Raw genomic sequence first — 57,671 nt, 5'->3', positions numbered from 1 at the left:
GTAGCGATGCATACGAAGAGATGATTCCGAAATGGCGTCAGCTCAACGTGTTCGAAGGTGAAGTTGTAGAACGCGGTGACGTGGTTTCCGACGGCCCAGAATCTCCACACGACATTCTGCGTCTGCGTGGCGTTCACGCGGTTACCCGCTACATCACCAACGAAGTGCAGGAAGTTTACCGCCTGCAAGGTGTTAAGATTAACGATAAACACATTGAAGTTATCGTTCGTCAGATGCTGCGTAAAGGCACCATCGTTGATGCAGGTAGCACCGACTTCCTGGAAGGCGAGCAGGCAGAAATGTCTCGCGTTAAAATCGCTAACCGTAAGCTGGCAGCTGAAGGCAAAATCGAGGCCACATTCACCCGTGACCTGCTGGGTATCACCAAGGCATCCTTGGCGACCGAGTCCTTCATCTCTGCGGCTTCATTCCAGGAAACCACGCGCGTTCTTACTGAAGCGGCAGTTGCCGGTAAACGTGATGAACTGCGTGGCCTGAAAGAAAACGTGATCGTGGGCCGTCTGATCCCAGCCGGTACCGGTTACGCTTATCATCAGGATCGTATGCGCCGTAAAGCACAAGGTGAAGCACCAGTGGTTCCGCAAGTTAGTGCGGATGAAGCGACTGCTAACCTGGCTGAATTGCTCAACGCCGGTTTTGGTAACAGCAAAGACTAATCTCTTTGTTGGTCACCAAGCTAAAAACCGCTCCTTTCGGGGCGGTTTTTTTTTGCTTATTTTTCAGGATAAAAATGAAAAACCTATTGCAGCGGACGGCCTAAATGACGATCCCAATCTTTCCAAACGGGTTGTAGCCCTGCCAGCGTTAATGCCTGTGCAACCTGCTCAGGAGTGCGATTATCATGTGGAGCAAACTGTTCAAGTTCGGGATGATTATCTGCATATCCTCCCGGCTGAGTTTTTGAACCCGCGCTGACACTATTAATCGCCACTGGAATCACATTATCGCGGAAGAAAGGCGATTCGCGAGTTGAAAGTGACAATTCCACATCAGGAGCAAACAGGCGAAAAGCACAAATCAGTTGCAGTAATTGCGATTCACTCATCAAAGAGGCGGGTTCAATACCTCCGGCACACGGCCGTAACCGTGGGAAAGAGATTGAATAGCGGCTCTGCCAGTAAGTTTGTTGCAGATAAAACAGATGCTCCGCCAGCATGTAGCAGTCAGTGCGCCAACTGTTTGACAGGCCAATCAAAGCACCTAATCCGATCTTATCGATCCCCGCGCGCCCCAAGCGATCCGGGGTTGCCAGTCGCCAGTGAAAGTCCTGTTTATGGCCGCGCAAATGGTGCTGTTGATAAGTGGCCGGATGATAGGTTTCTTGATAAACCATCACGCCATCCAATCCCAGTGTTTTGAGCTCCGCATACTCTTCTTCTGCCAATGGCTGGACTTCCATCATCAATGAGCTGAATTTACTGCGGATCGTCGGGAAATGACGCCGAAAATAATCCATTCCGACTTTTGCCTGATGTTCACCAGTAACCAGTAGTAAGTGTTCGAAACCCAATGCTTTGATGGCTTCACATTCACGAATGATTTCAGCTTCATCCAAGGTTTTGCGCTTGATGCGATTACTCATCGAGAAACCACAATAAGTACAGTCATTGGCGCACAAATTCGAAAGATAGAGCGGGACATAAAAACTGACAGTGTTGCCAAATCGTTGGCGGGTCAGTTGTTGAGCTTTCTGCGCCATAGGTTCCAGATAGGCCGAGGCGGCAGGTGAAATCAATGCCATGAGATCTTCGCGAGTGGGTTTGACGGCACTAATCGCTCGCTCAACATCTGTGGCCGTTTTGCTGTTGATGCGCAGCGAGATATCATCCCAATCCAACCGCTGCCAGTGCTGACTAAAATCTTCAGACATGATTTTCTTCCTCAAGCTGGCTAAGAAAACTGGTCAGTGGGCTGGTGGCAGTGGCCTGCATCAGTTGATTTGCAGGGCCAAATCCGGCCTGGCGCGCCAACTCGCCGGACTCCACCGCTAAGCGAAAAGCATGGGCCATTTGCACTGGCGAGCGGGCAACAGCAATGGCGGTATTCACCAAAACAGCATCTGCGCCCAGTTCTATTGCCTCAAGAGCATGACTGGGCACACCAATTCCGGCATCGACCACCACCGGCACTTTGGCCTGTTCAATAATGATTTGCAGAAAGTCGCGGGTGCGTAATCCTAAATTTGAACCTATCGGTGCCCCTAACGGCATAACGGCGGCGCAGCCTGCTTCCTCCAGTCGCTTGCACAATACTGGGTCTGCGCCACAGTAAGGCAAAACAACAAAACCCTCTTTCACTAGAATTTCGGCGGCTTTGAGGGTTTCTATTGGGTCGGGCAGCAAGTATTTCACATCAGGATGAATTTCCAATTTTACCCAATGGGTGCCCAGTGCTTCGCGTGCCAGACGTGCGGCAAAAACGGCCTCTTGTGCGGTTTTCGCTCCGGATGTATTTGGCAGTAAGCGCACACCCAATTGGCGCAGCGGGGCCAGAATAGCATCGTTACCGGCCTGAAGATCCACCCGCTTCATGGCCATGGTAATCAATTGCGAACCGGAGGCTCGCAATGCTTCCAGCATCAATTCAGCCGTGGCAAATTTGCCCGTACCGGTAAATAAACGTGAGGTAAAAGTGGTATCGGCGATTTTCAGCATGTCAGCCCCCGGCAATTGCTTGGAATAGCAAAATGTCATCTCCCTCGTGCAACTGACACTTTTCCCAGTCAGTTCGAGGGATGATGACTTGATTAACAGCCAGCGCAGTACCCGGCTGGTGGCGATTCAGTTGTTGGAGCAGCTTGTCGGCGGTGATATTGCTCTCTATTTCAACGAGTTGGTCATTGAGCATGAGGCGCATGTGATGGATTGTCACAGCCCACCTCCACAGACAGGGCAATCGGGGGCTTGCGTGAGTTGTAGGGTGCTCCAACTGTGTTGCTTACCATCGAATAAACGCAATTTCCCACTTAATGGCGAGGCGAGCCCGGCCAGCATTTTAATGGCCTCAAGCGCTTGCAGTGTCCCGATAATGCCCACAACTGGCCCCAATACACCGGCGGTACGACAGTTGCGCTGCGGCAGCTCTTTATCAGGATAAAGACAGGCGTAACAACCTTGGGAATAGGGCGGTTCAATCACTAACAACTGCCCACTGAACCCGACTGCGCTGCCGCTGATTAAAGGTTTTTGTGCCGCGAAGCAAGCCGCGTTTACCTGATGACGAGTTTCCATGTTGTCACTGCAATCAAGCACCAAATCTACCCCTGCCACGGCCTCAATGAGTGTTTCTCCGGTCAGCCGCGTATCAAATACGATAGCTTCAATCAATGGATTGAGGTTTTGCAGATGGCGTTGCGCTAATTGAGCCTTATTTGTATTTCCCGCTGCGGGATGGCTGATATCTGTGGTGCGATACAGGATTTGGCGCTGTAAATTTGTCAATTCTAGTTGGTCATCATCAGCCAATAATAAGCGGCCAACACCCGCAGCTGACAAATAAAGTGCGGCGGGAGACCCCAGACCACCTAGGCCGATTATCAATACGCTGGCATTTTTCAGCTTCAACTGCCCCTCAGGACCAATATCTTCCAGCAATAATTGGCGGCTATAGCGCAAGAATTCACTGTCACTCAGCTCATGCTTATTTATCATCACCCAGCTCCTTACCCTCTATCAGGTGCAGCAATTGTGCTGTTGCCCGCTGCCAGTCATCGGCCTGAGTAATCGCGCTGACCACCGCCACACTGCCCACTCCGGTAGCCAATACGGCGGGGACTCGCTCAATACTGATGCCGCCAATAGCGACAGTGGGGTAATCTGGAGTGTGGTCGACCATTTGTTTGAGTACCGCCAGCCCCTGAGGGGATGACGGCATCTGTTTGGTCTGAGTGGGGAAAATATGCCCCATCGCGATATAGGAAGGCCGCACAGCCTTGGCGATTGCCAGCTCATGCTCATCGTGGGTGGAAATACCCAGCCGTAATCCAGCTTGTTGAATGGCTGCTAAATCAGTGGTTTCCAGATCCTCCTGCCCCAGATGAACACCATAAGCGCCATGTTTAATCGCCAATCGCCAATAGTCATTGATATATAGGCGTGCCTGATAGCGTTTGCCCAATTCAATTGCTGCGGCAATATCTTGTTCCACTTGCGCATCATCCAAATCCTTAATACGCAATTGGATAGTGGTTACGCCCACCGACAGCAGCCGTTCAATCCAAAGTAACGAATCGACAACGGGATAAAGGCCAAGCCGCTGTTTTTCCTCTGGAAAGCCTTTTTCAGCAGAAAATAATGTATTATCAGACGGGCTCATTATTCGCCTCCGCTTTCAGATTGGCGGGGCTGTGGTACAGCTCGCTGCCACGGGAGCGGAACTCGGCCGACATCTGCTCCATACCGGATTGCAGGATCTCTATTGGCTGAGCGGCTGCTTCTTGTGCTGCCGCCAGCTCTTGTTTCGCAGCATAATCACGCACTTCTTGCGAAATCTTCATGGAGCAGAATTTCGGCCCACACATTGAGCAGAAGTGAGCGACTTTGCCCGACTCTTGTGGCAGGGTTTCATCGTGATAAGCCCGGGCGGTTTCGGGATCGAGGGCCAAATTGAACTGATCTTCCCAACGAAATTCGAAACGGGCTTTTGACATGGCGTTATCGCGGATCTGCGCGCCGGGGTGGCCTTTCGCCAGATCTGCCGCATGGGCCGCAATTTTATAGGTGATAAGCCCTTGCTTCACATCATCTTTATTGGGTAGGCCAAGATGTTCTTTGGGGGTGACATAACACAGCATGGCGCAACCAAACCAACCAATCATGGCGGCTCCAATACCGGAGGTGAAATGGTCATAGCCGGGAGCAATATCGGTGGTCAATGGGCCTAAGGTGTAAAACGGCGCTTCGTGGCAATGCTCCAGTTCTTCAGTCATATTGCGGCGAATCATCTGCATCGGCACATGTCCTGGGCCTTCAATCATCACCTGCACGTCATATTCCCAGGCAATTTTGGTCAATTCGCCCAAGGTATGTAACTCAGCGAACTGGGCTTCATCATTGGCGTCCTGAATAGAACCGGGGCGCAGGCCGTCCCCCAGTGATAATGAAACATCATAGGCGGCGCAAATTTGGCAAATTTCACGGAAATGTTGATACAGGAAATTTTCCTGATGATGGGAAAGGCACCATTTCGCCATAATTGACCCGCCACGGGAGACAATGCCAGTCAGCCGTTTGGCGGTCATCGGTACATAGCGCAGCAGCACACCAGCATGAATAGTAAAGTAATCAACACCTTGTTCAGCCTGCTCTAGCAGAGTGTCGCGGAATATTTCCCAGGTTAGGTTTTCCGCCACGCCATTGACTTTCTCCAGCGCCTGATAGATGGGTACGGTGCCAATCGGAACCGGGCTGTTACGTAGAATCCATTCACGAGTTTCATGAATATAGCGGCCCGTGGACAGGTCCATCACCGTGTCAGCCCCCCAGCGGGTAGACCACACCAGCTTTTCCACTTCTTCTTCAATGGAAGAGGTCACGGCAGAGTTGCCGATGTTGGCGTTCACTTTCACTAAAAAATTACGGCCAATAATCATTGGCTCAGATTCGGGATGATTAATATTGGCGGGAATAATGGCCCGACCGGCGGCCACTTCTTGGCGAACAAACTCCGGCGTGATGTTTTCCGGCAAGTTAGCACCAAAGGCTTGCCCCGGATGCTGGTGGCGCAATACTTCACCGCGAATCCGCTCGCGACCCATATTTTCTCGCAGGGCGATAAATTCCATCTCCGGCGTCACTTTACCGGCTCGGGCGTAATGCAATTGTGTGACACATTTGCCGTCAATCGCTTTTTTAGGCCGTGGGAGATGTTCAAAACGCAAATGATCCAACCCTTCGTCAGCTAGCCGTTGTTGGGTAAAGCCGGAACTGACGGAGGTCAGTGCTTCGGTATCCTGGCGGTCTGCTATCCAGCTTGCGCGCAACTTAGGTAAGCCAGCATGGACATCCAGTTTGGCGCTCGGATCGCCATAAGAACCGGAGGTGTCATAAACGGGAATGGCTTCGTTATTTTCATAACTCGGAGTGTCTTTGCTGCCGCCTATCAATGTCGGGCTGAGTAGGATCTCGCGCATGGGAACTTGAATATCGGGCCGTGAGCCTTGCAGATAAATGCGTTGCGAGTTGGGGAAAGTCACGCCTTGCAAGGTATCGATAAATTGTTGCGCCTCTTCGCGCACTTGTTTACGGGGTACAGCTTTACGCGGGAGTAATGAGTTTTGAGTTGTATTATTAGACATAGCAAATTCCTACCAGTGTGGTTTATAGGGAAAATTGCTTGTCTGGAGCTTGGCGGGAGTAACGATGTTGGCCAGTGACCGGCAGCCACCTGTTAAAGGAGAGGAGACGGGCCTGTAGCGATAAATTACTCTTGTTCCCTTCGCGGGTATTAACCCGATCAGGTTCCGCGGATCCCGAATTAACGGTCTCAGCCTGCGTTTGCTTTCCGAAGAAAACAGGCGCTAGGCACTCCGACAAGAGTCCTTACTATACGAGGTTGAATTAAAACTACAAGCCTGTGCTGATCAGGGCGCTATTTTACTTGCCCCTCTTGAACCACCGGCTGGGCGGCTTGCCAGGATTCAGCCGCCCATTGAATTAATTGATCTTCCAGCCGAAAACGGGCATCAAGCGCTTCGCCGATATCGGATAAAGCTTGTTGAAACTCTGTACAGCTATCGTCATCGATCTCAATGTTTGTATAACGATCATGGAAAGCCATGATAGTTTGAGTGTTATTTTTTAAGGCAGGATAAACTTTGGTCGTCAGAGCCATTTTCGGGCTGGATGCACCTTCCACCTGTTTGATAATTCTGTCGTAGATATTGAAATGCCCAGAGGAGAGATAATCCACCAGATTATGACAAAAGTTCTCCAGCGCTTTTTCATTAAGCGGGGTATGCTTTTCTTTTTGCGGCTTAATACCGATCACTGTGCAATACGAGACCAAAAGTTCTTTACGTGCATGAAGCCATTGATCAATTAATTCATTACTGCCGCCAACGCGTTGAGTCAGGCTTTCCAGTCGGTTGAGCATGAGATCGACTCCGTGTAGTAATAATGGGTTACAAAAATGTAACAAGCCAGATTCTAGATTGCCAGTGAAGTCGAGGTTGTGCAACAACGATATGGAACTACAACTTACAGGTAAAGAAAGTGGCTGGTGGATTGTCAGCCATGAAAATAAATTATGGTTACCAAAAGGGGAGTTACCACAAGGTAATGCGGCCAATTGGTCATTACAGGGCGCAACCGCAAGGCAGATAGGTGAATGGCAAGGGCAGGCGGTTTGGCTTATTCGCCAGATGATGTCTGCGGATATGGGGTCAGTGCGGCAATTATTAGATGTGGATCGCGGTTTGTTTCAACTAGCGGGCCGGGGAGTGCAATTAGCCGAGTTTTACCGCTCTCACCGCTATTGTGGCTATTGTGGGCATCAAATGCATGCCAGCCGCACTGAGTGGGCTTGCCTGTGCAATCACTGTCGTGAGCGCTATTACCCCCAAATCGCCCCTTGCGTGATTGTTGCCATTCGCCGTGGTGATGAGATTTTATTGGCACAGCATGTTCGTCATCGTGGTGGTATTAACACGGTGTTAGCCGGGTTTGTAGAAGTGGGGGAGACGCTGGAACAGGCGGTGTCCCGTGAAGTGTTGGAAGAAAGTAATATCCACATTAAAAACTTGCGTTATGTGACGTCACAGCCGTGGCCATTCCCACATTCACTGATGATGGCCTTTATGGCGGAGTATGATAGCGGTGAGCTGCGTCATGATCCTAAAGAGCTACTGAATGCCGGTTGGTATCGCTATGACCAATTACCCTTACTGCCGCCGCCAGGCACCGTGGCACGTCGACTGATTGAAGATACCGTTGTTTTATGTCGCGAAGAGCAGGAAGATGCCAGCCAATAGCTAAAAAACCCTCTTTAGCCACAACAGGAAAGTATTATCTGGCATGCTACAATGCGGGTAGATAATCAAGGGAGCTTTGTCATGAATGAGTTGAAAAACGATCGTTATCTGCGTGCCTTATTACGCCAGCCGGTAGATGTGACTCCGGTGTGGATGATGCGCCAGGCAGGTCGCTATTTGCCAGAATATAAAGCCACCCGTGCTATTGCCGGGGATTTTATGTCGCTGTGCAAAAATGCTGAATTGGCCTGTGAAGTGACGATGCAACCATTGCGTCGTTATCCGCTGGATGCGGCGATTTTATTTTCAGACATTCTGACCATTCCTGATGCCATGGGGCTGGGGCTTTATTTTGAAACCGGCGAAGGCCCGCGTTTTCAATCTCCGATCACTTGCCGCGCAGATGTTGAAAAACTGCCCATTCCCGATCCTGAACAGGAATTGGGTTATGTCATGAATGCGGTGAGAACAATTCGCCGTGAGTTGGCCGGTGCGGTGCCATTAATAGGTTTCTCCGGTAGCCCATGGACACTGGCGACCTATATGGTTGAAGGCGGAAGTAGCAAAGCCTTTACTAAACTGAAAAAAATGATGTATGCCGAGCCGCAGACTTTGCATTTGTTGCTGGATAAGCTGGCTGACAGTGTCATTTTGTATCTCAATGCTCAAATTAAAGCTGGCGCGCAATCTGTGATGGTCTTTGATACTTGGGGTGGCGTCCTGACCGGTCGCGATTATGTTGAGTTCTCCTTGAATTACATGCATAAAATCGTTGATGGCCTGATCCGTGAAAATGATGGGCGGCGAGTGCCAGTGACCTTGTTCACTAAAGGGGGTGGGCAATGGCTGGAGGCGATGGCCGCCACCGGTTGTGATGCTTTGGGCCTGGATTGGACCACGGATATTGCCGATGCGCGTCGCCGTGTGGGCGACAAAGTTGCTCTACAAGGCAATATGGACCCGTCCATCCTTTATGCATCACCTGCGCGTATTGAGCAGGAAGTCAGCACGATTCTGGCCAGTTTCGGTCAGGGTGAAGGGCATGTATTTAATCTGGGCCATGGTATCCATCAGGATGTTCCGCCAGAACATGCGGGTGCTTTTGTTAAGGCGGTGCATGCGTTATCACAGCCTTACCATCAAGCATGACTATCGCAAAAAACTAATATCGAGAACGGGTTACCAGATGGTAGACACCAAAGCATTACGGGCAGAACAGCTTCAACGCGCATCTGAAATTAGTCTTCAAGATGATATCGCAAATGAGTCCGTACGCTTTATTGCTGGGGCAGATGTGGGTTTTGAGCAGCAGGGGGAAGTGACCCGTGCTGCTATTGCTATTTTGCGTTACCCCTCGCTAGAATTGGTCGAATATCAGGTTGCCCGCGTGGCAACTTCACTCCCGTATATCCCCGGTTTACTCTCTTTTCGTGAATATCCTGCATTATTAGCTGCTTGGGAGCAGTTACAACAACGGCCTCAACTGGTCTTTGTTGATGGGCAGGGTATTGCGCATCCTCGCCGTTTAGGGGTTGCCAGCCATTTTGGCTTGCTGGTTGATGTCCCGACCATTGGTGTTGCTAAAAGCCGTCTGTGCGGGCATTTTGAGCCGTTAGGCAATGATAATGGTGCATTACAGCCGTTGGTTGATGCCGATGAGCAGCTAGGTTGGGTATGGCGCAGCAAAACCCGTTGTAATCCGCTATTTATTTCACCCGGCCACCGGGTGAGTGTTGGCAGCGCATTAGAGTGGGTTCAGCATTGCATGGCGGGTTACCGTTTGCCGGAACCGACACGTTGGGCGGATGCAATCGCTTCAAACCGCCCGCAATTTCAGCGATGGATGGGGAAAAATCCTGATTTGCTTGGCAAGCATAGGGATATGATTTAATTTCGGGTACACTGCCGCGCAGATAATGAATAATGAGAACTCATCATGATACGTAATCCGATTCATCTACGTCTCGAAAAGCTGGAAAGTTGGCAACATCTGACTTTCATGGCCTGCCTGTGCGAGCGGATGTATCCCAACTATCAGCAATTTTGTCTGGAAACCGAGTTTGGTGATCCGGCCGTTTACCGACGTATTCTGGACCTTATCTGGGAAACATTGGTCGTAAAAGACGCCAAAGTAAATTTTGATAGTCAATTAGAGAAGCTGGAAGAGGCAATTCCTTCTGCTGATGACTATGCTATCTACGGCGTTTATCCGGCTATTGATGCGTGTATTGCATTGGGTGAAGCTATTCATTCGCGTTTGAGTGGTGAAACACTGGAACATGCCATCGCTATCAGTGAAGCGTCAATTCGCACCGTTGCGATGTTGGAGATGACGTTAGCCGGTAAAGAAATGACTGATGAAGAACTGAAAATCTTGCCCGCGATTGAAGAAGAATGGGATATCCAATGGGAGATTTTCCGTCTGTTAGCTGACTGCGAAGAGCGCGACTTAGATCTGATCAAAGGGCTACGTTCTGACCTACGGGAAGCGGCCGTTAGCAACATTGGCATAAATTTAACGCAATAAGACAAGAAAACGTGATTTAACGCCTGATTTGTCACGTCTTAAGGCTTCACATCTGCCCCCTGTCTGTTCTACATTTGGGGGGCGAAAAAAAGTGGCTATCGGTGCGTGTATGCAGGAGAGTGCTGTCAATCGGCATATCCGTCGCACTTGATGCTTTGCAAACGATAAACACACTGTAAGGATAACTTATGAATAAGACTCAACTGATTGACGTAATCGCGGACAAAGCGGACCTTTCTAAAGCACAAGCAAAAGCTGCTTTGGAGTCCACACTGGCTGCAATTACCGAATCTCTGAAAGATGGTGATCCAGTACAATTGGTTGGTTTCGGTACTTTCAAAGTAAACCATCGTAATGAGCGCACTGGCCGCAACCCACAAACTGGTAAAGAAATCAAAATTGCTGCAGCTAATGTGCCAGCGTTTGTTTCTGGTAAAGCACTGAAAGATTCTGTTAAATCTTAATAGTGTGTCAGTAAAAATAATAAGCAGGGGGGTGGCAAAGCCCCTTTTGTTTATGCAGCGGGTGCTGATGACCCTCGGTTTGGCCTTAGGTCTCAGCGCCTGTAGCAGTCAGTCAGGTCCTCCCCAATTCAGTGCCAGCGGTTATATTGCCGATAGCGGTGTGGTTCGCTTATGGCGTCAGGATAATGAACAGCAGCAGCCACAAGTGCTGATGAGTGTCTACAGCCCCTACTTTGGGGACAATACCCGCGTGACTTTCTACGAATATCAAAATGGTGTGCTACGGGAAATCCGGCGCAATGACTTGGGTCATGACCCGCAAAGTGTCGAATTACGTTTTGATGAGCAAGGACAGGTTAGTTTTATGCAACGCCAACTGGCAACACGGCGTGAGCAACTTTCTGTGGATAATATTGCGGTTTATCAGTTGGAAGCTAAGCGGATTCTGGAACTGAGCAGTGCGCTGCGCGCTGGCAATGTCCGGTTAATTCAGGGGCGTTGGCAGGACGGTCTTGTGACAACCTGTGCCGGGAAGACATCACGCCTGAGTCTTGATGATAATTCGCAAGCATGGTTAAGCAAACGCGGCGCAAATAGTGCAGAAGCTCTAGGTATCGCGTGGTTGGATTCACCGGAAGGTCAGCAATTATTGTTGGTGGCTAATCAGGACTTTTGTCACTGGGAACCTAAATCCGGCAGTTTGTAAGATTGTGGGGCACAACACGCCGCCTCCAGATATCCGCCATTTTTTAATCGCAGTTCTCGTGACTCGGCCCATCCATGGACCTCATCTCTGAGCAGTTGCTGCTTGCTGTCTCTTGAAATTTATTGGGTACAGAAAGATGCAACCAGATTATTTTTCGCGGGCAATCGCCCGGTAGCCAATATCTTTACGGCAGAAAGCACCTTCCCACTGAATATTCTCAGCAAGCTTATAAGCATGTTGCTGTGCCTGTGCAACTGTTGCCCCGAGTGCTGTGACACACAATACGCGCCCACCGCTAGTCACAACATTATTGTGGTTATCTAGCTTGGTTCCGGCATGGAATACTTTCCCGTCAGCCACTTCTTGCTGTGGTAACCCATGAATAACATCACCTTGGCGGTAATCAGCCGGATAGCCGCCAGCGGCCAGCACAACACCCAGGGACGGGCGTTCATCCCAATCAGAGGTTTTCTCATTCAATTTGCCCTGTGCGCCAGCTAAACATAACTCAACTAAATCTGAGCGCATGCGCAGCATAATTGGTTGCGTTTCTGGGTCGCCAAAGCGGCAGTTGAATTCAATGACTTTGGGTTGCCCATCAGCAGAAATCATCAGGCCAGCATAAAGGAAGCCAGTATAAACATTGCCTTCCGCCGCCATACCGCGCACGGTTGGCCAGATAACCTGATCCATTACCCGCTGATGAACTTCATCAGTAACAACTGGTGCCGGAGAATAAGCGCCCATGCCGCCGGTATTCGGGCCGGTATCACCATCGCCAACACGTTTGTGGTCTTGGCTGGTGGCCATCGGTAACACGTTTTCGCCGTCAACCATCACAATAAAGCTGGCTTCTTCGCCGTCGAGAAACTCTTCCACCACGATACGATGGCCAGCATCACCAAATGCATTGCCAGCCAGCATGTCATGGACCGCAGTTTCCGCTTCTTCCTGCGTCATTGCGACTATCACACCTTTTCCCGCCGCCAAACCATCAGCTTTAATGACGATGGGAGCCCCAATTTTGCGGACATAAGCTATAGCCGGTTCTACCTCGGTGAAGTTTTGGTAAAACGCGGTTGGAATATTGTGGCGCGCGAGGAAATCTTTGGTGAAAGCTTTAGAACCTTCCAACTGGGCAGCCGCTTGTGTCGGGCCAAAGATTGTCAGGCCCGCCGCCTGGAAAGCATCGACCACACCGATAACCAGCGGCGCTTCTGGGCCAACGATGGTCAAGCCGATGTCGTGGCTCTGAGCAAACGCCAATAAACCCGCAATATCAGTGGCGGCGATATCCACATTTTCTAAACCAGACTCTAACGCCGTTCCGGCATTACCTGGCGCGACATAAATTTTATCCGCTAAAGGCGACTGCGCGGCTTTCCAGCCTAAAGCATGCTCACGTCCGCCATTGCCAATAATCAAAATATTCATCTGGATAGCTCCATGGGACAGGTGCCTGAGCACGCATCCCACTTATATAAGAGGTTTAATTAATGACGGAAATGGCGCATGTCAGTAAATATCATCGCAATTCCGTGTTCATCCGCTGCGGCAATAACTTCATCGTCACGAATTGAACCGCCCGGTTGGATGACACAGGTGATACCAACAGCAGCGGCAGCATCAATACCGTCACGGAATGGGAAGAAAGCATCAGAAGCCATGGCTGAACCCGCGACTTCCAAACCTTCATCTGCCGCCTTGATACCGGCTATTTTGGCCGAATACACACGGCTCATTTGGCCTGCGCCTATTCCGATAGTCATATTGTCCCGCGCATAAACAATGGCATTAGATTTAACGAACTTGGCCACTTTCCAGCAGAACAGGGCATCACGCAGCTCTTGTTCGGTCGGCTGGCGTTTGGAAACCACCCGCAAATCCGCCTCAGTCACCATGCCCAAATCGCGGTCTTGCACCAACAGCCCGCCATTGACACGTTTGAAGTCCAAACCAGCAGAACGTTCTTGCCACTGACCGCAGGTCAGAACGCGGACATTCTGTTTAGCGGCTAATAGCGCCAATGCTTCCACACTGACGGAAGGGGCGATAATTACTTCAACGAACTGACGGCTGATAATAGCGCTGGCTGTCTCAGCATCCAACTCGCGGTTAAAGGCAATGATGCCGCCGAAAGCAGAAGTTGGGTCGGTTTTATAAGCTTTGTCATAAGCTGCCAGCAGAGAGTCAGCAATAGCCACGCCACACGGGTTGGCATGCTTGACAATCACACATGCCGGTTCGCCGAATTCTTTTACACACTCAAGCGCAGCATCGGTATCGGCGATGTTGTTATAGGACAGGGCCTTACCCTGCAACTGAGTTGCAGTAGCAACGGATGCCTCTTTAACATCTTCTTCTATATAGAAGGCGGCTTGCTGGTGGCTGTTCTCACCGTAACGCATATCCTGCTTCTTGATATAGTTAAGATTCAGGGTGCGAGGGAAGCGGCCTGATGGTTGCTCGGTATCACCATGGTAAGGTGGCACCAGCGCGCCGAAGTAGTTCGCAATCATACTGTCGTAAGCGGCGGTATGTTCAAAAGCTTTAATTGCCAGGTCGAAACGGGTTGGGTAGGTCAATGAGCCGTCATTCTCATCCAGCTCGGCAATAATGGCCGGGTAATCACTGCTTTTAACCACAATGGCGACATCTTTATGATTCTTGGCTGCAGAGCGCACCATGGTTGGGCCACCGATATCAATATTCTCAACGGCATCTTCCAGTGAGCAATCTGGGCGGGCGACAGTCTGGGCGAATGGATATAAGTTAACGACCACAATATCAATTGGCTGAATGTTATGTTGAGCCATGATGCCGTCATCCTTACCGCGGCGGCCTAAAATGCCGCCATGCACTTTAGGATGTAAAGTCTTAACGCGTCCATCCATCATTTCCGGGAAACCGGTATAGTCAGAAACCTCGGTGACTGGCAGGCCAGCATCAGCCAACAGGCGGGCAGTTCCGCCAGTAGAAAGTAACTCGATACCACGTTGTGAAAGTGCAGTGGCGAATTCAACGATACCGGCTTTGTCAGATACACTGAGTAGAGCACGGCGGATTGGGCGGCGTTGTTGCATGGTTTTATCCCTTGGCTTTGGAGTCGCAGTTGTTCTTCGCAATCAATAGAGCGTTACATGAATCTCTTCTATCTATATAGCGATATAAAGAGAAAAACAGATTCAAATAACGTCCCAACAGAGGGGCCACACCAGCCAGTAGTGACTTTTATACGAGAATAAGCCCTTAACAGAACCAAAATACGCTTTATTACGCGCCGTATTTCCTCATTTTATAAAAAACCACCTCATACCTTCGATATTTTGCCAACGAGGTCACTCTTTTTCGACGCGGGGAATTGTAGCGAAAACGATTGCGCGATGCTCGTCAATTTTAAGTTCAGTTTCAATCTGTGGATAAGTTTGTGTACAACAGGGTATAAGGCGGGGTTTTGCTGTGGAATGCAGCAAACAGTCATTTTTATTGAAATTAGCGGTTGCGGGCGGCGGAGAACTCCCTATAATGCGCATCCATCGAGACGGCACACAACGAATCAAGTAGTTAAGTGACCGGCAGAGAGAACAGAGAAAATCAACGAAATTAGTAGTTGACTCTGAATGAGGAAAGCGTAATATGCGCACCTCGCGTTACCAACCACCGGTTGATAACGCACTGCTCTTTAACAATTTATCAGACAATCTGTGTGGGCACTCGCAAGACGATATCGAAGCCTGTTTCGACAGGCAAAAGCAATATCAAAGTCTTGAAGAGTGACCAAAGCAGTACACATTTGAACCTCGGTTCGAATGCATATTTGCAGAAAGTAATCTTTGAGCATCGCTACTTTCATTAGTAGCAAATCAAACAAATCTTAAATTGAAGAGTTTGATCATGGCTCAGATTGAACGCTGGCGGCAGGCCTAACACATGCAAGTCGAGCGGCAGCGGGAAGTAGTTTACTACTTCGCCGGCGAGCGGCGGACGGGTGAGTAATGTCTGGGAAACTGCCTGATGGAGGGGGATAACTACTGGAAACGGTAGCTAATACCGCATGACCTCGCAAGAGCAAAGTGGGGGACCTTAGGGCCTCACGCCATCGGATGTGCCCAGATGGGATTAGCTAGTAGGTGGGGTAACGGCTCACCTAGGCGACGATCCCTAGCTGGTCTGAGAGGATGACCAGCCACACTGGAACTGAGACACGGTCCAGACTCCTACGGGAGGCAGCAGTGGGGAATATTGCACAATGGGCGCAAGCCTGATGCAGCCATGCCGCGTGTGTGAAGAAGGCCTTCGGGTTGTAAAGCACTTTCAGCGAGGAGGAAGGCATTGTGGTTAATAACCGCAGTGATTGACGTTACTCGCAGAAGAAGCACCGGCTAACTCCGTGCCAGCAGCCGCGGTAATACGGAGGGTGCAAGCGTTAATCGGAATTACTGGGCGTAAAGCGCACGCAGGCGGTTTGTTAAGTCAGATGTGAAATCCCCGCGCTTAACGTGGGAACTGCATTTGAAACTGGCAAGCTAGAGTCTTGTAGAGGGGGGTAGAATTCCAGGTGTAGCGGTGAAATGCGTAGAGATCTGGAGGAATACCGGTGGCGAAGGCGGCCCCCTGGACAAAGACTGACGCTCAGGTGCGAAAGCGTGGGGAGCAAACAGGATTAGATACCCTGGTAGTCCACGCTGTAAACGATGTCGACTTGGAGGTTGTGCCCTTGAGGCGTGGCTTCCGGAGCTAACGCGTTAAGTCGACCGCCTGGGGAGTACGGCCGCAAGGTTAAAACTCAAATGAATTGACGGGGGCCCGCACAAGCGGTGGAGCATGTGGTTTAATTCGATGCAACGCGAAGAACCTTACCTACTCTTGACATCCACAGAATTTAGCAGAGATGCTTTAGTGCCTTCGGGAACTGTGAGACAGGTGCTGCATGGCTGTCGTCAGCTCGTGTTGTGAAATGTTGGGTTAAGTCCCGCAACGAGCGCAACCCTTATCCTTTGTTGCCAGCACGTAATGGTGGGAACTCAAAGGAGACTGCCGGTGATAAACCGGAGGAAGGTGGGGATGACGTCAAGTCATCATGGCCCTTACGAGTAGGGCTACACACGTGCTACAATGGCAGATACAAAGTGAAGCGAACTCGCGAGAGCAAGCGGACCACATAAAGTCTGTCGTAGTCCGGATTGGAGTCTGCAACTCGACTCCATGAAGTCGGAATCGCTAGTAATCGTAGATCAGAATGCTACGGTGAATACGTTCCCGGGCCTTGTACACACCGCCCGTCACACCATGGGAGTGGGTTGCAAAAGAAGTAGGTAGCTTAACCTTCGGGAGGGCGCTTACCACTTTGTGATTCATGACTGGGGTGAAGTCGTAACAAGGTAACCGTAGGGGAACCTGCGGTTGGATCACCTCCTTACCTAACGATACGCATTGCGCAGTGTCCACACAGATTGTCTGATAGAAAGTAACGAGCAAATAAGGCCGGGCTGAGAAATTAGTCGGGCTTTAGTACCTTGTTGGGTCTGTAGCTCAGGTGGTTAGAGCGCACCCCTGATAAGGGTGAGGTCGGTGGTTCAAGTCCACTCAGACCCACCAACTCATCCCCATACTGCGTTACAGTCACACTCGTTTATAACAATAAACGTCGCGTATCTGTGCCTTGTCTGAAAATGAGTTGCAGCAATAAGGTGATTTGCTTTTTATATGGGGCTATAGCTCAGCTGGGAGAGCGCCTGCCTTGCACGCAGGAGGTCAGCGGTTCGATCCCGCTTAGCTCCACCATATAAAAAATTATTTCAAAACGTACTGCGGTCGTAAGACTCAGTGTGTTGTGAAATATTGCTCTTTAACAATCTGGAACAAGCTGAAAATTGAAACAATACAGCTGAAACTTATCTCTCCGTAGATTTACTGAGATAAGGATTAACCTGTATTAGAGTCTCTCAAATGATCGCAATACGACGATGTCTGTAAAGACACCTTCGGGTTGTGAGGTTAAGCGACTAAGCGTACACGGTGGATGCCTAGGCAGTCAGAGGCGATGAAGGGCGTGCTAATCTGCGAAAAGCGTCGGTAAGGTGATATGAACCGTTACAACCGACGATACCCGAATGGGGAAACCCAGTGCAATTCGTTGCACTATTGCATGGTGAATACATAGCCATGCAAGGCGAACCGGGGGGAACTGAAACATCTAAGTACCCCGAGGAAAAGAAATCAACCGAGATTCCCCCAGTAGCGGCGAGCGAACGGGGAGGAGCCCAGAGTCTGAATCAGTTTGTGTGTTAGTGGAAGCGTCTGGAAAGTCGCAGGGTACAGGGTGATACTCCCGTACACAAAAACACACTTGCTGTGAACTCGATGAGTAGGGCGGGACACGTGACATCCTGTCTGAATATGGGGGGGACCATCCTCCAAGGCTAAATACTCCTGACTGACCGATAGTGAACCAGTACCGTGAGGGAAAGGCGAAAAGAACCCCGGCGAGGGGAGTGAAATAGAACCTGAAACCGTGTACGTACAAGCAGTGGGAGCACCTTCGTGGTGTGACTGCGTACCTTTTGTATAATGGGTCAGCGACTTATATTTTGTAGCAAGGTTAACCGAATAGGGGAGCCGTAGGGAAACCGAGTCTTAACTGGGCGTCTAGTTGCAAGGTATAGACCCGAAACCCGGTGATCTAGCCATGGGCAGGTTGAAGGTTGGGTAACACTAACTGGAGGACCGAACCGACTAATGTTGAAAAATTAGCGGATGACTTGTGGCTGGGGGTGAAAGGCCAATCAAACCGGGAGATAGCTGGTTCTCCCCGAAAGCTATTTAGGTAGCGCCTCGTGAACTCATCTTCGGGGGTAGAGCACTGTTTCGGCTAGGGGGTCATCCCGACTTACCAAACCGATGCAAACTCCGAATACCGAAGAATGTTATCACGGGAGACACACGGCGGGTGCTAACGTCCGTCGTGAAGAGGGAAACAACCCAGACCGCCAGCTAAGGTCCCAAAGTCATGGTTAAGTGGGAAACGATGTGGGAAGGCATAGACAGCCAGGATGTTGGCTTAGAAGCAGCCATCATTTAAAGAAAGCGTAATAGCTCACTGGTCGAGTCGGCCTGCGCGGAAGATGTAACGGGGCTAAACCATGCACCGAAGCTGCGGCAGCGACACTTAGGTGTTGTTGGGTAGGGGAGCGTTCTGTAAGCCGTTGAAGGTGACCTGTGAGGGTTGCTGGAGGTATCAGAAGTGCGAATGCTGACATAAGTAACGATAATGCGGGTGAAAAGCCCGCACGCCGGAAGACCAAGGGTTCCTGTCCAACGTTAATCGGGGCAGGGTGAGTCGACCCCTAAGGCGAGGCTGAAAAGCGTAGTCGATGGGAAACAGGTTAATATTCCTGTACTTGGTGTTACTGCGAGGGGGGACGGAGAAGGCTAGGCTAGCCGGGCGACGGTTGTCCCGGTTTAAGCATGTAGGCGGAGCGACTTGGTAAATCCGGTTGCTTATCAACGCTGAGGTGTGATGACGAGTCACTACGGTGATGAAGTAGTTGATGCCAAGCTTCCAGGAAAAGCCTCTAAGCATCAGGTAACATTAAATCGTACCCCAAACCGACACAGGTGGTCAGGTAGAGAATACTCAGGCGCTTGAGAGAACTCGGGTGAAGGAACTAGGCAAAATGGTGCCGTAACTTCGGGAGAAGGCACGCTGGCATTAGGTAAAGAGACTTGCTCTCGGCGCCGAAGCCAGTCGCAGATACCAGCTGGCTGCAACTGTTTAATAAAAACACAGCACTGTGCAAACACGAAAGTGGACGTATACGGTGTGACGCCTGCCCGGTGCTGGAAGGTTAATTGATGGGGTCAGCCGCAAGGCGAAGCTCTTGATCGAAGCCCCAGTAAACGGCGGCCGTAACTATAACGGTCCTAAGGTAGCGAAATTCCTTGTCGGGTAAGTTCCGACCTGCACGAATGGCGTAATGATGGCCAGGCTGTCTCCACCCGAGACTCAGTGAAATTGAACTCGCTGTGAAGATGCAGTGTACCCGCGGCAAGACGGAAAGACCCCGTGAACCTTTACTATAGCTTGACACTGAACATTGAGCCTTGATGTGTAGGATAGGTGGGAGGCATCGAAGCGTGGACGCCAGTCTGCGTGGAGCCAACCTTGAAATACCACCCTTTAATGTTTGATGTTCTAACTCGGCCCCGTGATCCGGGGTGAGGACAGTGTCTGGTGGGTAGTTTGACTGGGGCGGTCTCCTCCCAAAGAGTAACGGAGGAGCACGAAGGTTAGCTAATCACGGTCGGACATCGTGAGGTTAGTGCAAAGGCATAAGCTAGCTTGACTGCGAGAGTGACGGCTCGAGCAGGTACGAAAGTAGGTCTTAGTGATCCGGTGGTTCTGAATGGAAGGGCCATCGCTCAACGGATAAAAGGTACTCCGGGGATAACAGGCTGATACCGCCCAAGAGTTCATATCGACGGCGGTGTTTGGCACCTCGATGTCGGCTCATCACATCCTGGGGCTGAAGTAGGTCCCAAGGGTATGGCTGTTCGCCATTTAAAGTGGTACGCGAGCTGGGTTTAGAACGTCGTGAGACAGTTCGGTCCCTATCTGCCGTGGGCGTTGGAAGATTGAGAGGGGCTGCTCCTAGTACGAGAGGACCGGAGTGGACGAATCACTGGTGTTCGGGTTGTCATGCCAATGGCATTGCCCGGTAGCTAAATTCGGAAGAGATAACCGCTGAAAGCATCTAAGCGGGAAACTTGCCTCGAGATGAGTCTTCCCTGGGGCTTTAAGCCCCCTGAAGGAACGTTAAAGACTATGACGTTGATAGGCTGGGTGTGTAAGTGCAGCGATGCATTGAGCTAACCAGTACTAATGATCCGTGAGGCTTAACCTTACAACACCGAAGGTGTTTTGTGTTTGAGAGAGATTTTCAGCGACGTTCCGAGATTGGGCTGGCTGGCTGTGTGTAGGATTACATAGCGGGTTAGTTTAGACAGAATTTGCCTGGCGGCCATAGCGCGGTGGTCCCACCTGATCCCATGCCGAACTCAGAAGTGAAACGCCGTAGCGCCGATGGTAGTGTGGGGTCTCCCCATGCGAGAGTAGGACACTGCCAGGCATCAAATTTAGTTGCTGATATGGCTCAGTTGGTAGAGCGCACCCTTGGTAAGGGTGAGGTCCCCAGTTCGACTCTGGGTATCAGCACCAGTTACATGGGTTAAAGTTCGGTAGTTGTAGAAAAGAATTTACCTGGCGGCAATAGCGCGGTGGTCCCACCTGACCCCATGCCGAACTCAGAAGTGAAACGCCGTAGCGCCGATGGTAGTGTGGGGTCTCCCCATGCGAGAGTAGGACACTGCCAGGTATCAAATCAAGTAAAGACCCCATGCCAAAAGCGTGGGGTTTTTGCTTTTCAGCTTTTCAGTAAATATCTATATTTCTACCTTTTGATAAAGTGTCAGTGGCCTATAGATTGGCTGATCAGTATTTTCATATCATTCATTAAAAATCATATCATATTGATAAATACTCCCTAACCCTCTGTTGATACAGGGGGTTTTTGCATTTCTATCATATATAAAATAAATATTGGCCGTTTGCTACACTCTAGATGCTGAAATCATCAGCAATGAAACATTTTCAGGTTGTCTCAGATTGCTCGACTTTTTACTGAAAACCCGCTATCTTCGGGCATCTAGAAGTCTAAACGTATAAACGGATATATTGAGGATATAGGCATGCCAATTCGGGTTCCTGATGAATTACCTGCGGTGAGTTTCTTGCGTAATGAGAATGTTTTTGTCATGACCTCATCGCGTGCGAAAACTCAGGAAATTCGGCCCCTGAAGGTGTTGGTTTTGAATCTGATGCCTAAAAAAATTGAGACGGAAAATCAATTCCTGCGTTTACTCTCTAACTCGCCTCTACAGATTGATATTCAATTACTGCGGATTGACAGCCGCGAGTCAAAAAATACACCTGCGGAACATCTGAACAACTTCTATTGTGATTTTGAGGATATTCAGGAGCAAAACTTTGATGGTTTGATTGTGACAGGGGCTCCGCTGGGGTTGGTCGATTTCTGTGATGTTGCTTATTGGCCACAGATTGAGCGCATTATTGCCTGGGCAAAAGATCATGTTACTTCGACCTTGTTTGTGTGTTGGGCGGTACAGGCGGCATTAAATATCTTATACGGTATCCCTAAGATGACGCGCGAGACTAAGCTCTCAGGTATTTACCCGCACCAGACAGAGAAACCACTGGCCCTCCTCACGCGCGGGTTTGATGAGACATTCTTGGCCCCCCATTCCCGCTATGCAGATTTCCCCGTTGAAGTGCTCCAGCAATACACGGATTTGGACATTCTGGTCTCATCGGAAGAAGCGGGGGCATATCTGTTTGCCAGTAAAGATAAGCGAGTTGCGTTTGTCACGGGCCACCCTGAATATGATGTTGATACCCTTGCCGGTGAATATCAACGGGATCTGGCCGCGGGTCTGAACCCTCAAGTTCCGCTCAATTATTTCCCCAATGATGATGCTTCATTACCACCAAAAGCATCCTGGCGCAGCCACGGGCATCTGTTGTTTGCTAATTGGTTAAACTACTACGTTTACCAAATCACGCCATTTGATTTGCGCCATATGAATCCTACCCTCGACTGATATTTCCTCTCTTTTAATGTTAACAAAGGCGGCTGAATCGAGGCCGCCTTTCTGTTTTTGGCTCTGATGGAGCCTATTTCCCTCATGTAAACTGGTCTGATCTCTTTATTAAACAATAAGTTATCATGCAAAAAAATAACTAATGGAAGTCAGTTCCTATCCGCCTAATATTTATCATTATGTTAACAATATGATAATTAAAGATTAAATAATTATTTTAAATAAAAATGGAAATCGTTTTTGATTTTCTAAATTAATTGATTATTCTTAGTTCTGTCGGGGTGAAAAGTAACCATAAAATCTGGCCTTCAATTTCTGGTTGGAACGCATTACCCGATACGAATCCAAGAATGACGCTACATTAGCGTTGATGTGAAAGTCGTGAGATTGGGAAGGGGAAGGGAAATGACACAACAGTTGGTTGGCACGGAGTTAGTTTTCACACAGCAATTTACTGCTGCAGAGCGACAGGTTTTGCCGGATGAAGCTATCGAATTCTTAACAGAATTGGTGCCGAGATTTGCACGATCTCGCAGCGAGCTCCTTGCAGCACGGGCATCGTGGCAAAAAAAGATAGATCAAGGCGCATTGCCGGATTTTATTTCGGAAACTAATTCCATTCGTGATGGTAACTGGAAAATCCAGGGAATTCCTGCTGACTTACGTGATCGCCGTGTTGAGATTACCGGGCCTGTTGAGCGCAAAATGGTGATTAATGCCCTTAATGCCAATGTGAAAGTCTTTATGGCTGATTTTGAAGATTCACTGGCCCCAAGCTGGGACAAAGTCATTGATGGTCAGATTAACCTGCATGATGCGGTGAAAGGGACGATTTCCTATGCAAATGAATCCGGCAAAATTTATCAGCTTAAACCTAATCCTGCGGTACTGATTGCACGGGTTCGTGGCCTGCACTTACCGGAAAAACATGTGACGTGGCAGGGGGAGCCAATCCCAGGTGGCCTGTTCGATTTTGCTTTGTATTTCTATCATAACTATAAGCAATTACTTGCCAATGGTAGTGGCCCATACTTTTATCTGCCAAAGATGCAGTCTTACCAAGAAGCCGCGTGGTGGAGTGATGTTTTCACCTTTACCGAGCAGCGTTTCGACTTACCGCAAGGCACCATCAAAGCCACGGTATTAATTGAGACGTTACCTGCGGTATTCCAAATGGATGAGATTCTTTATCACCTGCGCCATCATATTGTGGGCCTCAATTGTGGCCGCTGGGACTATATCTTCAGCTATATCAAAACACTGAAAAACCATGCTGATCGCGTGTTACCCGATCGCCAATCGGTCACTATGAATAAGCCGTTCTTGAGTGCTTACTCCCGTTTACTGATAAAAACCTGCCATAAACGTGGTGCTTTGGCGATGGGGGGCATGGCGGCATTTATCCCGAATAAAGATCCCGTCATAAATGCGCAGGTATTGGATAAAGTCCGTGCAGACAAAGAGTTAGAAGCCAGCAATGGTCATGATGGCACATGGGTCGCTCACCCAGGGCTTGCTGACACAGTGATGGAAGTCTTTAACAAGGTATTGGGCGACCGACCAAATCAATTAGACGTTAGTCGCGAGCAAGATAAACCGATTGCCGCCGCTGAATTATTGGAGCCTTGCTCTGGTGAACGCACCGAAGCAGGGATGCGAGCGAATATTCGGGTGGCGGTGCAATACATTGAAGCATGGATATCTGGCAATGGTTGCGTGCCGATTTATGGCCTGATGGAGGATGCCGCGACGGCAGAGATTTCCCGTACTTCTATCTGGCAATGGATACATCACCAGAAAAGCCTGAGCAATGGCCAGACGGTGACGAAAGAGCTGTTCCGAAGCATGTTGAGTGAGGAAATGCAGGTAGTGAAGTTTGAACTTGGTGCAGAGCGTTTTGATGGCGGGCGGTTTGAAGAAGCCGCACGTCTGATGGAGCGGATTACAACACAAGACGAGCTTATCGACTTCCTGACCTTACCGGGCTACGCATTACTGGCCTGAGTCCGTTATTAAACCCTACAAAATTAGACAATAAGGAATATCACCATGGCTACCTCTCGTACTCAACAAATTCAGCAATTGGAACAGGAATGGACATCACCGCGCTGGGAGGGAATTACTCGCCCGTACAGTGCTGAAGAAGTGGTTAAGTTGCGCGGCTCGGTTAACCCAGAATGCACACTGGCGCAGCATGGCGCTAAGCGCTTATGGGAATTGCTGCACGGTAAATCACGTAAAGATTATATCAACTGTCTGGGGGCATTAACCGGTGGTCAGGCCTTGCAGCAAGCGAAAGCTGGGGTCGAGGCTATTTATCTGTCGGGCTGGCAGGTTGCGGCTGATGCTAACACTGCATCAAGTATGTATCCGGACCAGTCGTTATACCCGGTCGACTCAGTTCCTGCGGTGGTTAAACGGATAAATAATAGTTTCCGTCGCGCAGATCAGATTCAATGGTCGAATAATATTGAGCCAGGCAGCAAAGGTTATACTGATTATTTCCTGCCCATTGTCGCGGATGCCGAAGCCGGTTTTGGTGGCGTGCTGAATGCGTTTGAATTAATGAAAGCCATGATTGAGGCGGGTGCTGCTGGGGTGCATTTCGAAGACCAACTGGCCGCTGTGAAGAAGTGTGGTCATATGGGTGGCAAAGTATTGGTGCCGACTCAGGAAGCTATTCAGAAGTTGGTTGCTGCGCGTCTGGCTGCTGATGTTCTCGGGGTTCCAACCCTGCTGATTGCCCGCACTGATGCTGATGCGGCTGACCTTCTGACCTCAGATTGTGACCCGTATGACAGCGAATTTATTACGGGTGAGCGCACTGCTGAAGGTTTCTTCCGTACACATGCTGGTATTGAGCAAGCTATCAGCCGTGGTCTGGCTTATGCCCCTTATGCCGATTTGGTATGGTGCGAAACTTCAACGCCAGACTTGGCGTTAGCTAAACGTTTTGCTGATGCTATTCATGCACAATTCCCAGGTAAATTATTGGCTTACAACTGCTCGCCATCATTTAACTGGAAAAAGAACCTGACAGACCAGCAGATTGCCAGTTTCCAGGATGAGTTGTCAGCCATGGGTTACAAATATCAATTTATTACTCTGGCGGGCATCCACAGCATGTGGTTCAACATGTTCGACTTGGCTCATGCTTACGCGCAAGGCGAGGGTATGAAGCACTATGTTGAGAAGGTGCAACAGCCAGAATTCGCAGCTGTTGAACGCGGCTATACATTTGCATCTCATCAACAAGAAGTGGGCACCGGCTACTTTGATAAAGTCACTAATATCATTCAGGGCGGCCAGTCATCGGTAACAGCATTGACTGGCTCGACGGAAGAACAGCAATTTTAATTCGCTGTTTGAATGACCGTGTATTTTATCAGGAGCCTGCTTATGCAGGCTCTGTTCCGTATGGCAGGGGGTGAGCATGGTGACAAAGCTGGAACAATTAATCGCTCAGACAATTTTGCAGGGATTCGATGCGCAATATGGGCGTTTCCTGGAGGTTACTGCGGGCGCTCAACACCGTTTTGAACAGGCGGATTGGCAAGCAGTACAGCAGGCGATGAAAAAACGTATTCACCTCTATGATAGTCATGTGGGATTGGTGGTTGAGCAACTGAAACATATCACGGATCAGCGCTGTTTTAATGTGGATTTCCTCGCGCGGGTAAAAGAAATCTACACAGGGTTGTTACCGGATTATCCCCGTTTTGAAATAGCCGAAAGTTTCTTTAATTCAGTTTATTGCCGGTTATTCAAACACCGTGATTTAACACCGGATAAATTGTTTGTTTTCAGTTCACAACCGGAGCGGCGCTTTCGTGAGATCCCCCGGCCATTAGCGCGTGATTTTACTCCCCAAGGTAATCTGAGCGGCATGTTACAACTGGTACTCAATGATTTACCGCTACGTTTACCATGGGAAGATTTACCCAGAGACATTGGCTACATTGTGGCGGCATTGCGGAACACATTTACAGATGAACAACTGGTGAGTGCGCGCTTTCAAATTGCGAATGAACTGTTTTACCGCAATAAAGCCGCCTGGCTGGTAGGGAAATTGCGATTCGCGGACGAAGTCTTCCCATTCCTGTTACCTATTCATCATAATGAATCCGGCGCGCTATTTATTGATACCTGTCTGACCAGCAAAGCTGAGGCCAGTATCGTGTTCGGCTTTGCCCGCTCTTATTTTATGGTCTATGCGCCATTACCTGCGGCGATGGTGGAATGGCTGCGGGAAATCTTACCCGGCAAATCTACTGCTGAATTGTATATGGCTATTGGCTGCCAAAAGCACGGCAAAACCGAAAGCTATCGTGAATATCTCACTTTTGTTCATCAATCTAGCGAACAGTTTATTATTGCGCCTGGGGTCAAAGGCATGGTGATGTTGGTCTTTACCTTGCCGTCATTTGATCGGGTTTTTAAGATAATTAAAGATCAGTTTGCCCCGCAAAAAGAAGTCAGTCAGGCGCGGGTTTTAGAATGCTATCAATTGGTTAAAGAGCATGACCGGGTAGGGCGCATGGCGGATACCCAAGAGTATGAGAATTTTGTCATTGATAAAAATCGCATTAGTGCTGAATTACTGACAGAGTTGCGGCGGGAAGTGCCAGAGAAACTGGAAGACTTAGGTGACCAAATCATTATTAAGCACCTGTATATGGAGCGGCGGATGACGCCATTGAATCTCTATATGGAGCAGGCAAATGATCAGCAATTGAAGGATTCTATTGAAGAATACGGTAATGCCATTAAGCAACTGGCTGCGGCGAATATTTTCCCCGGTGACATGCTGTTTAAGAACTTTGGTGTCACTCGTCATGGGCGCGTAGTGTTCTACGATTATGATGAAATTTGCTATATGACTGAGGTGAATTTCCGCGATATTCCACCACCGCGTTATCCTGAGGATGAGATGGCCAGCGAGCCATGGTATAGCGTGTCACCCAATGATGTTTTCCCTGAAGAGTTTCGCCACTTCTTGTGCAGTGACCGGAAAGTGCGGCACTTTTTCGAGGAAATGCACAGTGACCTGTTCCATGCCAGTTATTGGCGTGGGTTACAACAGCGTATTAAAGATGGGCATGTGGAGGATGTTTTTGCCTATCGACGGAAACAACGATTCTCCCAGCGATCTTTAAATTAACGGCGACTGCGCGTGCGGATTTTGGGTTTGCACTGTGCTCGAACTCCTCACGTATTACCTATACGCTCTGGGTTCTGCGCGCAGGGCGCACCCAAAATCCTTTTGCTTGACATGCCTTAATTTTGTTTAAAATCAATGAATAATGCGTATCTTCACTCTGATTACCTACTGCGATTATGAGCTAATTAATTCAGGCGCTCAATAATCATCGCCGTACCTTGGCCTCCGCCAATACACAATGTTGCCAATCCCATGGTTTTATCGTGGGCTTGCAAGGCGTGTAACAGAGTGACCAGAATACGTGCGCCGCTGGCACCTATCGGGTGCCCCAGCGCAATCGCACCGCCATTGACGTTCACTTTTTTTGCATCGAATTCTAATGTTTTCCCTACCGCCAAGAACTGTGCAGCAAAGGCTTCGTTGGCTTCAATCAAGTCAATATCTGATAATGTCAGCCCGGTTTTCTTCAGCGCGTTAAGGGTTGCCGGTACTGGCCCCATGCCCATCAAGGCAGGAGCGACACCCCCACTGGCATAACCTCGGATACGGGCCAGCGGGGTCAAACCTAACTGCCGGGCGCGGCTTTCTGACATCACGACCAATGCCGCCGCTCCATCATTGATACCGGATGCATTGCCAGCGGTAACTGTACCGTCTTTGCTAAACGCCGGGCGCAATTTTGCCAAGCCTTCTGCTGTCGTCGCCGCTTTAGGGAATTCATCGGTATCAACGATGATATCGCCTTTCCTGTTTTTCACTGTCACCGGCACAATCTCTTTCGTGAAAGCACCGCTTGAAATAGCGGCTACCGCTTTTTGCTGTGAGGCCAACGCCAGCGCATCTTGAGCTTCGCGACTAATGCCATATTCTTTCGCGACATTCTCTGCCGTGATGCCCATATGGTAATCATTGGTGGCGCACATCAAACCGTCTTTGAGGATCACGTCGAATAACTGGCCATCACCCAGACGATAACCCCAACGTGCTTTGCTATCCATCAGATAAGGTGCCTGACTCATGTTCTCCATGCCCCCGGCGAGAATCGTGTGAGCATCCCCAGCTAAAATTGCCTGAGCCGCTAATGCCACGCTTTTCAAACCTGAGCCACAAACTTTATTGACGGTATAGGCGCTGACGGTATCAGGTATTCCACTTTTCAATAGTGCCTGCCGCGCCGGGTTCTGGCCCAGCCCGGCCTGAAGCACATTGCCCAAAATAACTTCATCAACATTGTCACCGCTGATACCGGCGCGCGCCATGGCTTCCCGCAGCACGATTGACCCTAAATCGACCGCACTGACCGGTGCCAATGCGCCATTAAAACTCCCAATCGCCGTACGTACGGCACTGACAATTACAATACTTTCCATAAATCAATTCCTTATATCACGACGCTAGATGAGGGTGAGGCCGATAATGAAGATGACGCCAGAGAACAGCAGGGCGGTGACGCAATAGCCCATGATGTCCCGGACCCCCAAACCGGCAATTGCTAACGCAGGTAGCGCCCAGAAAGGCTGCGCCATGTTCATCCATTGCTCGCCATAGGCGATAGCCATCACGGACTTACCTAAGTCGGCCCCCAGTGCTTGGGCGGCAGGAATCACGAATGGCCCTTGGATAACCCAGTGACCGCCACCCGAAGGCACGGCAAAGTTAATCAGCGCGGAGCTGAAGAAGGTCATGATCGGGAAAGTGTCTTTGGTGGCGACATCGATAAAGAACTCGGTAATCAGACCACCGAGACCGGAATGCTCCATCATGAGCTGGATACCGGCATAGAATGGGAATTGAACCAAAATGCCCGCTGTACTTTTAGTCGCCGCAGAAATAGCGCGCATATAAGCCATTGGGGTTTTGTGCAGTAAAATACCGGCAATCATAAACATCATATTTACGGTATTAATCGTGATGTTGAAGCCTTTTTCCCAGAAGTTCATCCCCAGATAAGCAATACCGAGTGCGCCAATAATGAACGCAATGATGCGGCTCTCTTCCATCTTCTCTGCGATGGGCGCATCAGCAGATAAGGTTTTCTGGAAGCTGGGTTCTTCTGCTAATAGCGCCGGGTCAACACTCACCACTTCATGGGGTTTTGGTACCATCATGCGGGTAACAAAAGGCATGACGAGGATTAATCCCAAAGTAATGAACAGGTTATAGCCGGTGAAAAGGGTTTCAGATACCGGAATAAGGCCGGCAATATGTTCCACTGGGTTGCCCGGTGTGGCCGCCAGCAGAGGCATGGAGCCGGAGAAGCCGCCACCCCAAGTCAGGAAGCCGATGTAAGCGCAGGCAATTAACAGCGGATAATCGGAGCCAGGAATGCGGCGAGCCACTTCGCGTGCAAACATCGCGCCGACTACCAGCCCAAATCCCCAGTTGATGACGCAGGCCACCGAACCGAGGAAAGTCACCAGCATCACCCCTTGGGCAGGAGTTTTGGCGACGGACGCGGTCAGAGTCAGAATCCGTTTAACAGGGGCTGAAGTTGCCAGCGCATGGCCGGTGACAATAATCAGCGCCATCTGCATGCCGAATGCCAGCAAATTCCAGAAGCCATCGCCCCACATATGCACCATTTCAACCGGTGTGTGGGGAGTCAGCGCCAGCGCGATACCAAAAGTCAGCATCGTGAGCAACATGGCGAAAATCAGCGGGTCAGGTAAATAGCGGCTGACAAAACCGGTTAAAAATCGAGAGATGCGGCCAATCATACAGCACCTTCCTCTACTGCAACTGGCATGGCTTTGAGGTCAGGTGATACCGAGAATTCGGCATCAGTTTTCGCAGCAATAGTTTCCAACGTGATACCCGGTGCATATTCTTTCAGGACCAACTGGCCCTGTTCGAAGCCGAAAACAGCCAACTCAGTGACCACCATGCTGACTTTATTCTTAGCCGTGAGTGGCAGTGAGCAGTGTTTGAGGATCTTGGATGAACCATCTTTGGCGCAATGCTCCATGGCAATAATGACCCGCCGCGCACCCGTGACCAGATCCATTGCACCGCCCATACCGGGAACCATTTTCCCCGGCACCATCCAGTTGGCCAGATTGGCGTGCTGATCGACCTGCAACCCCCCAAGGACACTGACATCGACATGACCACCACGGATCAGTGCAAAGGAAAATGCGCTATCAAAGGCGGCACCACCGGGCAAAATACCGCAGGGCAAGCCACCGGCATTGACCAGATTCGGGTGCGCTTCGGTGACGGGGGCTAGCCCAAGAAAACCATTTTCAGATTGCAGGGTGATATGAATATCAGTCGGTAAATAATTGACCACTTGAGTAGGTAACCCAATGCCCAAATTCACAATGTCGCCATCGTGTAGCTCAAGGGCGACGCGGCGAGCGATAAGTTCTTTAGCGTTCATTATTGGTTCTCCTGCGGGCAAACAATGTGGTCAATCAATGCGGCGGGGGTAATAACGCAATCAGGGGTAATACTGCCGATATCAACCACAGACTCTGGTTCTGCGATAACAATGTCGGCAGCCAGTGCCATGAGCGGGTTGAAGTTACGGGCGCTTAATTGGTAGGTCAGATTGCCTTGATAGTCACTGAGGTGGGCGCGAACCAGTGCCAGGTCGGCGCGCAGAGGCAGTTCCAGCAGATATTCGATATCATTCAGAGTAATCTTTTGTTTTCCCTCCTCGACCACAGTACCAACGCCAGTCGGTGTCAGGAAACCGCCAAGGCCAGCACCACCACAGCGGATACGCTCCGCCAATGTCCCTTGTGGAACCAGCTCGACTTCCATTTCTCCCGAGATCATCCGGCGGCCCGTTTCTGGGTTCGTGCCAATATGAGAAGCAATGACTTTCTTGACCCTACCGCTGGCGACCAGTGGCCCGACGCCAGTATCAACGAAAGCGGTGTCGGTACTGATTAACGTCAGATCTTTTACGTTGGAGTTCAGTAATGCGGAAATAAGACGGGGCGGTGCGCCGACGCCCATAAAGCCACCGATCATGATGGTCATGCCATCACGGAAATGCTCAGTAGCCTGCTCAATATCAATGAGTTTTCTTTTCATAGTTATCCCTTATATTTGATACCCAAAAAATAGTTTCAATTAAGGAATTGCAACGACTATGCCAATTAAAATGTTATTGTTTATTTTTGTTTAAGGATAATTAACTCGCTGATATTGATTGGGTTAATTTAAATGCGAAAAATACAGTTAATAAGATGTGATATTAATTAACAAGAATGTGTGCAATTTCTTGCACAGGGGTGCACATCTTGTTTCTCTTATTTTATAGTCAATAATTAATTAAAGATTAAATAACGCCCGGCCATCAAATAAATTTGATTTCGAGCGTTTTATTTTTAATAAGTATAAATAATAAAGTTAATGTTTATTTATATATTGTCTTGGGGGATTTGTGACTGAGAATCGATGCGGTATTCTTGTAATTTATACATTAATGCTCGCCGACTGATACTTAATGCTCGCGCGGTTTGTACTCGATTGTCCTGATTATTCGCCAGCGCAGCACAGATCAGTTCACGTTCATAAGCTTTCATATTTTCTTTTAAACTTAACCCCTGTTCGGCAAAGATACCCCGGTTAACATTGGGTTGGGCTTGTGCTTTATGCTGTATATGTTCGGGTAAATCATCAGGGAAGATGATAAATCCGGTACTCATAATGACGGCGCGCTCAATGGCATTTGAAAGTTCCCGAATATTACCCGGCCAAGGATAAGCATCTAGAATTGCTTGGGCGCTGGTATCTATTTCAATGATTTCTTTACCATTTTCAGCATTGAATTTTTGCAGGAAGTGCCTGGCTAACAACGGAATATCTTCTGGTCTTTCCCGCAGAGGCAATGGGGAAAGATGAATGACATTCAGGCGATAAAAGAGGTCTTGCCGAAATTCACCTTGTTCTACCATGGTCGGCAAATTTCGGTTGGTGGCGGCAATTAGGCGGATATCTGTTTTAATGGTTTGGCTGCCGCCTAAACGTTCGAACTCTTTCTCTTGCAGGACTCTCAGTAATTTAACCTGAAGATTGAGTGGCATTTCGCCCACTTCATCTAGCAGCAGTGTACCTTGATTTGCACGTTCAAATAGGCCCTGGCGTTGCATATGAGCGCCGGTAAAAGCCCCTTTCTCATGGCCAAATAGTTCACTTTCTAATAAAGATTCCGGTAATGCGCCGCAGTTTATTTTAATAAAAGGCCCTTTGGCTCGCGGGCTATTATAGTGAATGGCCTTAGCGATCAATTCCTTACCAGTTCCGCTCTCACCTGTTATCAAAACACTGGCATGACTCATCGCAATTTTGGCCGTATCACGACAAAGTTCCATCATTTTGGCGCTATTCGTGAGCAATCGGCCCCATTGGTAGCTATCAGATAGGGCGCGATGCAGGCGGTTTATCTCTTGTTTCATCTCCTGTAATTGCATGGCGCGGCTGATAATGATTTTAAGCTCATCCAAATCAAAGGGCTTAATCACATAGTCAAATGCCCCCAGACGTAGGGCTTCTACTGCGGTCTCAACTGCTGCATAAGCTGTCATCAGTATTACCGGTGTTTCCTGATGGGTTTGCCGCATGATTTGTAAGGCTTCAAGACCACTTATTTTCGGCATTCGGATATCCATGAGTACGATATCCGGTGTTTGCTGTTTGAATAGCTCCAATGCCTGTTGCCCATCAGCGGCGCAAAGAGGTTGATGCCCATCAAGACTAAAAGCCGTGGTTAACATGCGGCGAACGTTTTCTTCATCATCAACAATCAGAATACGATAGGATTTTTTCATAATATATTTCCTGCGCCATGCTTTACTGGCAATATAATAATAAATGTAGTTCCTTTGTTAGGTTCACTTTCTAACCTAATATCACCGTCGTGGGAAGCAATAATGCGCTGGCTGATGGATAATCCTAATCCGGTTCCCGAGGGTTTAGTGGTATAAAAAGGATCAAATATTTTTGATTTAATGTTATCTGCAATACCACAACCGTTATCTGTAATTGTTATTTTCTGATAATTATCATCCAATGTTTGAGTTGAAATGACAATTTCTCCACGGGCAGTGATCGACTGAACGGCATTGATTAGAATATTAAGTAGCACCTGCTTTAATAATTCCCCATCCGCTTCAATATCACTTAAAGTTTCATCTGGCTGAACATGGAAGTCAACTCTTGCTTCTACGCCTTTCGTTTTGACCAGAATTAAGCTTTCTTTCAGAATTTGATTTAAATTAACTTGATGATAACGCCCAATGCGGGGTCGGGAAAAATCAAGTAGCTGCTGGATGACACGATTAATCGACTGCACTTCTTTCAGGATAATATGGGTGTATTCGAGGCGTTGTGGATCTTTTTCACTGTCTTTGAGAATCTGAACAAATCCACTAATCGCGGTGAGTGGGTTGCGAACTTCATGAGCCACCCCGGCCATTAATTCCCCTAATGTTGCCAGCCGTTCGGCTTGTTCGATGCGGCGCTGCACTTCTTTTTTAGCCGTTAAATCCGTAAATATTGCCAATGCACCAATCGTATCCCCCTGCGCATTCCGCAATTGGCTGGTACTGATACTAAGTTGCATCGTGTTATTTTTTCCAGGATAATCAAGCTCTAACGCCACATGTTCAATACCACGATAGAGAGTGTCCAGCACTGGGCTGTCGAAATCTATCTTTTCAAATATTTCCGCGTAAGGTTTGCCTATCAGTTCCTTGCGGCTATATCCGGTGATGAGTTCTCCGGCGGGATTAATCATGGTAACGCAGCCATTAATATCAACGGAAATAACGCCATCAGCGGCGCTTTCAAGAATTAATTCATTGAGAGTTTTTGTTTCGCGCAGGGCGCGGGATAAAGCATTCACACTGTCGGATATTTCACCCATTTCTCCTTTCATTGCGGGGAGTTCAGTGTTGAGGTTCAGTGATAAGTTAGTCAGACTGGATTTGATAATATCGATGTCAGAGGCGAAACGGCGTGAGAACGCAATAATCAGCCCTAAGCTCAATAATAAGCCGATGCTAATGACCACGATAATTTTGATATCCATCGACATGGCTTGGCGATCAATATCATTCGACAGTTCGTTAGCCCAGATATATCCCTGAATTTGGTTATCACGTTTGATAGGGATCATGGCATTCATAATATTGCCGCGAACCTGAGAGCCACTGCTTACCTGCGGTTCTCCACGGTTCATGACTTCATGGCCAGGGTGATTCGGATTAATGCTAATTCCGACAGCATTGCCATATTGCGCCTGTGGGGCGTAGGTAATAATGGCGTCTAACTCTTTGTTATAGTAACCGGCGCCAACACCGGAAAAAGCATGAGTGATTTCATCGGTGATTGGCGCCAGATGTTGGTTCAATGCCTTAATGCGCTGCTCTCTGGGTAAGTCGCGATAAAGAGTAAAGCTGTCGGCCAGTGCATTATCCAGCAGGGCAGTAACGGCAAACAGCTTGGCTTTTTTCTCTTGTAATAGAGCATCACGCCCTTCAGTTTCAACCAGATAGCCAATAATCAGTGTTGGCAGTGAAACCATAATGATTGCCAGAACAATCATTTTACTCCGCAAGGTATGCGGGCGTAATTTATGGGGAAATAGCTTTTTGATGAATACGTTCGTACCTGACAATAATGAATACATACCGGCCAAATCCTGGCAATACCGTTTGTCGGTCAACATACGGCGGCTTGTACATTAGTTACGATTACCACCGCCGTAAGATTGAGTGATTTCTTTCGCAGCATGAATGACCAGCGCGCCAAGTTCTGTGACGCGATCGTCGGTAATGCGCGATACCGGGCCGGAGATGGAAATAGCCGCAAAGGCTTCGTGGTGTTCATCGAACAGGCAAGCTGCGATACAGCGCAGACCGAGAGCATGTTCTTCATCGTCAAAGGAATAGCCTTGCTTGCGGATAAGCGCCAGATTCTCTTTCAGACTGGCGGGGCTGGTGCGGGTATGTTGGGTGTAAGCGTGTAACCCTTTCTTATGTAATAACTGTACCAGTTGGTCGTCTGGCAGGGTGGAGAGAAAAGCTTTACCGGCACCAGAGGCATGCATGGGCAGTTTGCCGCCAATCGGCGCGGACATGCGCATCAGTGCGGTACATTGCACTTGGTCGATAATAATGGCTTGATAATCACTGTGATCAAGTACCGCCAGATTCACCGTCTCACCCGATTCATCCATCAAACGGCGTAGCATGGGGTGAACCATTGCCAGCAAATTGCGGCTTTGCAAAAAGCTGCTGCCGACAATAAAGGCGTGTGCGCCCATGGTCCAAAGACCCAAATCACCCACCTGACGGACAAAACCTTGCTGTTGCATGGTGGTTAACAGGCGATGAGTTGTAGAATTAGGTAAACCCGCCTGTTGTGCTAAATCTGTGAGTGCGACACTTCCCTGCGCTTCGGAAATATATTCCAGTAATTTTAGGCCTCGTGTCAGTGATTGAACCTGACCGGTTGGTGCTGTGGTCGTTTGTGCGGCTGCCTTGGGTTTCTTTCCCCGTTTAATCGAAATCGGTAACGCCATAAATCAGCCTCTCATCTATTATTATGGAACTCATTTTCGTTTTTCAATTATGCATGCAAACAGGAAAAAATGCTCATCCGATGAGCTGGGTTTTCTACCTGAAAAAGTCTCAACTGTGACTGGCCTCATTACACCGATAACTTGTGCTAGGATGACAGACAGGTTTGTAAGGATAAGTTTTCAGCATGTCTGATACGAATAAACAACAAAAGATGTATCAGATAATGGCAAGGCAACAGGGTAAAGAGGCGACAGTGGTGGACACAGTTACAAATAATAAGGTTAAGGAATTACATCAGCAATTAGCACAACGGATCTTGGTGCTGGATGGTGGTATGGGGACCATGATCCAGAGCTATCGACTGGAAGAGGCGGATTACCGAGGCGCGCGTTTTGCTGATTGGCCCAGTGATCTGAAGGGGAATAATGATTTATTGGTGCTCTCCAAGCCGGAAGTCATTACTGCTATTCACAATGCCTATCTTGAAGCTGGCGCTGATATTCTCGAAACCAATACCTTTAACTCCACCACCATTGCCATGGCGGATTATCAGATGGAGTCGCTGTCAGCTGAAATTAACTATGAAGCTGCCCGTCTGGCCCGCATCTGCGCCGATGAATGGACTGCCCGGACACCAGAAAAACCCCGCTATGTCGCCGGGGTGCTTGGGCCAACTAACCGAACTGCGTCTATCTCGCCAAAAGTGAATGATCCGGCGTTCCGTAATGTCAGTTTTGATCAACTGGTTGAAGCTTATCGTGAATCGACTCGCGCGCTGATTGAGGGCGGTGTTGATCTGATTATGATTGAAACCGTCTTTGATACCCTGAATGCCAAAGCGGCCACCTTTGCGGTTGAATCTGAGTTTGAGGCCATGGGTGTGCTGTTGCCGGTGATGATTTCTGGCACCATTACCGATGCTTCCGGCCGCACTCTATCAGGTCAAACGACCGAAGCTTTCTATAATTCCCTGCGCCATGTGCAGCCGCTTTCTTTTGGCCTCAATTGTGCTTTGGGGCCAGATGAATTGCGTCAATACGTCGCCGAGTTATCGCGCATTTCTGAATATTATGTCAGTGCGCACCCGAATGCGGGTTTGCCGAATGCTTTTGGTGAATATGATCTGGAGGCCAAAGAGATGGCCGAGCAGATTGGCGAGTGGGCGCGAGCGGGCTTCTTGAATATTGTCGGCGGGTGCTGCGGCACCACACCACGTCATATCGCCGCGATGGTGAAAGCTGTCGCCGGCGTTGCACCACGTCCATTGCCAGATATTCCGGTCGCTTGCCGTTTAGCCGGGCTGGAGCCACTGACAATCGATGCCAACACGCTGTTTGTTAACATCGGTGAGCGAACTAACGTGACGGGCTCGGCCCGTTTCAAGCGGCTGATAAAAGAAGAAAAATATGGCGAAGCACTGGATGTGGCTCGCCAGCAGGTTGAAAGTGGCGCGCAAATCATCGACATCAATATGGATGAGGGCATGTTGGATGCTGAAGCGGCGATGGTGCGCTTTCTCAATCTGATCGCCGGTGAACCTGATATTGCCCGAGTGCCGATTATGATCGACTCCTCGAAGTGGGATGTCATCGAAAAAGGCCTGAAATGTATCCAGGGTAAGGGCATCGTCAACTCGATTTCGATGAAAGAGGGCGTAGATGCTTTTATTCATCATGCCAAACTGGTGCGGCGCTATGGCGCGGCCATGGTGGTTATGGCCTTTGATGAACAGGGGCAAGCTGATACTCGCGCGCGCAAAATTGAGATTTGCCGCCGCGCCTATAAAATTCTGACTGAAACAGTGGGTTTCCCGCCGGAAGATATTATTTTTGACCCGAATATTTTCGCCGTCGCCACCGGGATTGAAGAACATAACAACTACGCCGTCGACTTTATTGAAGCTTGTGCCGATATCAAAGCTGAGCTGCCGCATGCCATGATTTCAGGCGGCGTCTCCAATGTTTCGTTCTCCTTCCGTGGTAATGATCCGGTGCGGGAAGCTATTCACGCGGTATTCCTTTATTACGCCATTCGTAATGGAATGGATATGGGAATCGTCAATGCCGGGCAGTTAGCTATTTATGACGACCTGTCGGATGAACTGCGTGATGCGGTTGAGGATGTCATTCTTAATCGCCGTGATGACAGTACGGAACGCCTGTTGGATCTGGCGGAAAAATACCGTGGCAGTAAAAGTGATGAGGTGGCGGTTCAGCAAGCGGAATGGCGCGGCTGGCCGGTAGCGAAGCGCCTGGAATATTCACTGGTCAAAGGGATTACCGAGTTTATCGAGCTGGATACTGAAGAAGCCCGGCTGGAGGCCGACCGGCCAATCGAGGTCATCGAAGGGCCGCTGATGGCCGGGATGAATGTGGTGGGTGACTTGTTCGGTGAAGGGAAAATGTTCCTGCCACAAGTGGTAAAATCCGCCCGAGTGATGAAACAAGCGGTAGCCTATCTCGGACCTTATATTGAAGCCAGTAAACAGAAAGGCACTACGGCGGGCAAAATCCTGCTGGCGACAGTCAAAGGTGATGTGCATGACATCGGCAAAAATATTGTGGGTGTGGTGCTGCAATGTAATAACTACGAAATTATTGATTTGGGTGTGATGGTGCCGACCGAGAAAATCTTGCGCACCGCGCGAGAAGAAAAGGTCGATATTATTGGTTTGTCTGGCCTGATTACGCCATCACTTGATGAGATGGTGAATGTGGCCAAGGAGATGGAGCGCCAGGGCTTTACCTTGCCATTGCTGATTGGCGGCGCAACCACTTCCAAAGCGCATACTGCGGTTAAAATCGAGCAAAATTACAGCGGCTCCACCACCTATGTTTCTAATGCCTCGCGTAGTGTTGGTGTGGTTTCAGCCCTGTTATCAGACACGCAACGCGATGAATTTGTGGCGAAAACTCGCAAAGAATATGAAACAGTCCGTATCCAGCATGCCCGCAAGAAGCCGCGTACGCCACCGGTCAACCTGCAAGTTGCCCGGGATAACCAAACGGTTATTGATTGGGAGAATTACACGCCGCCAGTGGCGCACAAATTAGGTGTGCAGGCGGTGGAGGCTAGCATTGAAACTCTCCGCAATTATATCGACTGGACGCCATTCTTTATGACTTGGTCGCTGGCGGGTAAGTACCCGCGCATTCTGGAAGATGAGGTGGTCGGGGAAGAGGCTAAGCGCCTGTTTGCTGATGCTAATGACATGCTGGATAAGCTGTCGGCAGAGAATTTGCTGCATCCAAAAGGGGTCGTCGGCCTGTTCCCAGCCAACAGTGTTGGAGATGATATTGAGATTTACCGCGATGAGCGGCGTGATGAAGTGCTGGTGGTCAGCCATCACTTACGGCAGCAAACGGAGAAAACCGATTTCCCGAACTATTGTCTGGCGGATTATGTTGCGCCTAAATCCAGTGGTAAAGCTGATTATTACGGCGCTTTTGCTGTTACCGGTGGGCTGGAAGAGGATGCGTTGGCCGATGCCTATGATGCTCAACATGATGATTACAATAAAATTATGATTAAGGCGTTGTCTGATCGACTGGCAGAAGCCTTTGCTGAATACCTGCACGAGCGGGTGCGTAAGGTATATTGGGGTTTTGCGCCCAATGAAAATCTGAGCAATGAAGAATTAGTGCGGGAAAATTATCAAGGGATTCGCCCGGCACCGGGGTATCCGGCATGCCCAGAGCACACAGAGAAAGGCCAAATCTGGCAGTTATTGGATGTGGAAACCCACACTGGCATGAAACTGACGGAATCCTACGCTATGTGGCCGGGGGCATCAGTATCAGGTTGGTATTTCAGTCATCCGGACAGCAAATATTTTGCTGTAGCACAGATTCAGCGTGATCAGGTTGAGGATTATGCGGCCCGCAAAGGGATGCCAGTTGCTGAAGTTGAGCGCTGGCTAGCACCTAATTTGGGCTATGATGCTGATTAATATTGCTTAAATAACAAGGAGATTGCCGTCATGGCAATCTCCTGAAGTTGCTGAAGTACACCGATAAGCGCTCACACGGCACATCTCCCCCGCTTATCAATTTTTTCACGGCCTATCATGCCCTGATAAACCGAGCATTATAGAGATTACAAATTATTCGCTGTCTTTTTTAACGGGCTTACCTGACCAATAACCGGCTAACAGTGAGCCAGATAAGTTATGCCATACAGAGAACAGCGCCCCCGGCAGTGCGGCCAGTGGTGAGAAGTAAATTTTACCCAAAGTGGCGGCCAGCCCCGAGTTTTGCATACCCACTTCAATCGCCAATGTCCGGCAGGTTGACTCATCAAAGCCAAATAATTTCCCACCCCAATAGCCACTTAACAAGCCAATACCGTTATGCAGGATAACCGCAATAATGACCACAAAACCGACTGAGGCAATGTGGCTTTGGCTACCGGCGACCACCGCGCTAATGATGGCGACAATACAAACCATCGACATAGCAGGCAGGTAAGGTTCAATACGTTTAACCGTTTTAGTAAAAGTATGATGGACAATCAAGCCCGCGGTAATGGGGATAACCACGATTTGCAGGATGCTTTTTAACATGCCGACCACATCCACGCTGATGGTGGCATCGACATATAAACGGGTCAGCAGAGGGGTTGCGAATACCCCAACCAAGGTCGAAACCGCAGAGATAGTCACGGAGAGCGCAACATCACCTTTCGCCAGATAAATCATGACATTAGATGCGGTTCCACTGGCGACACTCCCCACCAGCACCATGCCGGCAGATAAATCCGGCGGCATGCGAAACAGTATCGCCAGAATCCAGGCGGTGAGCGGCATAATCAAATAATGCAAAAAAGTTGCCGCCGCGACCGGTGCCGGGCGCGATAACACGCGTTTGAAATCATCCAGCCGCAGAGTGACCCCCATAGCAAACATAATAAGCATCAGCAGTGGGCCCACATAAGGGCCGATGCCGATAAATGTTGTTGGGCGGAAATAGGCCGCGACTGAGAGCAGTAATGCCCAGAGTGGGAACAGCCGGGTGATTTTGACTAACATGAGGCGAGTGTCCTTAATCGTCAGTGTCAGAGATAAGAAAAACCGGACGAAAGCGCCCGGTTTGTTATAAAACAATATTGTCGAGTTTACTGGTAATTCAAATAATTGGTTATTTAACAGTTAGTTATTTAACGGTCAGTTACTCAAACAAATTGTGATGCAGAGTCTGCACCACTTTTTCTGCATCATTGCCGGGCACCAGGAAACACAGGTTGTGGCTGCTGGCTCCGTAGCAAATCATGCGAATATTGAATGGGTCTAACACGCCGAAAACTTCTTTGCCCACCCCACAGGCTTGCGACAAGTTGTTACCGATAATAGCGACCAATGCCAGATTTTCTTCTACTTCGACCCGGCACAGGGAGGAAAGCTCGGTCAGTAGCGAGCTGGTCAGCAAGCTGTCGCCGGTCGAGGTCGAGCCGGTGGTATCCAGTGTCAGCGCCACACTCACTTCTGAGGTGGTTATCAAATCCACTGAAATATTGTGGCGCGCCAGAATATTAAAGACTTCCGCCAGAAAACCACGTGCGTGCAGCATGTTCAGGCTATGCAGGGTCAGCAAAGTTTGTTTGCGACGCAGCGCCAAAGCTCTGAATAATGGGGGATTGTAAGTTTCATTGCACACCAGCGTGCCGCCCGCCTCGGGATCTTTGCTCGAGCCGACAAACACCGGAATGTCACTGCGCACTGCTGGCAATAAGGTGGCGGGATGCAGCACTTTGGCACCAAAAGTCGCCATTTCAGCGGCTTCTTCAAAGGCAATTTTATCAATACGTTTTGCACCGGGAACCACGCGCGGGTCAGTGGTATAAATCCCGGGAACGTCCGTCCAGATATCAATGCGGCTGACATTAAGTGCTTCACCCAACAGTGCCGCAGTGTAATCACTACCACCACGGCCAAGTGTGGTGGTGCGTCCTTTACTTTCGCTGCCGATAAAACCTTGCGTCACGATGATGGCATGCTCGATGCGCGGCGCTAACTGGGTTCGAGCCAGTTCAGCCAATGCATGGGTATCTGGCTCGGCTCGGCCAAAGCGATCATTGGTGCGCATGATTTTGCGTACATCAAACCATTCCACCGCCACTTGGCGCTGGCGTAACAGTTCGACAAATAACAATGTCGACATCAACTCGCCGTGGCTGACCAGCTCATCTGTCAATGCTGCCGAGGTCGCCAGACTGGCGGCTTCTGACAGCATGCCAATGTTCTCCAGCATGCGGTCAATTTCTTCACGGATAACAGCCGGATTAGCGAGTTGAGCGAGAATACTGTATTGAATACGGCGTATTTCATCTAAATGAAGGGCGCGTGTTTCCTGTTCGCAACCATCGGCCAGCGCGACCAACAAATTGGTGATACCGGCTGAAGCCGATAAAATCACCAAACGAACATCCGGGTTCGATAAAACGACATCAGCGCTGCGACTCATGGCATCAAAATCTGCCACGCTAGTACCGCCAAATTTGGCGACCACAGTCGGGGAGGGGGCGCTGCGAGTCTGTTGGTTAGCTACTTGAATCATCTAAAAAAACCTCGTGTCAGGGATGCCATCTTGGGTGGTCATCTGTATTAGCCTTGGCACAAGGGAAGAGCGATAAGTCAGGGGGCAGGCGTAGAAATAACACTACGTTACACCCAGAAGCGCTCCACCTTGTTGACCGCCCTACAAGGAACGGCATTGGTGACAACCCAGAGGATTCAGCCCCTGCAGTCGACACGCTGATGGCCGAAATCATCGTGTCTCGGCGTCGCTCCCCCTCGAATGTCTTCAGCGGATCACGGCTCCTCCGACACTTTACCTGGGCGACGCACCTCTTCTGGCTTACACACATGGTGCGTAAGTAGGTCTTTAGGAATAACGGGTTATCGGCTTTCTGTCAACGATATGACCATGAGGTATTTTCATATTTAATAAATCGTCACTTCATATAACTAATTTAACTGGATATCGACTGACAATGCGCCATTTGCCTGATGGGATAGCCTTTGGAGGAGTAGGAAGGGAGGAAAACACGGAGCAGATCAAATGTTGTTTCGAGAGATAATACCTATCGCAAGAAAAGAGATCTCAATCACAGGGTAACAGGATACAATCAATGTATTCGTTTCATTAATCCTTAAGCCTAGAAGAGCGCCGCTATGAAAAATATTAATCCTAGTCAAACCGCTGCCTGGAAAGCGTTACAGCAACACTTTGAACAGATGAAAGACGTCACAATCAGCAGCCTGTTTGCTAAGGACGATCAGCGTTTTAACAAGTTTTCAGCGACTTTTGATGATCAAATGCTGGTGGATTTCTCCAAAAACCGCATTACCAGCGAAACTATGGAAAAACTGCAAGCGCTAGCCAAAGAAACTGATCTGGCAGGGGCGATTAAGTCCATGTTCTCCGGTGAGAAAATCAACCGGACTGAAGACCGCGCGGTGTTGCATGTTGCTCTGCGCAACCGCAGCAATACCCCGATTGTGGTTGATGGCAAAGATGTGATGCCGGAAGTGAACGCGGTACTGGCGAAAATGAAACACTTCTGTGACCGCGTGATTGGCGGTGACTGGAAAGGTTATACCGGCAAAGCAATTACCGATGTAGTCAATATCGGTATCGGTGGTTCAGACCTCGGCCCTTACATGGTGACCGAAGCACTACGTCCATACAAAAATCATCTGAATATGCATTTTGTTTCTAACGTTGATGGCACCCATATTGCTGAAACATTGAAACCGCTGAACCCAGAAACGACATTATTCTTGGTTGCATCAAAAACTTTCACCACGCAAGAAACCATGACCAATGCCCACAGTGCGCGCGACTGGTTCTTGTCTGTCGCGAGTGATCCGGTGCATGTTGCTAAACACTTTGCGGCATTGTCGACCAATGCTAAAGCTGTTAGCGATTTTGGTATTGATACCAACAATATGTTTGAATTTTGGGATTGGGTCGGCGGCCGTTACTCCCTGTGGTCTGCTATCGGCTTATCTATCGCGTTATCAGTGGGCTTCGAGCATTTTGAAGCGTTGCTCAGTGGCGCACACGCCATGGACAAACACTTCGCAGAAACACCGGCGGAGAAGAACCTGCCAATTCTGTTGGCATTGATTGGTATTTGGTATAACGATTTCTTTGGCGCAGAAACCGAAGCTATTCTGCCTTATGATCAATATATGCACCGTTTCCCGGCTTACTTCCAGCAGGGTAATATGGAATCTAACGGTAAATATGTTGACCGTAACGGCAACCCGGTTGATTACCAGACTGGCCCAATTATTTGGGGCGAGCCGGGTACTAACGGCCAACATGCTTTCTATCAGTTGATCCATCAGGGTACTAAATTGGTTCCTTGTGACTTTATCGCGCCAGCTATCAGTCATAACCCCCTGAGTGACCACCACGCGAAGCTGCTGTCTAACTTCTTCGCACAAACGGAAGCACTGGCGTTCGGTAAATCATTGGCAGAAGTTGAAGCTGAATTTGCTGCTGCAGGTAAAACACCTGAGCAAGTGGCCCATGTTGCGCCATTCAAAGTGTTCGAGGGTAACCGCCCAACTAACTCCATCCTGCTGCGCGAAATTACGCCGTTCAGCTTGGGGGCGCTGATTGCGCTGTATGAGCACAAGATCTTCACGCAAGGGATTATCCTGAACATTTACACCTTCGACCAATGGGGTGTAGAGCTGGGCAAACAACTGGCTAACCGTATTTTGCCAGAGCTGGCTGATGACAAAGATGTGACCAGTCATGACAGTTCTACCAATGCGTTGATTAACCGTTTCAAAAGCTGGCGTTAAGCTTAAGGGCTAAGCTCTCTGATCCGTGCTTATTAGCCCCTTACCCAGTAAGGGGCTTTTTTTCGACCGGATCATTTCACCTACTTTCAATAGGAGTATTTATGGCCAAAAATTCGCGCTCACAGTGGATAGCCAAAAATCTACAGCGTTTACTGAATGTGGGGTTGATTGCATTGGCCGCTATTTTGGTGGTCTTTTTGATAAAAGAAACCTTCCATCTTGGCAAGGTACTCTTCGTCAATAATCAGGATACGTCTTCTTACATGCTGATTGAAGGGATTGTGATTTACTTCCTGTACTTCGAGTTTATTGCGTTGATTGTTAAGTACTTTGAGTCCGGCTATCACTTTCCATTGCGCTATTTTATTTATATCGGGATCACTGCGATTATCCGGCTGATCATTGTCGATCATGAAAATCCGATTGATACGCTGATTTATTCCGGCTCCATATTGCTGCTGGTGGTGACGTTGTATCTGGCGAATACCGAGCGGCTAAAAAGAGAATAGCTGTTTACTTGATGCATAAAAATGGCGGCCATGACGGCCGCCCAAGACACAGTACCAGAGGGAAAATACATCAAGTAAAGCAGCGGCATAAATTCAGATAATTGATGATGCTAATCAAAGGGGAAATGTTCCGTTCGGGTCGTAGCAGCGTGAGCTGCCGGAGTGCCCATAGGAACAGTCACCCCTTTAGCACCAATTTAACCTTTCACCCCACCGGCGGTTAACCCACCGACCAGCCAGCGCTGCGCCAGTAAGAAGACGGCGGTGATTGGGATGGCAGAGAGCACGGCGGCAGCGGCAAAATCGCCCCACAGGTAATTTTGCGGATTCAAATATTGCTGCATACCCACCGCCAGGGTGTAACTATTCACATCGCGCAACAGTAATGACGCGACCGGTACTTCAGTGATGGCGGCAATAAACGACAAAATAAATACGACGGCTAAAATGGGCACAGACAGCGGCAATAGCACCAGTCTGAAGGCTTGCCATGGTGTTGCGCCATCCAAGGCGGCAGCTTCTTCCAGTGAATTATCAATGGTTTCGAAATAGCCTTTGATGGTCCAGACGTGCAGGGCAATCCCTCCCATATAAGCAAAAATAACCCCACCATGGGTATTCAGCCCGATAAATGGCAAATATTGCCCCAAGCGGTCAAACAGAGCATATAGCGCGACCAAAGACAGCACTGCTGGGAACATCTGGAAGATCAACATCCCTTTCAGCAGGGTACTTTTGCCACGAAAGCGCATGCGGGCAAAGGCGTAAGCACAAGTGGTAGAAAGTGTGACAATACCAATCGCGGTGATCACGGCAATTTTGATTGAGTTCCATAACCACAACATGACCGGGAATGGCGGTGGTGTCACGCTACCGTCAGCAAGAGTCACACTCATACCCAGTGCTAGTTTCCAATGTTCCCAAGAGATTTGATCCGGGATTAAGCTCCCTGTGGCAAAGTTGCCGGGCCGCAGTGAAATGGTAATCACCATCAGCAGTGGGAACATAATCAGCGCGATAAAGCACAACATGAGAAAATGGGTGCCTAATAGACGCAAACGCTGGGATTTAGGTTGAACCATGGCCATCTGCATCTCCTCCTTAGTCAAAATTCATTTTGCTGGCTTTCAAATTCAGTATCGCGAGTGCGCCTACCAGAATGAAAATCAGTGTTGCGATGGCCGCCGCCAGACCGAAGTCCTGCCCGCCGCCCCCTTCAAAGGCGATACGATAGGTGTAGCTGACCAGTAAGTCGGTGTACCCCGCAGGCGTAGTGGTGCCAATCATGTCTGGGCCACCATTGGTCAGTAACTGAATCAGTACGAAGTTGTTAAAGTTAAAGGCGAAACTGGCAATCATCAGTGGCGTCAATGGCTTAATCAACAAAGGCAAAGTGATGCGGAAGAAATTCTGGAACGGGCCTGCGCCGTCCATTGCCGATGCCTCATACAAATCATCAGGAATTGCTTTCAACAGCCCCATACACAAAATCATCATGTAAGGGTAACCCAGCCAAGTATTGACGATCAGTATCATGCTTTTCGCGGTGATAGGGTCGCTAAACCAGGCCGGTTTAATACCAAATAAGTGGTTCAGCATCAGGTTGATTTCACCAAAGCTTTGGTTAAATAACCCTTTGAAAATCAATATCGAGATAAACGCTGGCACGGCATAGGGCAGGATTAGCAGCACCCGATAGACGGCTTTGCCTTTCAGGGAATCCCATTGCACGACGCAGGCCAGAACCATACCGACCGCCACTGTCAGCACGACAGTCAGCAGTGAGAAAATAATGGTCCAGATAAATATTGAGATGAAAGGCTTCTGAATGCCCTCGTCATGCAGCACCCGCAGGAAGTTTTTCCAGCCGATAGTGACAGTAAAACCGGGGCTGAGTTTTTCACCTTCCCATTGCCCGTCGGCATTGATGGCCTGATAGAAACCGACCTCCGGATTTGGCCGATAGGTCACACCCGTTTGTTGATTAATCAGTTCTTTACCATCAGCACCTAGCTTATAAAGCGGGCTGGTACCCGAAAATTGGCGCAGTGAGCTCATGCGCAGTTCACCGCCACCTGGCAAAATCGCCACCAATCCACTCAGCGCCTGACGATTTTGGGTAATAATACGCAAGGAAGCGCGCTCGGTGGTTTGTTCGGCACTGGCTGGCGTAACCTGTATTTTTTGCTCACCGGTGGCATTCAAGCTGAATGGCGCTGAAATCAGGACAGTATTGTCATCTGGATTCGTCAGCTGCAATCGCCATTGGTCACTGCTTGGATAAAGACCAAAGGTATAGGTTTTGCCGGTCTGGAACTGCCGGTCCATTAACACGAACTGGGCGCGTTCAAATGTTAACTGGTTGGTACTGCTGTAGTTGGTGAAGGCAATGGCGATGGTGCAAATCAGTGGGAACAGAACAAACAGCCCCATCCCGGCAACACCCGGGTAAACATAGCGCCAGGCATAAGCGCGGCGATTGGCGAAAACATACAGCCCCAGACTCACCAGAATCAGCGTCACAATGGCAAAAAGATATTCACCTTGAGCATACATCAACACGATCAAATAGCAGGTGAATAGACTTAATGTGCCGATAATCAGCCATTTAAGGACATCACTTTGCCACCAGGCGGTTTTCTTTTTACGGCTTTGATACTCGGTGTGGGATAACTGCATAATGGTCCCTTTCATACTCTTCGTACTTGAAGTTACAGCGGTGTTAGCTGCTCTCACTCACCCGAATCACTGACTTATGTAAGCTCATCGGGATTTGTTCATTGGCTGCCTTGCTGAACGTCAATGACTTTGCACATCGTGACAGCATGACAACTGAAAACTGGGTCGGGGCACGGCGAACCGCGCCCCTTTGCAGGTGAAACTATTATTTGACGATACGTGCCGCTGCATCGTTAAGGGCAGCTTCCACAGTTTGACGCCCACTGATGGCGTTTAACACCGCACTGCGAGTTGCGTACCAGAAGGCGGCCATTTGCGGGATATTCGGCATGATTTCGCCTTTGGTGGCGTTATCCATCGTCGCCGCAATCCGCGGGTCTTTTGACAGTTGCTCTTGGTATGATTTCAGTGCAACAGCTCCCAGTGGCTTATCTTTATTGACTTCAGCCAGGCCTTGGTCAGTGATGAGGTAGTTTTCCAGGAATTCAGTCGCCAGTTCTTTATTCGGGCTGGCGGCGTTAATACCGGCAGTCAGAACACCCACGAACGGCTTGGAAGGTTGGCCATGGAAGGTTGGCAGCAACGTCACGCCGTAATTGATTTTACTCTTATCAATATTTGACCATGCCCATGGGCCATTGATGGTCATCGCGGTTTCGCCTTTGTTAAAGGCCGCTTCTGCGATGGAGTAATCAGTATCAGCATTGATGTGCTTGTTTTTCACCAGATCGACAATAAATTGCAGACCCGCTTTCGCCCCGGCATTGTTCACGCCGACGTTTTTGACATCATAAACGCCGTTTTCAGATTTGAAAGCATAACCGCCGTCAGCGGCGATAAGTGGCCAAGTGAAGTAGGGTTCTTGTAGATTCCACATGATGGCGCTCTTGCCATTTGCACGCAGCGCGGTATCCAGTGCAGGAATTTCTTCCCAAGTTTTTGGTGCTTCCTTGACTAAATCTTTGTTGTAAATCAGAGACAAAGCTTCGACTGCGATTGGGTAGCCAATCAACTTGCCATTAAAGCGTACGGCATCCCATGTGAAGGGGAACAGTTTGTCTTGGAAAGCTTTAGACGGGTGCAACTCTGCCAGTAAGCCGGATTGCGCGTAGCCACCAAAGCGGTCATGTGCCCAGAAGATAATGTCCGGGCCGTCGCCGGTCGCCGCCACTTGTGGGAATTTTTCTTCCAGTTTATCTGGATGCTCAATAGTGACTTTGATGCCGGTATCTTTCTCGAATTTTTTACCGACTTCTGCTAACCCGTTATAACCTTTATCGCCATTGATCCAGATAACCAGTTTACCTTCTTCAATTTTGGCAAAAGCAGAGGAAGAGAGCACCAGCGTAGTTAACGCTGAAAGAGCCAAAACACGTGCGGTCTTACCAATGCCGGATTTTGTGAAGCTGCGAGTCATAATCCAATCCTTTTATCCAATTTTGTGGGTATCGACTTTCTTGTGAGTCATTACATGCATTTATTACAGAGACTAATACATTACGCTGACATATTGAGTCACAACTAGATACACCATCATCCTCCCCCCCTCTACGCCCCCCGACGAGTTATTGTGACCTACTTAACACTGCGGCCTATTCTGTGGTGTCAGACACAATAATGTAGGTCGAAATTTGCTTAGCAGATCACATATTTGTATTTGTGATGGAACTTCTGATCGCGGTGGTCGTTCCCTCATCCTCCCATCTCCTCCCCCATGAAAAACTTCATTACGGATGATTACCAAATAGTGGCACTCCCGCATTATCGCCGTCATTGAAAAGCGGTGCCGTCATCGAAACAGCGTCAACACCCTTGAAACTCAGCACCTTTGAAATGCGGTTACCAACGAAATGTGGTTGTTCGGTTAATTATTACCCAGGCAGATCAGGACGTTGAAGCGTTAATCAACGTGCAGCCCTATACTCAGGCCGCGACGTCGTCCGGGGCAACCTTGCTAAGGCATGGCGGAACGGCGCGCAGCAAGAGAGTCATCAGGGGACTGGGAGTAATGCGATGGGTCATGCCGGAATTTGCTTCCGCCATTTTTCTTCAGTCAGGTTCATATGAAAAGTTGTTTGCGTAAGCAAAGGAGTAACAGATGGCTAATGTAACGCTGAGTGGCGTTTATAAGGCCTTTGGTGAGGCTGTGATTTCCAGAGACATCAATTTGGAAATCGATGACGGTGAGTTTGTGGTTTTTGTTGGGCCATCGGGCTGTGGAAAGTCAACGCTGCTGCGGATGATTGCCGGCCTTGAGGACATTACCTCGGGCGAGTTGTTGATTGGTGGTAAGCGGATGAATGAAGTGCCGCCGTCTGAGCGCGGCATTGGCATGGTGTTTCAGTCATATGCGCTTTATCCCCATTTGTCTGTAGCTGAGAACATGTCTTTCGGCCTGAAGTTGGCTGGTGTGAAGAAAGCGGAAATTAACCAGCGGGTGAATCAGGTAGCTGAAGTGCTGCAACTGGCTCACTTGTTGGAGCGTCGGCCTAAGGCTTTGTCAGGTGGTCAGCGTCAGCGTGTTGCGATCGGCCGGACCTTGGTCGCAGAGCCGGATGTTTTCCTGCTCGACGAACCGCTTTCCAACTTGGATGCCGCACTGCGGGTTCAGATGCGCATTGAGATATCACGCCTGCATAAGCGCCTGCAACGCACCATGATTTACGTCACCCATGACCAGGTCGAAGCCATGACACTGGCGGACAAAATTGTGGTGCTGGATGCCGGCAATGTGGCGCAAGTCGGTAAGCCGCTTGAGCTGTATCACTACCCAGCCAATCGCTTTGTTGCGGGCTTTATCGGCTCGCCAAAAATGAATTTTTTACCGGTTAAAGTGACCGCCGTTGAACCAAATCAGGTGCAAATAGAGCTGCCCAATCCAAATGGCCAGTTAGTGTGGCTGCCGGTGGAAGGTACTCAGGTTCAGGTCGGTGCAAATATGTCTTTGGGTATTCGCCCGGAACATCTGCTGCCAAGCAGTGCCTCTGAAGTGACGCTGGAAGGCGAGATTCAGGTGGTAGAGCAACTGGGTAATGAGACTCAAATTCACATCCAAATCCCTGCAATACGTCAAAACCTGGTCTACCGCCAGAACGACGTGGTGCTGGTAGAAGAAGGTGCAACATTCGCCATCGGTTTGCCGCCGTATCGCTGTCATCTGTTCCGTGAAGATGGTTCTGCGTGCAAGCGGTTGTACCAAGAGCTGGGCGTCTAGTTACCACGACGCCGGGCTTCGGAAAATGTAAAGCACGCATGCCGACAGGCAAATATAACAGGAGATTACTGATGACTACTCTGCGCAAGTTACCGATAGCACTGGCTGTTGCCGCTGGTGTCCTTTCCACTCAAGCTCTGGCTGTTGATTTCCACGGGTATGCGCGTTCCGGTATCGGCTGGACGGGTAGCGGTGGCGAACAGCAATGTTTCAAAGCCACTGGTGCTCAAAGTAAATACCGTCTGGGTAACGAATGTGAAACTTATGCGGAAATTAAATTAGGCCAGGAGTTGTGGAAAGAAGGTGATAAGAGTTTCTACTTAGATACCAACGTCGCGTATTCCGTTTCACAGCGTGATGACTGGGAATCCACTGATCCGGCTTTCCGTGAAGCCAACGTGCAGGGTAAGAATCTGATCGAAGCATTACCTGGCTCCACCATGTGGGCCGGTAAACGTTTCTACCAACGTCATGACGTCCATATGATTGACTTCTACTACTGGGATATTTCTGGCCCAGGTGCGGGTTTAGAGGCTATTGATCTGGGCTTCGGTAAATTATCTGTGGCAGCAACCCGTAACTCAGAAGCGGGTGGTTCAAGTGCCTGGATTGACAATCAGCGTAAAGATGCCGACAAAACTGTCAACGATGTGTATGACATCCGTTTAGCCGGTTTAGAAACTAACCCAGGCGGCACATTGGAATTTGGTGTGGATTACGGCCGCGCCAACACTCAGGATAGCTACGCGTTAGCACCTAATGCGTCTAAAGATGGCGTGCTGCTGACCGCTGAACACACCCAAAGCATGATGGGCGGCTTTAACAAATTTGTTATTCAGTACGCCACTGACTCCATGACTTCATACAACAGCGGCCATTCACAAGGGACATCTGTAAACAACAACGGTCACATGCTGCGTGTTATCGACCACGGTGCCATTAATCTGGCTGAGAAGTGGGACATGATGTACGTCGGCCTGTATCAGGATACTGACTGGGACAACAACAACGGCACCACTTGGTACAGCGTGGGTGTGCGCCCAATGTACAAATGGACGCCAATCATGAGTACCTTGCTCGAAGCGGGCTACGACAATGTGAAATCACAACGTACCGGTGACCGTAACGGCCAATACAAACTGACATTGGCACAACAATGGCAGGCAGGCGACAGCATCTGGTCACGTCCGGCCATCCGTGTCTTCGCAACTTATGCCAACTGGGATGAGAAGTGGGGCTATAACGATGTTCGCGGCGGCGTGGACAATGGCTTAGCGCAAAATGGCACCATTGGTACCGACAGCCGTGGTAAAAATAATGAAGTGACCTTCGGCGCGCAATTCGAAGCTTGGTGGTAACAGGAGTGATGCAGCCGTCCTTTCGGGCGGCTGTTCTGTTTGTAAAACACAATAAAGTGATAACCCAAAAGATTTCGAGCCGCAGCAGGGCAGTAGCTGAGATGAATAAAGGCAACCAACACTGCTGCGATTTGAAAGATGAAGGGTTATGGATTGGTTAACTTTGCCGACCTTGCCTGTGCACAGTTAGCGCCGACGCTCAATGTATGAGGGTATAACAATGAAGAAGAATCTGCTGACACTTTGTCTGGCATTGGCTCTGGGGGGGATCACACCTCTGGCGGTTCAAGCCGAATCAACGATTTCTCCGGCGAATGTTTCCATCGCGCCGACTATCAGTACCGCGACATTACAACAGTTGCCATGGCAGCCATTAGTGCCGCCGGCGACGCAAGATATCAAACTGACGACCTCCAGCCCGCAAATTTCCCAAGGAAATGTTCAAGGGGCGGTTGCTGCGTTTGCACTCCCTGCGGATCGCGGCTCCATGGAGATTACGCTCAGCAGCTTAGTCACTGATAACCAATTATTTTCCCCTAGCGTATTAGTGTTAGATGAGCAGATGCGCCCGGCGGCTTATTATCCATCCAGCTATTTCACTTATGAAAAAGCGGGAATTATGACCAGTGACCGGTTGCAAGGTGTCATGAAACTGACTCCGGCATTGGGTCAAAAACAAATCTATCTGCTAGTTTACACCACCCGCGATGATCTGGCCAAAACCACCAAATTACTGGATCCGGCCAAAGCCTACGCCATGGGCGTGGGGAATGCGGTGCCGGATATTCCAGACCCGATTGCCAAACATATCCCCACCGGTAATTTGAGAATTAAAGCTACCGCCGAGCAAGGCATGGGCAACGTAATGATTGGTTTGATACAGTCTGCGCCGGTTTCAACGCCAGTGGTGGTGGGCAGCACGGCGCAACCTGCACCTGTTGCGGCACCAGCACCGGTAAAACCAGCAGAGCCAATGCTGAGTGAAACTGAAAACTACTTCAACCAGGCGATTAAAGACGCGGTGAAATCCGGTGATGTCGATAAGGCGCTGAAACTGTTGAACGAAGCGGAACATTTGGGCTCAACTTCAGCCCGAAAAACCTTTATTGGTAGTGTAAAAGGCAAGGGGTAAATCCCGGCACTGCCGAATATGGCTGGATGATTGGTGCGCTTTGGCGCACCTTTTTTCGTTGGGTCTTATCTATGGCGGCTCGATAGAGAGATAAAAGATAAATAAGAATTTACAAGACTGACAATTGAACTGACCTCTGTATTTTGGATGGCATACCGGGAGTGATATCAAACAGCTCCTTCTTGCTCAGCTAGTTAATTAAAGGAACTAATTGATGCTCAAGAAAACTCAGTTTTGTCTATTGGTTGCAGTACTGCCTTGCTCGGCCCCGTTTGCAAAAGAAACCCACTCTTTTGCTCCATCCGCTATCATCACTCAACTTGCTGATTCCCCTGAATTGCCGATAAAAGTAACGGCACGCGATCATCTTTTATTGGAAAAAATGGCAGACAAGCTGCCCAATGTCAGTTCGACCGCTGATCCTGTGTTCGGCCAGGCAATGCGATTAATTGATGACGCCAATGAATGGGAGCAGAAACTGTGGTCTCAACAATTCGCTCAAATCAGTGATGCGCGGGTGGGAAGAATTGTGGATCTTTACCTGCAACTGTATGACGCGCAACATGTTGAATCTGCGGAAAGTTTGGATGATTTACTGCATTTAAGACCGGGGTTAACCACCGAGCAAGGATATCAAAAAGCCCGGATAGCCAGTCTGGAGCGGAGGGTGTTTTTTTAAGTTGTTCCAAAAAGGCCTGACTCTGTCCACAGACGAAGAGCTCACCCCGCTCGCCGCCCTGAACCTTGTCTGGTGGCTGCATCAAGAGAGTCAGCCCACTCTGGCTGAATTAGCCGCCTCAATTTATCGGCCTGAACATAAAGAAATTCGACTTCAGGCGGCAATACTTTATAACTATTCCCATTATGGGAACCGCTATGGCGACATAGAGGATATCTCTGCTAATGAATTAGCGGGTTGGGGGATGGGCCAACTGGATGCACCGGGGCAGCCGGTTTTGAGCGCCAGTAAGGCGTTAAGAGTTCTTCATGAAGGGATGAATGCCCCTCCCGCGATATTGCAGTCGCCGGCGGCTTATCTTGCCAATGGATTTGCGCCGAAAAATGCCCAAGGGAGCTATCTGACGGACCAATTGCCCGAGATGATTTTGCAAGGATGCAACTTGGTTGGTTTTGATACGTGTAGCCAGCAGGATTTTACTCAATTTCTTGATTTCCAACATCCCATCGGCGGTCTGGCATTTTCGCTAAAAACCACACTCAAGTTACATTATCAATTACAAGGCAAACCCATTGATGAATTGGATGGGAAGGATGCTGAGCAACTGTATGGTTTATTGGTCGAGGAAGAAATACATTTACAACAAACTGGCGGGATGCGCTACAGCCCGACGGTTATCTTATTATCTCATTTCAGCCAGTCTAATGAGGTCGAGCCTCTGACTGTTGAGCAAATGGCCCACGCATTCAAGTATATTGCTGGGGAAATTGGTGCGTCTGATTTACCTGACGCGGCACAAAGTACATTTATTCGACTTCAACAATTAGCTGACAATATTATTGACGGCACAGCTATTGATTTGGAGCAAGCAAGGTTTGTGTCGGACCTCAAAAGTATTGCCCCTTTTTTTGCACTAAACCCACCGCTATACACTCTGGCGCTGCGCGGAGTATATAAAACTGATCAACAAAAAATAGAACGGCAATTAGATTATCTCGACATGCGCTTAGCCTATCGCCACCCTCCCGCCGCGTTTGATGATAATCAGGCGATAAGAGAAATCCTGAGAGAAAAGGGGGTCAAGGACATTAATTTACCTCGGAAATATACCTATCGGCAGGATCTCCAGCATGGCTATGCTCAGAAAGAGTTTGATTCACCTTTTGACGAATTTAAACGGCGGCGAAATTCCAGCAACCACTTTGTCGCCTATATGTCGATACCCGGCAATAACGGCAGGATGATTAATGTTTTTGACACGCTGGATGCGAAAAAAGCTGAATATTATGCTCGAATCAAAGGTCATCCGGCACTTCGAGCGCAGGCCATTGAAGCATTAATTGATAGTGGAGAGCGGCCAGAGAGCAGTCGGTTACAACATAAAATCAATACTCTTGCTGAGGCCTATCAGCCGGAATCTGAGAATACACGTTTTTGGGGCAATGCCTGGAAATCCTTGGAAAATCATTGGGTTTGTAAAGTGCCGCTACCGAATCCGATGTGTACTATTGCCCGAGTTGAAGGGCCGCGCTACCGCAATGATAAAGAGGGTATCGCCGCAGGAATGACGGCTATGATGATGGAGGCTGGCCAGCTTAGGGGCATGGAAAGGGGAGTGAAAATGCTAGAGAATTCCCCGCAAGCTGTTGATTCTACGCTATCTCCCAGTGTGTTGGCGGGAGGAGATGAGGTTATTGCGAATGAAACCCCGAAAGTCGCGCAGCATGAGACTGAAACTGAAATAAACCCACCCGAAGAGGCCCGTGAGCCGATTCGGCAGGCGATACAAAACTCGCGTGGAAAACTCATTGAAGTACAGCAAGTTCGGCTTAAAGACCCATCAGTACCCAGTGGGTCACGTGACGTTTGGGTCAGACAAGGTGGCGGCGGTACTTATTGGGCCGTTGATTTAGCCACCGGCCAGGATATGGGCGTTATTTTGAAAGAAGGCCCTGAATTTATCAAACCGGGCCGGTTACCGGGAGGGGCACCTAATCGCTTTACCGAAACTCACTTATTAACTAATGCCGACTTTGATTGGTTGGAGGAGAGCGCATTAAGGCATGCTTGCCAAGGGAAAAACCCTTGTGTTTTAACTTCATCCGGCATATTCACTTACCTGAATACTGGCGAAATAAGTTTAGCGGAGAAATTTTTTGAACCGTTACGTGAAAATGTGGCCGCCTCAACAAGCTCCGGAAAGTTTTTACATGAATTTCTTGAGCAGTTTCAACAAGAAGGTATCGAAATAGAGGTTTCAATATTTCAGAATGACCCCAAAAATTCTCTGAGTTCCTTTAAACAAACCATCCAATCTTTTCCGGAAAGAGTGAATGTTTATCCATTTGATTTAAATGTGATAAAGGCGGAAATTAGTCAGTTGCAACCCGGCGAAAGCATTCTATTTCTCCCTGAAAGAACACATGTTATCACCATTGTGCAAACCGCCAATAAAGAAGGGTTATATGTTTTTGATACAAATTTAAGAAATGCAGAGTGGTTGGAATCAATAGATCCTTGGATAAGAACGGCTTATGAAAGTCTGACTCCTGAACTCATCACTCAGGGAAACAAAAAATACCTTTCAGGGCAAGAGGCAGCAGATTTACTTGAGATGTATTTCAGGCCGTCTAGTCGACGTTTTGACACTGGTGCTGCAATCATCCGTTATAAGGGACTGACTTCCCCAGATTAAGCAATAATAAGAAATCGCGCGATGTGAAGTGACTTTCTTTTGTGATCGTATTAAAAGGCAACCTGATGTCACCGGATACCCAATCTGCGTTACAATGCTTAACTGTTTATTCATTATCAGTCACCAATTGTGGGGATGACTGTTTTATCCTCGGCAGGGAGCGGGCCGTATGTCTACCGGCGATGCATCAATTTTAAAACCTATCAAATGGTGTGCCATTGAGTCGCCAAATATTCCTGCTGATGTCGCTGATTGGCTGATGGAATTGGGATCGATGACCCGGCGTTTTGAGCAACATTGCCAGCAGGTTCATGTTGAACCCCAGCGGGCGTGTTTTATTACGCGTGATGAGTTAGGGGAAGATGCTGAGCATCTGCCGATAAGTCAGCGCTATTGGTTACGCGAAATAGTCTTGTGTGGTGATAATCAACCTTGGCTACTGGGTCGCACGGTTATCCCAGAAGAAACGCTGTCTGGCCCTGATAAGGCGCTGGTGGATTTGGGAACATTACCCCTTGGACGCTATTT

42 protein-coding genes, 3 tRNA genes, 4 rRNA genes, 1 pseudogene and 2 riboswitches (2 of these 52 running past the window's edge) are annotated in these 57,671 nt (G+C 49.1%); of the genes and pseudogenes, 29 read left to right on the top strand and 21 right to left on the bottom strand.

The genetic code is table 11. The features are described from left to right. Positions 1-677, top strand: partial view of a DNA-directed RNA polymerase subunit beta' gene (gene rpoC, locus F0T03_RS19760; RefSeq protein ID WP_145553662.1) — the 3' end only. The gene continues 3,544 nt to the left of window position 1, outside the view; 677 of the gene's 4,221 nt are visible here — the last part of the coding sequence; its start codon lies off the left edge, out of view; it ends in the stop codon at positions 675-677. An 83-nt stretch (positions 678-760) separates the two neighbouring features. On the opposite strand, the gene thiH is transcribed toward rpoC, so the two are convergent. The 7 genes from thiH to rsd all read right to left on the bottom strand — a co-directional run bounded on the left by thiH (position 761) and on the right by rsd (position 7,113). After that, positions 761-1,891 carry a 2-iminoacetate synthase ThiH gene (thiH, locus tag F0T03_RS19755; protein ID WP_159680230.1) on the bottom strand — a complete coding sequence of 377 codons (1,131 nt, stop codon included), beginning with the start codon at positions 1,889-1,891 and terminating at the stop codon, positions 761-763. Next, positions 1,884-2,675, bottom strand: a complete 792-nt coding sequence (locus F0T03_RS19750; RefSeq protein WP_159680227.1) for a thiazole synthase — start codon at positions 2,673-2,675, stop codon at positions 1,884-1,886. Before F0T03_RS19750 ends, thiH begins: the two co-directional genes overlap by 8 nt. A gap of 1 nt (position 2,676) precedes the next feature. Continuing rightward, positions 2,677-2,877: a sulfur carrier protein ThiS gene (thiS, locus tag F0T03_RS19745; RefSeq protein ID WP_374757561.1), complete on the bottom strand. Its 201-nt coding sequence runs from the start codon at positions 2,875-2,877 to the stop codon at positions 2,677-2,679. 11 nt (positions 2,878-2,888) lie between these two features. Beyond that, a complete protein-coding gene (locus F0T03_RS19740; protein WP_145553670.1) occupies positions 2,889-3,671 on the bottom strand; it encodes a HesA/MoeB/ThiF family protein in 783 nt (260 codons plus the stop codon). Beyond that, on the bottom strand, positions 3,661-4,335 hold the full coding sequence (thiE, locus tag F0T03_RS19735) for a thiamine phosphate synthase (RefSeq protein ID WP_159680224.1): 675 nt from the start codon (positions 4,333-4,335) through the stop codon (positions 3,661-3,663). Before thiE ends, F0T03_RS19740 begins: the two co-directional genes overlap by 11 nt. Beyond that, entirely contained in the window at positions 4,322-6,316 is a 1,995-nt protein-coding gene (thiC, locus tag F0T03_RS19730) for a phosphomethylpyrimidine synthase ThiC (RefSeq protein ID WP_159680221.1), read from the bottom strand. Before thiC ends, thiE begins: the two co-directional genes overlap by 14 nt. A 118-nt stretch (positions 6,317-6,434) precedes the next feature. Continuing rightward, a riboswitch (TPP riboswitch) is annotated at positions 6,435-6,560 on the bottom strand. 49 nt (positions 6,561-6,609) lie between these two features. Further along, on the bottom strand, positions 6,610-7,113 hold the full coding sequence (gene rsd, locus F0T03_RS19725) for a sigma D regulator (RefSeq protein WP_159680218.1): 504 nt from the start codon (positions 7,111-7,113) through the stop codon (positions 6,610-6,612). A 91-nt stretch (positions 7,114-7,204) separates the two neighbouring features. Between rsd and nudC the strand changes: the two genes are divergently transcribed. The 6 genes from nudC (at position 7,205) to F0T03_RS19695 (ending at position 11,687) form a co-directional block, all read left to right on the top strand. After that, positions 7,205-7,990: an NAD(+) diphosphatase gene (nudC, locus tag F0T03_RS19720; RefSeq protein WP_145553677.1), complete on the top strand. Its 786-nt coding sequence runs from the start codon at positions 7,205-7,207 to the stop codon at positions 7,988-7,990. An 81-nt stretch (positions 7,991-8,071) separates the two neighbouring features. Further along, complete coding sequence (gene hemE, locus F0T03_RS19715; RefSeq protein WP_145553679.1) at positions 8,072-9,139, top strand: uroporphyrinogen decarboxylase; 1,068 nt, start codon at positions 8,072-8,074, stop codon at positions 9,137-9,139. A gap of 37 nt (positions 9,140-9,176) precedes the next feature. After that, positions 9,177-9,881, top strand: coding sequence for a deoxyribonuclease V (gene nfi / locus F0T03_RS19710; protein WP_145553681.1), 705 nt, complete (start codon positions 9,177-9,179; stop codon positions 9,879-9,881). 45 nt (positions 9,882-9,926) lie between these two features. Further along, on the top strand, positions 9,927-10,517 hold the full coding sequence (locus F0T03_RS19705; protein ID WP_145553683.1) for a YjaG family protein: 591 nt from the start codon (positions 9,927-9,929) through the stop codon (positions 10,515-10,517). A 188-nt stretch (positions 10,518-10,705) separates the two neighbouring features. Further along, positions 10,706-10,981: a nucleoid-associated protein HU-alpha gene (gene hupA / locus F0T03_RS19700; RefSeq protein ID WP_004876782.1), complete on the top strand. Its 276-nt coding sequence runs from the start codon at positions 10,706-10,708 to the stop codon at positions 10,979-10,981. Positions 10,982-11,033: 52 nt separating this feature from the next. Continuing rightward, positions 11,034-11,687, top strand: coding sequence for a DUF1481 domain-containing protein (locus F0T03_RS19695; RefSeq protein ID WP_159681020.1), 654 nt, complete (start codon positions 11,034-11,036; stop codon positions 11,685-11,687). A gap of 147 nt (positions 11,688-11,834) precedes the next feature. On the opposite strand, the gene purD is transcribed toward F0T03_RS19695, so the two are convergent. Then, entirely contained in the window at positions 11,835-13,121 is a 1,287-nt protein-coding gene (gene purD, locus F0T03_RS19690) for a phosphoribosylamine--glycine ligase (RefSeq protein ID WP_159680216.1), read from the bottom strand. A 59-nt stretch (positions 13,122-13,180) separates the two neighbouring features. Then, positions 13,181-14,770, bottom strand: a complete 1,590-nt coding sequence (gene purH / locus F0T03_RS19685) for a bifunctional phosphoribosylaminoimidazolecarboxamide formyltransferase/IMP cyclohydrolase (RefSeq protein WP_145553687.1) — start codon at positions 14,768-14,770, stop codon at positions 13,181-13,183. 553 nt (positions 14,771-15,323) lie between these two features. Here purH and F0T03_RS21495 point away from each other — a divergent pair. From F0T03_RS21495 to aceK, 12 genes are all read left to right on the top strand, one after another. Further along, positions 15,324-15,464, top strand: a complete 141-nt coding sequence (locus F0T03_RS21495; RefSeq protein ID WP_162526989.1) for a hypothetical protein — start codon at positions 15,324-15,326, stop codon at positions 15,462-15,464. Between the two features lie 99 nt (positions 15,465-15,563). Next, positions 15,564-17,106 (top strand): 16S ribosomal RNA (locus tag F0T03_RS19675). A gap of 102 nt (positions 17,107-17,208) precedes the next feature. Beyond that, a tRNA-Ile gene (locus F0T03_RS19670) sits at positions 17,209-17,285 on the top strand. Positions 17,286-17,395: 110 nt separating this feature from the next. Then, a tRNA-Ala gene (locus F0T03_RS19665) sits at positions 17,396-17,471 on the top strand. Positions 17,472-17,682: 211 nt separating this feature from the next. After that, a 23S ribosomal RNA gene (locus tag F0T03_RS19660) occupies positions 17,683-20,590 on the top strand. Between the two features lie 109 nt (positions 20,591-20,699). Then, positions 20,700-20,815, top strand: a 5S ribosomal RNA gene (rrf, locus tag F0T03_RS19655). Between the two features lie 13 nt (positions 20,816-20,828). Further along, positions 20,829-20,904: transfer RNA gene (locus F0T03_RS19650), tRNA-Thr, on the top strand. A 41-nt stretch (positions 20,905-20,945) separates the two neighbouring features. Beyond that, positions 20,946-21,061 (top strand): 5S ribosomal RNA (gene rrf / locus F0T03_RS19645). Together the 16S, 23S and 5S rRNA genes with 3 tRNA genes alongside form the textbook arrangement of a ribosomal RNA operon. 373 nt (positions 21,062-21,434) lie before the next feature. After that, positions 21,435-22,364 (top strand): homoserine O-acetyltransferase MetA, encoded by a 930-nt coding sequence (gene metA / locus F0T03_RS19640; protein WP_145555879.1) that lies wholly within the window; start codon positions 21,435-21,437, stop codon positions 22,362-22,364. A gap of 405 nt (positions 22,365-22,769) precedes the next feature. Then, a complete protein-coding gene (gene aceB / locus F0T03_RS19635) occupies positions 22,770-24,368 on the top strand; it encodes a malate synthase A (protein ID WP_159680214.1) in 1,599 nt (532 codons plus the stop codon). Between the two features lie 45 nt (positions 24,369-24,413). Beyond that, complete coding sequence (gene aceA, locus F0T03_RS19630; RefSeq protein WP_145555881.1) at positions 24,414-25,721, top strand: isocitrate lyase; 1,308 nt, start codon at positions 24,414-24,416, stop codon at positions 25,719-25,721. A gap of 76 nt (positions 25,722-25,797) precedes the next feature. Further along, positions 25,798-27,525, top strand: coding sequence for a bifunctional isocitrate dehydrogenase kinase/phosphatase (aceK, locus tag F0T03_RS19625; protein ID WP_159680211.1), 1,728 nt, complete (start codon positions 25,798-25,800; stop codon positions 27,523-27,525). Between the two features lie 185 nt (positions 27,526-27,710). Here the strand turns inward: aceK and F0T03_RS19620 are convergent, their stop codons facing one another. From F0T03_RS19620 to iclR, 7 genes are all read right to left on the bottom strand, one after another. Beyond that, the gene (locus tag F0T03_RS19620; protein ID WP_145555883.1) at positions 27,711-28,895 is read right to left on the bottom strand and encodes an acetyl-CoA C-acetyltransferase; all 1,185 of its coding nucleotides are present in this window, start codon (positions 28,893-28,895) and stop codon (positions 27,711-27,713) included. A 24-nt stretch (positions 28,896-28,919) separates the two neighbouring features. Continuing rightward, a complete protein-coding gene (locus F0T03_RS19615; RefSeq protein WP_145555884.1) occupies positions 28,920-30,242 on the bottom strand; it encodes a TIGR00366 family protein in 1,323 nt (440 codons plus the stop codon). Then, the gene (locus tag F0T03_RS19610; RefSeq protein ID WP_145555885.1) at positions 30,239-30,904 is read right to left on the bottom strand and encodes a 3-oxoacid CoA-transferase subunit B; all 666 of its coding nucleotides are present in this window, start codon (positions 30,902-30,904) and stop codon (positions 30,239-30,241) included. Before F0T03_RS19610 ends, F0T03_RS19615 begins: the two co-directional genes overlap by 4 nt. Then, on the bottom strand, positions 30,904-31,566 hold the full coding sequence (atoD, locus tag F0T03_RS19605) for an acetate CoA-transferase subunit alpha (RefSeq protein ID WP_159680208.1): 663 nt from the start codon (positions 31,564-31,566) through the stop codon (positions 30,904-30,906). The genes F0T03_RS19610 and atoD overlap by 1 nt, the downstream gene beginning before the upstream one ends. A 329-nt stretch (positions 31,567-31,895) precedes the next feature. After that, the gene (atoC, locus tag F0T03_RS19600; protein ID WP_145555887.1) at positions 31,896-33,305 is read right to left on the bottom strand and encodes an acetoacetate metabolism transcriptional regulator AtoC; all 1,410 of its coding nucleotides are present in this window, start codon (positions 33,303-33,305) and stop codon (positions 31,896-31,898) included. Then, positions 33,302-35,167: a two-component system sensor histidine kinase AtoS gene (atoS, locus tag F0T03_RS19595; RefSeq protein WP_281347274.1), complete on the bottom strand. Its 1,866-nt coding sequence runs from the start codon at positions 35,165-35,167 to the stop codon at positions 33,302-33,304. The genes atoC and atoS overlap by 4 nt, the downstream gene beginning before the upstream one ends. Positions 35,168-35,221: 54 nt before the next feature. Continuing rightward, positions 35,222-36,061 (bottom strand): glyoxylate bypass operon transcriptional repressor IclR, encoded by an 840-nt coding sequence (iclR, locus tag F0T03_RS19590; protein WP_145555889.1) that lies wholly within the window; start codon positions 36,059-36,061, stop codon positions 35,222-35,224. Positions 36,062-36,315: 254 nt separating this feature from the next. Here iclR and metH point away from each other — a divergent pair, with 254 nt between their 5' ends. Continuing rightward, positions 36,316-40,011, top strand: a complete 3,696-nt coding sequence (metH, locus tag F0T03_RS19585) for a methionine synthase (RefSeq protein WP_145555907.1) — start codon at positions 36,316-36,318, stop codon at positions 40,009-40,011. A gap of 153 nt (positions 40,012-40,164) precedes the next feature. Here metH and panS read toward each other — a convergent pair whose 3' ends face one another. After that, on the bottom strand, positions 40,165-41,088 hold the full coding sequence (gene panS, locus F0T03_RS19580; RefSeq protein ID WP_145555890.1) for a ketopantoate/pantoate/pantothenate transporter PanS: 924 nt from the start codon (positions 41,086-41,088) through the stop codon (positions 40,165-40,167). A gap of 139 nt (positions 41,089-41,227) precedes the next feature. Beyond that, positions 41,228-42,613: a lysine-sensitive aspartokinase 3 gene (gene lysC / locus F0T03_RS19575; protein WP_145555891.1), complete on the bottom strand. Its 1,386-nt coding sequence runs from the start codon at positions 42,611-42,613 to the stop codon at positions 41,228-41,230. 109 nt (positions 42,614-42,722) lie between these two features. Next, a riboswitch (Lysine riboswitch) is annotated at positions 42,723-42,916 on the bottom strand. Between the two features lie 314 nt (positions 42,917-43,230). On the opposite strand from lysC, the gene pgi reads away from it, so the two are divergent. Both pgi and psiE read left to right on the top strand, forming a co-directional pair. Next, positions 43,231-44,877, top strand: coding sequence for a glucose-6-phosphate isomerase (pgi, locus tag F0T03_RS19570; RefSeq protein WP_159680203.1), 1,647 nt, complete (start codon positions 43,231-43,233; stop codon positions 44,875-44,877). Positions 44,878-44,978: 101 nt separating this feature from the next. Then, positions 44,979-45,386, top strand: a complete 408-nt coding sequence (psiE, locus tag F0T03_RS19565) for a phosphate-starvation-inducible protein PsiE (RefSeq protein WP_145555893.1) — start codon at positions 44,979-44,981, stop codon at positions 45,384-45,386. A gap of 197 nt (positions 45,387-45,583) precedes the next feature. On the opposite strand, the gene malG is transcribed toward psiE, so the two are convergent. From malG to malE, 3 genes are all read right to left on the bottom strand, one after another. Beyond that, positions 45,584-46,474: a maltose ABC transporter permease MalG gene (malG, locus tag F0T03_RS19560; RefSeq protein WP_159680200.1), complete on the bottom strand. Its 891-nt coding sequence runs from the start codon at positions 46,472-46,474 to the stop codon at positions 45,584-45,586. Between the two features lie 13 nt (positions 46,475-46,487). Then, positions 46,488-48,065: a maltose ABC transporter permease MalF gene (gene malF, locus F0T03_RS19555; protein ID WP_145555894.1), complete on the bottom strand. Its 1,578-nt coding sequence runs from the start codon at positions 48,063-48,065 to the stop codon at positions 46,488-46,490. 205 nt (positions 48,066-48,270) lie between these two features. Then, complete coding sequence (malE, locus tag F0T03_RS19550; protein ID WP_145555895.1) at positions 48,271-49,482, bottom strand: maltose/maltodextrin ABC transporter substrate-binding protein MalE; 1,212 nt, start codon at positions 49,480-49,482, stop codon at positions 48,271-48,273. A 435-nt stretch (positions 49,483-49,917) separates the two neighbouring features. On the opposite strand from malE, the pseudogene F0T03_RS21570 reads away from it, so the two are divergent. From F0T03_RS21570 to ubiC, 7 genes and pseudogenes are all read left to right on the top strand, one after another. After that, positions 49,918-50,148 (top strand): annotated as a pseudogene (locus F0T03_RS21570) (hypothetical protein). A 15-nt stretch (positions 50,149-50,163) separates the two neighbouring features. After that, on the top strand, positions 50,164-51,279 hold the full coding sequence (malK, locus tag F0T03_RS19540; protein WP_145555896.1) for a maltose/maltodextrin ABC transporter ATP-binding protein MalK: 1,116 nt from the start codon (positions 50,164-50,166) through the stop codon (positions 51,277-51,279). A gap of 71 nt (positions 51,280-51,350) precedes the next feature. Continuing rightward, the gene (locus F0T03_RS19535; RefSeq protein ID WP_159680198.1) at positions 51,351-52,637 is read left to right on the top strand and encodes a maltoporin; all 1,287 of its coding nucleotides are present in this window, start codon (positions 51,351-51,353) and stop codon (positions 52,635-52,637) included. 220 nt (positions 52,638-52,857) lie between these two features. After that, the gene (malM, locus tag F0T03_RS19530) at positions 52,858-53,769 is read left to right on the top strand and encodes a maltose operon protein MalM (RefSeq protein WP_162526988.1); all 912 of its coding nucleotides are present in this window, start codon (positions 52,858-52,860) and stop codon (positions 53,767-53,769) included. Between the two features lie 214 nt (positions 53,770-53,983). Then, on the top strand, positions 53,984-54,448 hold the full coding sequence (locus F0T03_RS21965; RefSeq protein ID WP_425511042.1) for a hypothetical protein: 465 nt from the start codon (positions 53,984-53,986) through the stop codon (positions 54,446-54,448). A 1-nt stretch (position 54,449) separates the two neighbouring features. Continuing rightward, a complete protein-coding gene (locus tag F0T03_RS19525) occupies positions 54,450-57,143 on the top strand; it encodes a hypothetical protein (RefSeq protein ID WP_425511041.1) in 2,694 nt (897 codons plus the stop codon). A 169-nt stretch (positions 57,144-57,312) separates the two neighbouring features. Next, positions 57,313-57,671: the 5' portion of a chorismate lyase gene (gene ubiC, locus F0T03_RS19520; RefSeq protein ID WP_145555899.1), read on the top strand. Its footprint extends 148 nt past the window's final position; the window shows 359 of its 507 coding nt (coding positions 1-359); its start codon is at positions 57,313-57,315; the stop codon falls past the right edge of the window.

Source organism: Yersinia canariae (assembly GCF_009831415.1).
Taxonomy (GTDB): Bacteria; Pseudomonadota; Gammaproteobacteria; order Enterobacterales; family Enterobacteriaceae; genus Yersinia; species Yersinia canariae.
Note: the sequence above shows the minus strand (reverse complement) of the source record. Positions and strands in the feature narration are given on the sequence as shown.

Excerpts from the sequence above, each read along its gene's own strand:
- thiE (WP_159680224.1), bottom strand. The coding sequence starts at position 4,335 with ATGAGCCCGTCTGATAATACATTATTTTCTGCTGAAAAAGGCTTTCCA.
- malG (WP_159680200.1), bottom strand. The coding sequence starts at position 46,474 with ATGGCCATGGTTCAACCTAAATCCCAGCGTTTGCGTCTATTAGGCACC.
- F0T03_RS21965 (WP_425511042.1), top strand. The coding sequence starts at position 53,984 with ATGCTCAAGAAAACTCAGTTTTGTCTATTGGTTGCAGTACTGCCTTGC.
- F0T03_RS19740 (WP_145553670.1), bottom strand. The coding sequence starts at position 3,671 with ATGATAAATAAGCATGAGCTGAGTGACAGTGAATTCTTGCGCTATAGC.
- purH (WP_145553687.1), bottom strand. The coding sequence starts at position 14,770 with ATGCAACAACGCCGCCCAATCCGCCGTGCTCTACTCAGTGTATCTGAC.
- nfi (WP_145553681.1), top strand. The coding sequence starts at position 9,177 with ATGGTAGACACCAAAGCATTACGGGCAGAACAGCTTCAACGCGCATCT.
- aceB (WP_159680214.1), top strand. The coding sequence starts at position 22,770 with ATGACACAACAGTTGGTTGGCACGGAGTTAGTTTTCACACAGCAATTT.
- metA (WP_145555879.1), top strand. The coding sequence starts at position 21,435 with ATGCCAATTCGGGTTCCTGATGAATTACCTGCGGTGAGTTTCTTGCGT.
- atoD (WP_159680208.1), bottom strand. The coding sequence starts at position 31,566 with ATGAAAAGAAAACTCATTGATATTGAGCAGGCTACTGAGCATTTCCGT.
- panS (WP_145555890.1), bottom strand. The coding sequence starts at position 41,088 with ATGTTAGTCAAAATCACCCGGCTGTTCCCACTCTGGGCATTACTGCTC.
- thiC (WP_159680221.1), bottom strand. The coding sequence starts at position 6,316 with ATGTCTAATAATACAACTCAAAACTCATTACTCCCGCGTAAAGCTGTA.
- iclR (WP_145555889.1), bottom strand. The coding sequence starts at position 36,061 with ATGGCGTTACCGATTTCGATTAAACGGGGAAAGAAACCCAAGGCAGCC.
- atoC (WP_145555887.1), bottom strand. The coding sequence starts at position 33,305 with ATGAAAAAATCCTATCGTATTCTGATTGTTGATGATGAAGAAAACGTT.
- malE (WP_145555895.1), bottom strand. The coding sequence starts at position 49,482 with ATGACTCGCAGCTTCACAAAATCCGGCATTGGTAAGACCGCACGTGTT.
- purD (WP_159680216.1), bottom strand. The coding sequence starts at position 13,121 with ATGAATATTTTGATTATTGGCAATGGCGGACGTGAGCATGCTTTAGGC.
- F0T03_RS21495 (WP_162526989.1), top strand. The coding sequence starts at position 15,324 with ATGCGCACCTCGCGTTACCAACCACCGGTTGATAACGCACTGCTCTTT.
- F0T03_RS19695 (WP_159681020.1), top strand. The coding sequence starts at position 11,034 with ATGCAGCGGGTGCTGATGACCCTCGGTTTGGCCTTAGGTCTCAGCGCC.
- F0T03_RS19705 (WP_145553683.1), top strand. The coding sequence starts at position 9,927 with ATGATACGTAATCCGATTCATCTACGTCTCGAAAAGCTGGAAAGTTGG.
- F0T03_RS19610 (WP_145555885.1), bottom strand. The coding sequence starts at position 30,904 with ATGAACGCTAAAGAACTTATCGCTCGCCGCGTCGCCCTTGAGCTACAC.
- aceK (WP_159680211.1), top strand. The coding sequence starts at position 25,798 with ATGGTGACAAAGCTGGAACAATTAATCGCTCAGACAATTTTGCAGGGA.
- malM (WP_162526988.1), top strand. The coding sequence starts at position 52,858 with ATGAAGAAGAATCTGCTGACACTTTGTCTGGCATTGGCTCTGGGGGGG.
- thiH (WP_159680230.1), bottom strand. The coding sequence starts at position 1,891 with ATGTCTGAAGATTTTAGTCAGCACTGGCAGCGGTTGGATTGGGATGAT.
- malF (WP_145555894.1), bottom strand. The coding sequence starts at position 48,065 with ATGCAGTTATCCCACACCGAGTATCAAAGCCGTAAAAAGAAAACCGCC.
- F0T03_RS19750 (WP_159680227.1), bottom strand. The coding sequence starts at position 2,675 with ATGCTGAAAATCGCCGATACCACTTTTACCTCACGTTTATTTACCGGT.
- thiS (WP_374757561.1), bottom strand. The coding sequence starts at position 2,877 with ATGCGCCTCATGCTCAATGACCAACTCGTTGAAATAGAGAGCAATATC.
- rsd (WP_159680218.1), bottom strand. The coding sequence starts at position 7,113 with ATGCTCAACCGACTGGAAAGCCTGACTCAACGCGTTGGCGGCAGTAAT.
- hemE (WP_145553679.1), top strand. The coding sequence starts at position 8,072 with ATGAATGAGTTGAAAAACGATCGTTATCTGCGTGCCTTATTACGCCAG.
- pgi (WP_159680203.1), top strand. The coding sequence starts at position 43,231 with ATGAAAAATATTAATCCTAGTCAAACCGCTGCCTGGAAAGCGTTACAG.
- F0T03_RS19620 (WP_145555883.1), bottom strand. The coding sequence starts at position 28,895 with ATGGAAAGTATTGTAATTGTCAGTGCCGTACGTACGGCGATTGGGAGT.
- hupA (WP_004876782.1), top strand. The coding sequence starts at position 10,706 with ATGAATAAGACTCAACTGATTGACGTAATCGCGGACAAAGCGGACCTT.
- lysC (WP_145555891.1), bottom strand. The coding sequence starts at position 42,613 with ATGATTCAAGTAGCTAACCAACAGACTCGCAGCGCCCCCTCCCCGACT.
- aceA (WP_145555881.1), top strand. The coding sequence starts at position 24,414 with ATGGCTACCTCTCGTACTCAACAAATTCAGCAATTGGAACAGGAATGG.
- atoS (WP_281347274.1), bottom strand. The coding sequence starts at position 35,167 with ATGTATTCATTATTGTCAGGTACGAACGTATTCATCAAAAAGCTATTT.
- malK (WP_145555896.1), top strand. The coding sequence starts at position 50,164 with ATGGCTAATGTAACGCTGAGTGGCGTTTATAAGGCCTTTGGTGAGGCT.
- F0T03_RS19615 (WP_145555884.1), bottom strand. The coding sequence starts at position 30,242 with ATGATTGGCCGCATCTCTCGATTTTTAACCGGTTTTGTCAGCCGCTAT.
- psiE (WP_145555893.1), top strand. The coding sequence starts at position 44,979 with ATGGCCAAAAATTCGCGCTCACAGTGGATAGCCAAAAATCTACAGCGT.
- F0T03_RS19535 (WP_159680198.1), top strand. The coding sequence starts at position 51,351 with ATGACTACTCTGCGCAAGTTACCGATAGCACTGGCTGTTGCCGCTGGT.
- nudC (WP_145553677.1), top strand. The coding sequence starts at position 7,205 with ATGGAACTACAACTTACAGGTAAAGAAAGTGGCTGGTGGATTGTCAGC.